Here is a 57,671-nt window from a genome sequence, read left to right as displayed (position 1 = left end):
TCATCTCTAAGAAAGAGCGACCTCTTACTTTCATATAAGAGATATCGTCAGTTATTTCACCATTGTCAGAAATACTATCAAGACTTGTAAATACAGGTATGCGTTGGTCATCCAGAACCAAAATAGGAGCATCAGTTGCAAGTCCTTCATTATTATTAGAACTATTAGGTGTTTTTTCAACCAATACATAGATGTAATCTTTTAGAAAACGATCGTAAAAAATAGCGCGGTATTCAGGTTTACTACCGGCTTGTTCTATTAATTGAGCTAATGTAAGATTAGCGTTGATTTTAGTCGTGATTTTTTTATTTCTATTGTAAAAAGACATTGTATATTCAATTTTAAATCAAAGATAAGTGATTTAAATAGAAGAGCCCTTTAAATACGTGACAAATTGAAGTGTAAATAGCTGTTTTGTATGAATAAAAAAGCCCTATAAAGTAAGTTACTTTATAGGGCAAGTTTCAATTGCGATATTTTAAATCTTATTTGAAATAAGAAAAGGTTTCATTATTCTCAATTTTTAGAAGAGTTTCATAAATCAAGCGAATAGTATTCTCAACATCCGTTCTATGAACCATTTCTACTGTAGTATGCATATAACGTAGAGGTAATGAGATTAAAGCAGAAGCAACACCGCCATTGCTGTAAGCAAAAGCATCTGTATCTGTACCAGTTACGCGAGACATAGCGTTGCGTTGAAAAGGAATCTTGTTGTTCTCTGCCGTTTCTTCAATTAATTCTCTTAGGTTATTTTGAATAGCAGGAGCATATCCTACAACGGGACCTCTACCAATTTTGTTATCACCTTCAATGTTTTTGTCAACCATTGGTGTGTTAGAATCGTGGCAAACATCAGTTACGATAGCAACATTAGGTTTAATCGTTTGCGTTATCATTTCGGCCCCTCTCAAACCAACTTCTTCTTGAACTGCGTTTACAATGTATAGACCAAATGGTAATTCTTTTTTGTTTTCTTTTAATAAACGAGCAACTTCAGCAATCATAAAACCTCCCATTCTGTTGTCGATTGCACGACATACAAAGCGATTGTTATTTAAAATTGTGAAAGTATCAGGATAAGTGATTACACAACCAACGTGAATTCCTAAAGCTTCAACTTCTGTTTTAGAATCACAACCAACATCGATGAAGTTAGTTTCGATTTTAGGAGACTCTTCTTTTCCAGCTCTATTTCTAATGTGGATAGCAGGCCAACCAAAAACTCCTTCTACAGTACCTTTTTTAGTGTGGATTAATACTCTTTTAGATGGAGCAATCATATGGTCACTACCCCCGTTTCTTACAACGTGAATAAACCCTTCTTCAGTTATGTATTTTACATACCAAGAAATTTCATCTGCGTGTCCTTCGATAACAACTTTATAAGGAGCGTCTGGATTGATAACTCCAACTGCAGTTCCGTAAGTATCAGTAAAAAAAGTGTCAACATACGGTTTTAGATAGTCCATCCATATCTTTTGTCCTTGTGACTCATGACCTGTAGGTGATGGATTATTAAGATATTCTTTTAAAAACTTTAAAGAATCTTCATTTAAAATTGTTTCAGTATTCATGATTTTATTTTTTGCTAATTTACCCAATCTGTTATTATAACTCAACAAAAAGCGATATTTTTGATTAACAATTTGGGTTATGAGAAAGTTAATAGTTATCGTGCTATTTTTAATGCCATTCTTGAGTATGGCACAAGAACAAGAGCTTAGGCAAGTGCCTGATATACCACACGAGATAATAGTGAATGGAGATACAATTCAGGAATATTCGATACCAGAGATATTCATTGGAGTGGATGCTCGAGAAGAAAAGTATCGACGAGATATGATTATATTGCGCAATCGCCTTAGACGTGTCTATCCTTATGCAGAAGCTACAGCTGCGAATCTTGTTATTCTAAATAAAAATTTAGAGTTGATGGAAACCAATAGGGAAAAGCGCCAATATATAAAGCGTTCACAAAAGTATTTAGAAAGCCAGTTCAAAGAGCGGTTAAAAAAATTGTCTCGCAATGATGGAAAGATATTACTGAAGTTGATAGATCGTCAGACTGGAAATACCGCATTTTCATTGATAAAAGAATTTAAAAGTGGTTGGACTGCCTTTTGGTCTAATACTACTGCAAGAACATTTAGTTTGAATTTAAAATCAGAATATCATCCAGAAAGTGATATAAATGATTTTTATATAGAGACACAATTACAGTTTTTGTTTTTTAGAAATGAATTGGACTATTCAGCAGGTTCACCTGGGATTAATTTTAATGAATTGAGAAAAAAGTGGATTTTACAAGAGAAGCAAGAAGAGTTTTTTCCATTGGAGTTAAGAGAATAGTTTTCCTATTATAAAAAATAAACTACCTTTGCGCTAATATTATATCTATGGAACAATTCATCGTATCTGCCCGTAAATACAGACCTCAAACTTTTAATGACGTGGTTGGACAACAAGCTATCACGAGTACATTAGTGAATGCAATTGAAAGCAATCACTTAGCTCAGGCTTTGTTATTCACTGGTCCGAGAGGAGTGGGGAAGACGACATGTGCGCGTATTTTGGCGAGAAAGATTAACCAAGAAGGGTATGATAATCCAAATGAAGACTTTGCTTTTAACGTATTTGAGTTAGATGCTGCTTCAAATAACTCAGTGGATGATATTCGTAATTTGATTGATCAAGTTCGTATACCACCACAAACTGGAAAGTATAAGGTATATATCATAGATGAGGTGCATATGCTATCATCAGCAGCTTTTAATGCGTTTTTAAAAACATTAGAGGAGCCGCCACGTCATGCTATATTTATCTTAGCAACTACAGAAAAACACAAGATTATTCCGACTATATTATCGAGATGTCAAATATTTGACTTCAAGAGAATTACTATTGCTGATGCTGCTAATCATTTGGCACTTGTAGCGAGAAGTCAAGGAATTACTTATGAAGATGATGCACTTCGTATCATAGCACAGAAGGCTGACGGGGCTATGCGTGATGCACTATCTATTTTTGACAGAGTAGTGTCTTATTGCGGTAGAAACTTAACTCGTCAAGCAGTAGCTGAGAATTTGAATGTATTAGATTTTGAATATTACATTAGAATTACAGATTATATTTTACAAAATAATATACCTGCGTTATTATTAGCGTTTGACGACATTTTGGCAAAAGGTTTTGACGGACATCATTTTGTGTCTGGTTTAGCATCTCATTTTAGAGATTTGATGGTGTGTAAAACACCGGAAACGATTAATTTGTTAGAGATTGGTGATCATGGAAAACAATTGTTTTACAACCAGTCGCAACAGACATCAATGCCTTTATTGTTAAATGCCATTGAAATAGCAAATGACTGTGATTTGAAATATAAATCAAGTCAAAACCAACGATTATTAGTAGAATTGTGTTTAATGCAGTTAGCGTCTTTAACTTTTGAAGGCGAAAAAAAAAAGATAAACAATATATAATACCTGCAGATTTATTGAAGCAATTGCTTGGCAATGTTGCTCCGATAGAAAATCATACTGTTGTTAATCAGCCTGTTTCAGCAGGAGGAGGGCAAACAGATGGTGCATATAACCAAACTACGGATTTAGTAAGTCACAATACAGCTCCAGTTGTACAAGTGCAACAGCATATGGCACAGCAGCCAATTCAGGGAAATGTAGAGCAAGGGCAACCGTCTTTACAACCGAATCAACACGATACAGGTGCTAATGGTGGGGCACGAAAAGTGTCTGCTTTGTCCTTGTCAAGTATTCGTGCAAGGAAAGAGATGGCTTCTTCTTTAGAAAAGCACGTTGTTAATCCGGAAGACTTACCTAAAGATCATTTTCACTATGATCGAATGATGGTGGAGTGGAATAGCTTTTCAGAGCGTTTAATTCGTTCAGGTTTAATGTTAATGGCTTCATTAATGGGAATGACTAAACCGCGTTTGAATGGCTATATTATAGAATTGGAATTACCTAACCACGGTTCTAAATTAAGTTTTGACGAGAATAAGTATGAGTTAGTAAATTATTTAAGAAAGAGACTAAACAACTACGGAATCGAGATTAATATTACAGTTAACGAAGAGATTAAAATAGCTAAGAAAGTATTTGATTCGAAAGACAAGTATCAACATCTAAGTGAGATTAATCCAGAAATAGAATTATTAAGAGAAATATTTGATTTAGAGTTAAAATAAATTCAATTAGATATTGCAAATACATTATAAGATGATAAAAATTGGTGATGATAATACGTTAAAGATTGCACGTGAAACGAGTGTAGGTCTTTATTTGACAGATGGTGAGAAGGATGTCTTATTACCTAATAAGTATGTACCTAAGAAATATGAAATAGGAGACGAACTTATTGTTTTTGTTTATTTAGATCAAGAAGAACGACCAGTAGCTACTACTTTAGAGCCTTATATATATTTGAATGAGTTTGCTTTATTAAAAGTAAACTATATCAATGATTTTGGAGCTTTTATGGATATGGGATTAGAGAAAGATCTATTTGTTCCATTTAGAGAACAAGCTCGTCCAATGAAAGAAGGTAATAGATATTTAATTTATATGTACTTAGACGAGAAAACAAATCGTTTAGTAGGTTCAAGTAAATTAAGACAGTTTGTAGATAATAAAGAAATTACTGTTCAAGAAGGAGAAGAAGTAGAGTTAGTTGTATCTCACATTACAGATTTAGGAATCAATGTAATTATTAATGAGAAGCATGCGGGACTAATGTACAAGAATGAGGTTTTTGAAGAAATGAGAACCGGAGATCGTATTATCGGTTATATTAAATCTATTCGCCCTGATGGAAAAATAGATGTAACGAGAACAAAAGTAGGGTTTGATGGAGTACTTGATAGTGCTACACAGATTCTAAAAGAATTAGAGAGTAATAATGGCTTTTTAGGACTGACAGATGCAAGTCACCCAGAAGACATTAAAACTGTTTTAAACATGAGTAAAAAGACATTTAAAAAAGCTGTAGGTACTTTATATAAACAACAACAGATTGAAATAAAGGAAAACGGTATTTTTTTAAAATAATGCATGAATAAATAAATTATACTTGAATGGAGGCTCGGAGTAATCTGGGCCTTTTTTTATGGAGATAAGTGTGTTGTTGAAAAAGAGAGTAGTTTAGAAATATGAATAAATATAGTTAAAGTTGCACTTATTATAACAAATCTGTTGTTTACTCAGAAAAGAGTTAGGTTTAAATTATTTACATTTTTCCGATGTAAAACAAGTTTATCTTTGACTCAAATATTTAGCATTAAAGTGATTCTAAAAGTCCCTATGACGCTCTTTTTTTAAAAAGGAGAGCGTCTTTTTTTTTTCTAATATTTGTGAGTTTTATAATTTTTCTAATCTGAAAAATGAAATGATTAGTTAGTTTGAATATACATTAGTTTAGGGGCGTTAGGAACTACTCGTTTTTATAAAGGGAATCTAATATCAGTTATATATTTTAATGTTGGTGGTATGCTGTGATAAATTTCTTTTTTGGATTTGCTTATAATTAGTTAAAAATGTTAACTAATGTACAATGGTGTTTGTTGTTTTTGTATCAGTGTGTTTTACTATGTAAATACTGTGTTTTTTATGCTAAATAATTAACTAATGTTTGTTTATTTATAAAAAACACAATTAAAATTATAGAATAAAAAAAGATATTCACTCAATAAAAGCCTTTGTTCACCAAAAAAAACGACTAATTATTAGTAGACTATAATATCTTTGTGTCCCAATTATAAGTGCGTTAATTATAATGTATGTTAGAGAATAATAACTGATGTAATAAAAAACGCAATGAGTAAAAGTATAATAATTGGATAAGCAATGAAAAAGCTCCGCTACTATTTTTTAGTATTAAACTATTTAAAACAAAATCAATTTCCATCACGTGAATTACTATTAGATTATCTAAAAGAATTTGATATTGATATCAGTGAACGAACTTTATATCGGGCTTTAAAAGAACTAAAATCAGAATTTGGTATTTTGATTAAGTTGAATACGAAGAAAAAAGGTTATTATATTGCAGAGGATGCAGAAGATAATGCAAATACAGTTCTTACTTATTTGAAAGGCATTGTAACCGCAGATATTTTAAATTCAGCAAATAAATCTAAGTTTGAGTTAGCTCATTTTATTGATCGTGAAAATAAGGGTAGTTTAGTATCAATTGATAGCTTCTGTGTTTTCTTTAAAGCAATGACTTCTTTTCATAAGATATCATTTAAATACAATAATGAAATTAAAGGTGAATGTAGAGCAGTAATATTATCTCCTTTGTTTTTTAAACAATATAGAGGGCACTGGTATGTTATTGGTTATGTCGGTAAAGATTTAATTTCATATGAATTAGATAAAACATCTGAGACAATAATTCTTAAAGATAAGTTTAAGGCAAATGGAGGATTGATTAAGGATACATACAAAGAAATAGTTGGGTTTGATTATACAGATTCTGATTTAGAGCAAGTTGTGTTGTCATTCTGTAATAGTCAAGAAAGTTGTATTCGTAAATCACCCTTGCATCACTCTCAAACATTAAATAATTGTGCAGAAGATGGTCGATTATTAGTAACTTTACGCGTTCGACCAAATAATGAGTTAAAAAAAGAAATTTTAAAGTATGGTAAATTCGTGAAGATTGTTCATCCAGAACATTTAAAGCGCGATATAATTAGTGAATTACGTTCTGCATTAGAATTAAATGCATAATATATAAAGACACATTGATTGGGGAATTAATGTATGTTGTATTTGTAGGTATATATAAGACATTAGTCTAAGTATAAAAACAAGTATAGCGGTTAGTTTGTTTCTAAAAAAAATAGCAGGTGGGGGCCTGCTATTTTTATTTTTAAATGTGTTAGATACATCTTGGAATATTAATATAAACTGTTGTTCCACAGTGTATTTCTGATACAATTTGAAGCTTACCTTTATGAAGTTTAATAATCTTAGATGTAAGTGATAACCCTAATCCTGTTCCTTCTATAGCAAAAGCATTGCTCGACCTAAAGAAAGGTATAGTTAGTTTTTCAATGTCTTCTTTTTTAATACCAATTCCTTTATCCTTTACAATTATTAAAATATTGTTCTCTTCTGTTTTAAGAGTGATATCAATTAATTGGTTATGAGAAAATTTACTTGCATTAAATATTATATTAGATAGTGCTAATTCAAGTAGTGTCGTATTACCTTTAAAGTATAATTCCTGTAAATCTTCTTTGTTTTCTATTAATAAATTAAAATTTAAACTCGGTTGTAATACTACAAATTGATCTAACATAGACCACCAAAATTCTTCAAATTTATTTTTTTCTAAAGGATATGCAGTACTATCAAGTTGCGATAAAGTTAATAGGTTGTTTACCATTTGGTCCATATGCAGTGATTCATTAATAACTTGTTGTAGTACTTTTGTATATTCTTCTTGTGTACGCGTATTCATTAAGGCTATTTCAGCATTGCCTAATAATGATGCAATAGGTGTTTTAAGTTCGTGCGAAGCATGGGCAATAAATGCTTGTTGATTGTCAAATGATTCTTGTAAACGATGAAATAAGTTATTTATCGTTTCGCTTAATGTTCGTATTTCATCTTTTGACATTCCTGCAGTTGAAATAGGCTGAAACAAATTAGGCAATTGTTTTTGTTGTATATGTTTGTTGATTCGTGTAATTGGACGTAGAAAATAGCCAGCAAAATATCTTGATAACCAGAATGTAATGAGTAAAGCGATTAGTAAAGAGGTAAACATAACCGTTCTCAATTGCTTTAAGGCGGCAATTCCTGTTTCGTTTGTAGCTTTAGCCATCACTATAAAGTCTCCTGAATTGTCGTTGTAAAATATTCCTACAACTTGTTGTTCGTCTTTTTTAAAGTAAACTTTATTTTTTTCAATAACTTGATTTAGTGTTTCTTGATCCCATTTTACGTTACCCTCATCAATAAACATAGGTTCAAAGTCTGTAGTGTAAATTCGAATAGTTTCGTGTGGTAATGTGCGTGGAAAATTGCGAAGTACTTCAGCAAATTCAGCTGGTGTAAAATTGTCTTCAGCTAAGTAATTATCACCAACAGTAAAAGCTCTGTTTTCTAATTGCTTATAAAAATCATTCTTCCAATGTGAATTTACTAAAATATATACAGCAACAAGAACACCAGATAATAAGATGGTGAATAATCCAGAAAATTGAAAAGAGAGTCTATCGCGTATTTTCATTTTTTATAGAATAAGTTTCTACTTTAATAAGTAATACTTAGTTCAATAGCTCGTTTTATAATATTTTGAGATAAGAGATAAGTACTAATTTATTTTGTTGATTAATCCAAAATTAAGCCAATTGTTTATGTGAAATTGAACATTAGAGTAATTTAATCTACAGTTAGAGAATGATAAGAGGTAAAAGAGAGTTGTATTAAATTAGTGTTTTTTAAGTTTTGTAGGAATTGTAAACTAATGGTAATGTTATCAAATTGTTATGTTTTATATATATATAGGTTAATGTTGTGTAATTCATTAGATTTATTATAATCAAATAGTAAAAATTATGGATGTTTTATGCCGAAGTCAATTCTTAATAGATTTAGGAATTGATGTTTTAAACAGTAAACATATAGCTCAATTACAGAGAGAGTATAAGTTTTCTGAAGATTGCTATAGATACTTACTGGCAAATGAAAGCTTGAGTAATAGAGAACGTTTATGTGATACAATTTCACATCGACAGCAAGTAGTTTTTTGTATTTCTAATATTATCGAATTAAATGAAGAGAGTATATTTTCTCCATATATTTTTTTCTTTGCAAGAAAAGGAATGTCATTGATTGGTGAGATTTTAGTTGGAGAACATAAAGGTGAAATAGTTTCTATTGAAGAGGAACTTTATTGTGATATAGATAGTCTGGAAGAATTATTAGAAGATTTAGATATAAGTGTTACGTATGCTTTTAAAGATGAAAATAGAATTATAAAAGAATTAATGAAGCCTTCTTTACAAATCGTGATATTGTTAGAAAAGTCGTTTGAAAAATTCATAGAATAAAAAAGAGATTGTTGTTTTCTTGTTTACCAGGGGATTAGTTTGTTATAACTAATCCTCTTTTTTTATTCATAGTTGTTTGAAAGAGGATACCTTTGGACGACAGTAGAATATATTGGTATATTATTGGTTTTTTTGTAATTTTCGACCAACATATTTAATAATGTTAAAAGTCGTTTTTTAATTAAAGAAAGTAAGGCTGTATTATCAGCTAAATTGACAAATGAAGAAAAATAAAATAAGAATTCAACAGGTAGTAATGACTATTTTAAGCATACTTTTCTTGGTATGGGTAGGATATTACGGTATGAATAAAGGCGAAACGACTACTAAAATTGTAGAAACAAAAGAGATAGATAAGGTTGTTGATAAAGATGATGTAGCTACTACTGATCAATCAGAAGAAGTGATGGTGGAAATAGTAGAAGAGGTTTCTTTAGATGCTGTTTCAACTGCTAAATTAACTACCAAGTATCATACTTATGCAAAAGAGTATGATGCTAAAGTAAAAATTACTGAATCAAGAATTGAGAAATTGGCTAAAAGGGGACGTATTGTTACAGTATTTGTCAGAGATGGACAAGTTGTAACTGCAGGTCAACCAATTGTGGGAATAGAAGTTGAAAATACAGCAGTTTTAAGTGAGTCAGAATTAAAAAAAGAACTGAGAAAATTTGAATCATTAAAGTCTAAATTAGAAAGTGCTCAGACAAAAATTACTAAGGCAGAGAATAAGGATTCGAGTGCACAAGCAAAACAACAAAATAAATATGATGATATATTAAGAGAATATCAAGAAGTTGAGAGTAAAATTGCTTCAGGTCAGAATAAATTTGAACGTATTGTGATAAGAGCTGCAAAAGCTGGTCTTGTTAAGAATTTATCTTTAAAAATGGGAGATGATGTCACAAGTAATAGTTCTTTATTTAAAATAGTTTCTTATGATGTTTATTTTGATTTAAATGCAACTGATTTAGAACAATGGAAGATAGCTGCAGATAAAGCAATAGTAAAAGGTTCTTTTGTAGGAAAAGAAGGACAGAGTATTCCATTTGATTTGCAAACAAGTAGTATCCAAGAAAGAGTCTATATTAAACATTATATACCTATTTGGGAAAGTTTAAAATTCTTTACTGACGATACAATTGATAATAAAGTATCATTAGTTGCTGTTTATAAAGATATAATAGAGATTTCAAGTAATGCTGTAGGTGTTGAATCAGATGGGAGATCGTTTGTTTGGGTTGTCAATGCTGATAACCGTATTACTAAAAGATATGTTTCTCCAATTAAAAAATATGGCTCTACTGTTTTATTAGCAGACACTTCTTTAAATGGAGTTACAATTGCTGTTAATAATATAGATAGACTGTCAGAAGGAAAAGAGATTAATTTATAATCTCTTTTTTTTATTTTTAAACTAACCTTAAAGATTAGATGTAAATAGTGACTTTACTTAGATGTAACGAGGTAAAATCAAGGGTTTAATGATGTGTTAGTGTTTTTTTGTTAGATTAAATGTACTTATAAGTTTAAAGAAGAAGATGTTTAAAGAGCTATAATGACTTTTGTTAGGATTTTTTGTGCATAAAACACGTAATTTTGTGTTAATATAATTAATAATTCTACTAAAGATGATAATAGATGATTTGTTAAATAGATTAGATTTAAAAGATATTAATTTAACAGTTGGAGACAGATTATTGTTTGAGGGATATTTCAAGCCAATAAAAATCAAGAAAGGAGATTTTCTTGTAAAAGAAGGTGAAATAGAACACAACATATATTTTGTAAATGATGGAATACTTCGTTGTTGGATAAATGATAAGTATGATCGTGAGAAAACATTTTGGTTTTGTATGCCACATACTTTTTCATTATCTAATTTATCGTTTACATTACAGAAACCATGTGATTTTAATGTTCAAGCTGCAACCGACTGCGAGTTATTTATGATAACACAGCACGATGTAAATGAACTTTATGAGATATCTCCTCAAATGCATCGGGTTATGAATATATTTACGGGAGAGTTACTAAACTTTATGTTACAACGAAAAGTTGACTTGCTTAAGTTGACATCTATAGAATACTATGAAGCATTGCTTGAACGTTACCAAGATTGTATGAAAGATATTTCTCCTGAAGATTTAGCGTCATATCTATGTATTTCTGAGGAAGAAATGAGTAAGATTCACAAATAATCGCTTAGTGAATTACTGTTATTATAAAGATGTAATACAGGAAAAAAAGAACCATATTATTGAGATAGTTTGGTTCTTTTTTATTGCTATAATCTTGTTTCTTTAAAATTTATTCTTTGTGTTATTTTGATACTTTTTAAGTTGATGAATTTAGAATGATTATATAATTGGTCGAAATAACCTGTAAACTACTGTAAACCCTATATATTTTGGGGTATGTGGTGTTGTTTTTTTCTTGTAAAGCCGTTGTTTTTAATATTAAATTCTATTTTTGCACCTTTAACTATTAAAAGTAAAAATTACCATGAAAGAATTAATGGAGAAAATCAGCGCAGAGTTTGAAGCATTCACACAAGATGCTAACTTACAAATGGAAAATGGAAACAAAGCGGCTGGAACAAGAGCTCGTAAAGCTTCTTTATCTATTGAGAAACTTTTAAAAGAGTTTAGAAAAGCTTCTTTAGAGGCTTCTAAATAATAAAACAGAAAAACTCCTACTTTTTAGTAGGAGTTTTTTGTTTTATAAATAGATATTAGAAAAAAACAAGGGCTGTTACATAACGTAACAGCCTTTTTTATTAAATTAGAAATAATCAATCAATTTTATTTAATATTATTGATTTTATATTGTGTTTATTTTAAATAATTATCTTAAAAGATTTCGTTTTGTTTTTATTTACTATTTTTGTTGATTTGTTTTTTTTTGCTGTGTTGTGGTGTTTTTTGTTTGTTTATTGTTAAATATGTAAAATTATTATTTTTAATTAATTATTTGTATAGTTATTATTGCAAAAATATATTTTTGTTTAAAATGTATTTTTATGATAAAGAGTAATTTATTAGTAGCAGGTTTTTTATTAGCATTAAATTCTTTTGGGCAAGTCGGGATTAATGTAGAATTACCCACAGAAATGTTAGATGTAAACGGGAGAGCACGTATTCGGACGACAACAGAAATGAAATCAAGTGATAATTTTGATTTATTGGTTACAGACAACAAAGGAGTTGTCAAGAAGTTGAAAAAGACAGATCTTGAAATTAAAAGAGAAGAAGTAACTGCAACAATAGCGTCTGGTAATTCATCTATAGTAACGAATACTTATGGTTATCAGGTAGCTAACATTGTTATTATTTCTGTAAACAATTGTAGAAGAACGATGATTAGTTCTTTTCAAACTAACCTTGGAGCAATGTTGTTTATAAACGGAATTGCGCGTGATAAAGCAGCAACTTTTTCAGTTGTACCTATTCCTCATTCAGCAGCTTTTGATGCGTCAGCAAGCTATATTGTGAAATTTCCAAATGTGATTGGATGTGGAGATGGAGGAGATGGTTCACAATTTGATTTTACTTTTGAGAAAGTAGGTGCACATCAATATAAGATTACTAATAATGGAAATGTGTCAAGAAGGTACACAGTTATATTTCAGAAAATTTCATAACAATAAAAGAATATTATATGAAGAAATTTTACATATATATATTGTGCATTTTAGTAGGTCATACCATATTTGCACAAAATCACGCTATAGGAATAGGTGTGAAATTACCAACTGAATCATTAGATGTTAACGGAACAATGCGTATTCGTGAAATTAATTATGCACGTGAAAATGATGATGTTTTTTTATTAGTGAAAAACTCAACAGGAGTGGTAAATAAATTATCTAAAAATGTTTATGGACAAAATATAGAAACAGTTAAGAATGTTAGAATTATGTCTAATCAAGTTGCTCAAGTTAAGAACGAAGGTGATTATTCATCTACAAATTTAATCTTAACAATAGTAAATCCTTGTAACAGAAGAATGATTGCTACATTTCAAGTTAATTTAGGTGCATTGATTTTTTTGAACGGTATAGCAAGAGATAGACCTGCTGAATTTAGTATTAAAGAAATACCTTCTGGTGCTCGTGCTTTTTCTGCTGAATGGATTATTTCATTTCCGAATGTTTTAGCCTGTACCGATTGGAAAACAAATGAAACTATAGGAAGTGAGGATTATTTCAATTTTTCATTGAAACAAATAGATGCAATTACTTATGAGATTAAAAACTTAGGATCACATAATAAAAGCTTTGATGTGTATTTTGAAAAGATTTAGAAAAAACCAAGGGCTGTAACATAACGTAACAGCCCTTGTTTTTTTGGTTACTCTTTAGCAAGAGCAATCTTCACTTTTTTATTTTTTAGCTTAGTATCTTCTAATTTAGCTAATAAAGGTTTTATTTTATGAGTGCTTACAGCTACAAAAGCTTGCTTATCCCTCACGTCAATTAAGCCAATATTCTCTTTGTTTAAACCACCTGTTTTAATTAAAAAACCAACGATGTCTACCTTGTTTACCTTGTCTTTTTTACCAGCACTGATATAAATAGTTTTAAAGTCAGTTTGGTTGTCTATTTTATACTTCCCTTCTAAGTTTTCAATCGGCAATTCAGGATCGATGAAACTAAACTTTTCATCATTTGTAACCATAACGTATGCTTTACCAGAAGCTTTCATACGAGCAGTACGACCATTTCTGTGGATAAACGCATCTTCTTTTTCTGGAATTTGGTAGTGAATTACGTGTCCTATTTCCGGAATATCTAATCCGCGTGCAGCTAAATCTGTGGCAATTAGAATATGACAACTACCATTTCTAAACATCATTAAAGCGCGCTCGCGTTCTTCTTGTAACAAACCACCGTGAAAAGCACCATTAGCGACCCCTTTTTTAGTCAACGTTTCACTAATTCTCGCTACTGCATCTCTATGGTTACAGAAAATAAGAATAGTGTCTTTTCCAATTTTTCCAACTAATTTAATTACAGTTTCTAATTTCTCTTCAGCAGTAGAAATAACCTGACTAAAAGCTAAGTCTGGTTTCGCTTCTTCAGATTTTAAAAAGTGAATACGCTCAGGATCTTCGATACCTGTGAAATCAGGAATTTTCTTCAAAGCCGTAGCAGAAGTCAGCATTCTAAAGTTAATATTGTCAAAAGAGTTGATGATGTAGTCCATATCATCTTGGAATCCCATCTCTAAAGCCTTATCAAATTCGTCGATTACGTAACTTTTAACCGTTTCAGTATTAAAAGAACCTTCTTCAACGTGAAATGCCACACGACCAGGTGTACCAACTAATACAGCAGGAGGTGTACTAAAATTGTTTAGTTCAGTTCTTGTAGAATGTCCACCGTAACAAGCATTGATTTTAAACGCTGTTCCCATTTTTTTAAAAACAGTTTCTATCTGTAATGCTAATTCGCGTGAAGGAACAAGAATAACTGCTTGAACACCTTTTACATTAGGGGCTAAACGGTTGATAAGAGGCATAAGAAAAGCCACTGTTTTACCTGACCCTGTAGGTGACAATAAGATAATGTTATTCTTTTTTTGAGCAGCGTTAAATGCCTTTGTTTGCATTTCGTTTAACGCTGTAATATTTAAGTTTTGAAGTATTTCTGCTTTATTCATAGCCGCAAAGGTATGTTTATTATTTTTTTGTTTTACATCACCAAGACGGAATTAGTAAAAAATAAATTCAACTTATTTTAGCTGTTATAAATACATTATAAAAACAAAGTTTAGTTGTATTGTTTTGATGTTTAGTTAACTACGTGTTAATTTGGTTTGTAGTGGGGGATAGGGCTAATAAATGTTGTACTAAGGCAAGGGAAATAAGTATATTTGCAAACAATGTGAAAATACGTGGGGACTATGATTTATATTTCAGTAAAAGAATTTGCACAACAGCAGGGAGTATCAGAAACGACAGTTAGAAATCACTGTACAGCTGGTAAAATTGAAGGCGCTTTTAAACAAGGAAGAGCTTGGAGTATTCCTGCTGATGCAGTGTTATTGAAAAGTAGTAGAGCGGAAGCCATTAAAAAATCCCTGCTTGAAGTACTACAAGAGCAGAAGGGAAAGGGATTGAAAAAGGGTATTTACCACCGTACTCAGGTGGAGTTTACTTATAATTCTAATCGTATTAAAGGAACTGAATTAACCAAAGATCAAACGCGTCATATTTTTGAAACTAATACTGTTGGAACTACTCGTGGATGTGTAAATGTTGATGATGTTATTGAAACAGCGAATCACTTTCGCTGTATTGATATGATAATTGAAAATGCAGAACAGGTACTGACAGAAGAGTCAACTAAGAAATTACACGCTCGTTTAAAAGTAGGAACATCTGACAATGGAAAACCTTGGTTTAACGTAGGAAAGTACAAACAGGTGTCAAATGATACCGATACTCACATCGCTTGTTCGCCAGAAGAGGTTGAAGAACGTATGCGTAGCGTGTTTGCACATTATCAGAGTATAGAAGTTAAGACAATAGAAGATATGGTGGAGCTTCTTTATCAGTTTGAAAGCATACGACCTTTTCAGGATTGTAATGGGCGAATAGCACGTTTGATTCTTTATAAGGAATGCTTAGCTAATCAACTTGTACCGTTTTTCATAGAAGAAGAAATGAGAGACGAATACTTTAAAGGAATAGAAGAGTGGCCTATATCGAGAGAACGTTTGTTAGAAGTATGTTTAAAGGCTCAGAGTGATTACCAAAAGGTACTTAAACGACATAAATTGTATTAAAAATATCAAAAGCCTCATAAGTGTAAACTGTGAGGCTTTTTTATGCCTACTTGTTTTGGGGAATTTGATTAGTGTTACTTTCACTTATAAGTAAGGGTAAGCAAATTGCTACAAAATAAAAAAGGAGAACTGATAAATTATCAATTCTCCTTTTTGTACTCGAGGCGGGACTTGAACCCGCACGAACATTACTGCTCACTGGATTTTAAGTCCAGCGTGTCTACCACTTCCACCACTCGAGCATGCTTACACACGTTTTGTTTGTGATTCCGAGTGCAAAAGTCGAATAATATTATTTAATATACAACAATTAAAAGCATTATTTTTAAAATAAAAACCACGTTATATGCTTATGTGTTGATTTTTAGTAGGTTATTTGAGTGGTTTTTTTCAAAAAAAGTATTATGTAAATTGATGTAATTGTTATTTTAAGTTTAGAAAGTATGTATTTACTCCATTACTCCATTACTTCATTAAAATCGATAAGATTAAAATTAGAATCATTTTTTATAAAATCATAAAACATAGCTGCATGTCCTGCTCCTACAATAATTACGATATTTTTATCTCCAATTGAAACTTGATTTTGTACATAAGAATACATTATTAAATTGCGTTTGTACCAGCTTGCAACAAAATCAGAGCCAAAGAACGTATCATCGTTGTTTAAACGATTTAGAATTGATATATAGGCTCCTTTGTTCAATTCTCTTTGTTCTTTAGAGTTTATACAGACAAAAACGTCGGATAAACTACTTTTTGCAACACAATTATTAGTAAAGTCACTTAGAGTTTTAATTCTATTAGAAAAAGATGTAGGGTCTATTTGTGTATTCTTGTTTGTTTCAGATTCTATTAAATCATAGCGTTGCTCTAAATTATAATCAATAGAATATATAGCATTGTTTTTTGATTTTTTTGCAAGTCTGAATCCAAGTTGAAAAATCTCATTCTCAGAATAATATCGTTTAAAGAAGTTTTTTTGGATACTATCTAAGTTATAAAAGGGTTTATTGTCTACATACAACAAGTATTGTTTATTCAGGTTTTCTCTGTTTTCATATGACGATTCTACAAACACTTTATCAGGATTGTATTTTTGTACAATTTTATTAGTGATTTTTTCTAAATCCTCTTGCTTAGAAGAGTTTAGAATATCGATGTCAATTACTTTTCCACGATCAAAACCAGGGTTGTTAAAATGTACTGTTCCTATCAGAATTACATTTATTTTTTCTTGTGAAAAAACAGTTGTGAAAAACATAAGAAGGATAAAAGCTATTGTATTTCTCATTTGATTTATTGTATTTGGTAAAAGGGATATAGTTTGTTTGTACAAACATTTTTTTCGTAAAAATATTATATTTCACAAATTATACAATACTGCTTTCGTTTACTTTTTATGAAATATAGTTGATAAAAATTCCTTAGAATTAGATGTTCAAGAATAGTAAAGTTATAGAAACGAAAAAGAATATAAAATAGATTGATTATAGTACCATTAGACCATTTATTTACGTGCTTATAGTGACAGTGTTTTTATGTATTCATATTGTTCATAATAACAATTGTTTATTTTCATTTCAAGTTCACTATAACTTACAGATTTGGTTAATTTTTGGAGAGAATTAATCGTGATAGAAGTTTGACTTCTTTTGTAATTGTCTAATTTATAAGTAGGCAAAACGTAAAAATCCCATTGTTCAAGTTTTAAAGGATCAATAATACTCTGATCTTTAATTTTTAATAAACAAAAAACATATAAGTCAGCATGTCTTTTTGATTCCCCTCTTGAATTTTTGTTAGATTCATCCCAATGTTTTGCTTTTTTAATTGAAAATGATATTGTTGAAAAATTACTCTGCTGCCAGCTTTGAATGTAAGCAGAGGATTTAATTTCAATTTTAATTCCATTGTCAGTTTTTAAATCGAAAGCGTCCCATTCGTCACGTAGTTTTTTTGGGTTTATATTCATTGCTGTGCCAACTATAAACTCAGCAAATTTACCTCTTGTTGAATTGCTTAATATATCAGAAACACTCCATTGCCAAAATTCGAATAATGAGTAGCCTATATTTTTTTCATTAAAAGTTAATTGTTCAGACCCTTTTTTAGGGGTTGCTATTATTGCTCCTAAGTTTAATTCAGTAGTTTCTTTCATATCTGGCTTTTATTTATTTGCTTTATAACACAAAGCAGTGCTAATTTACCTAAAAAAGACATAAAGTTGACTAATGTAATTGAATTTGGAAGGAAGTAATTTCTAATAAATAAACAGAAATAACATATCGGTAGGGAGTAAGTTGATACAAAAAAACCGATAACATATGTTATCGGTTTTTTATGAAGAAGGCTTGTTTTTTACAGACACCTTATTACTTAATTCTTTTATAGCTAATTTCAGTATATTTAATAGAATTAGCATCTTCTTTTACTGGATTAGGCAATGAGACCATAACAACTAATTCGTCATTAGTTAAATTCGTTATAAGCATCTTATCTTCTATGCCCAACTCATCTAAAGTACTGATGTTATTATTTTGAAGAGTATAATTTAAGCCAACTATTTCCTCAAGGCAATTACCATTTTCGTCTTTACCTACGAATTGAAGGATATCTATTTTATCTTTCGTATAGGTCCAAGTCATCAGTCCACATCCATAATCATCTGAAGGGAAAATTTGTTCTATAAATTTTGCTTCTCTATCGTATGTCTTAGTCGATGATAATTCCCATGTTCCTACTAAATTCTCTATTTCAAATTTTTCAGTAGCTTCTTGCTCTTTACAACTACTCATTCCCAATGCCAAGAAAGAGAACAGTAAAACGTATAAAGTTTTTCTCATATTCATTCTATTTTTTTTGTAAAGATAAAATTTTCAACAGATTTCACTAATAATTCTATTGATAACCGTTTTTATAGATGTCCCTTTAAAAAAGAATAGGCTGTTATTGATAAAGTTAAGCGCGAGAGATTACATATCCCAATGAGGATATTTTGACTCAAAGAAAACCATAAGCTTATGGAGGTGTCTTAAAAAGCTATAATGGAAGTAAGGCTTTCAGCAACTATATAAAATAAAAAAACCGATAACTCTCGTTATCGGTTTTATTTGCGGAGAAAGAGGGAATATAACCTATATACAAATAGAATACCGTAAAACACTATTATTTTGATTTATTGATAGTTATGTTTTTATTAAGTCGGTTAAATACCATAAAATAGTATATGATAGTATTAAAATTGGGTGTATATTTGGGTGCTATTACAAATAACTATGACTATAAAAAGAAAGATAACTATTGCTATTGAAAAGAGAAAAAAGGACGGTGTATTAATCACAGAGAACGTTCCAATTCGTGCAAGAGTGGTATATAATGGTGGTCGTGTAGAACTCTTTACAGGCTACCGCATTGATGCTTCTAAATGGGATGAAGCAAAAGAAAAGGTACGCAATGGGTGTACCAATAAGCTAAAACAAAGCTCTTCCGAAATCAATACAGCAATACAGGAGCTATCTACTACAATAGATAGAATCTTTAAAGAGTATGAATTGAAAAACGAAGTACCTTCTTTTGAACTCTTAAAAGATGAAATAAAACGCTACTCGGATAAACAAACCATATCAGCGACAGAAAAGAACCTGTTTACGGCTTTTGACGAGTTTGTAAAGAACAGCGGAAAACGCAACGATTGGACAACTGCTACTTACACCAAGTTTAATACTGTTCGTTCACATCTTTTTTCTTTCAAAAGCAACTTTCAGTTTACTGATATTAATGAAAAGACCTTATTAGACTACGTTTCATTTCTACGTATTGAAAAGCAGATGCGTAATAGTACCATCGAAAAGCAGATTAGTTTTGTAAAGTGGTTTTTGAAGTGGTGTAAAAACAACAATTATACAATTGCCTATAATTTTGAAGACTTTAAACCAAAGCTAAAAGAAACCTCTAAAAAGATAATCTTCTTAACCCAAGAGGAAATCGAACAGATTAAATCAACGGATTTAGGCACTAAGTCATACTTAGAACGTGTACGTGATGTATTGCTTTTCTGTTGTTACACAGGACTTCGCTATTCAGATGCTTTTAGCCTAACAAGACACGATATTAAAAATGATGCTATTGAGTTTGTTACTAAAAAGACAAATGACCCTTTAAGAGTAGAATTAAACAAACACAGCAGAGCAATATTAAAGAAGTACAAAGATGTACCTTTTGAAAAAGGAAAGGCTCTACCTGTTATTTCTAATCAAAAGATGAATGACTACATAAAAGAACTTGGAGAGTTAGCAGAGATTAACGAACCGATTAGAGAAACCTACTATGTAGGCAATGAAAGAATAGATGAAGTAAAACCCAAATACGAACATTTAAGCACTCACGTAGGGCGAAGAACATTTATCTGTACCGCTTTATCATTGGGGATACCTGTACAGGTTGTAATGAAATGGACAGGACATTCAGACTACAAATCAATGAAACCTTATATTGATGTAGCTGATACGATTAAAGCGAATGCAATGACTAAATTTGATATGATATGAGTTTAGATAATCCTCTTTTGAAACACTTAAATGAGTATTTAAAAATACTAAAAGAACTATCAAATTTATTAGATACTGATTCCTTACAACAGAACACATATCAATGTATTCGACAGGAGAGTTATGCTAAAGCATTTAGCGATTTAACAAAACTTGATATTGATGCTCTTTTAATAACAGGACAAGCAGAGAGTTTATCTAAAAAAGTATTTCTGAATATACTAAAGCAGATTGAAGTTATTAATAAGCTTATTGATGATAAAGACGAGTTAATAACTCATTTTGATTTTATTCATTTATATGATAAAGTACTACTTCCTAAAATGTTTGAGAACAAAATCTTAATTGCGCGACAGGATTTAAAAGAAATACAGGAAAAAGAAAAACCTATCTGGGTATCACAATGTGAATTTGATGAAGATAAAAAGTATTGGGAGAAAGAACTTTATAGGGTTTTAGCAGAAAGAGATACCTATACACAGGATAATGTGCATCTAATTCAAAACTATTATCACAAAATACGAGATTACCTTTTAATAGTTAAAGAAGATATTTATGTGTATTACCCTGAAGATAGACTTCGTTTAGAATCTGATTTATTTGAGATCAAAGATGTACTTAAACTTTATAACTCTGCTTTAGAATTAAAATGTTTTAAGGAAGATGATTTAGCATTTGAAGATTTTTATTTAATATTTAATTTAAGAGAGCCTAAAGCTCGATTTGATTCAACGTTTAAATACATAACAAAATTTGCTCAACCACCACTATATGAAATGATGAAGGATATAGAAAAAGATGTTAGAGATAAAGTGATTGACTTCATTGTGTTGAAATTAAAACTAAAGTCTGCATTGACAATTTCGAAACGCTTTTATAAACCTTCAGAAGAAATTTAATTATTGTTTTAATCCTTTTAAGTTCATTAAAGAGTTTTTAAAGTCTTTTATTTTTGATTTCCTCAAAAACAAATAACCAAACGCATATAACTAATTCATTATTAATTATATGCGTTTTGTTTTTTTATCAAATTCCACACATTTCCACAGAAATTTACAGATAGTTTTGAATTGTTCGAACATCACAAAATCGTATAATTTAAAAACTAAAACTATGTATATAAGCGAATTAAAAGAAAAGCCAGTTTGGCAAATGACAGGAGAAGAACTATTACAGTTATTACAAACAGTATCTATAAAGGATTTTAAAGAACTCAATACTTCGCAAGAAACGCAACAATCTACAAAGCGTTATGTTTACGGAATACGTGGTATAGCAGACCTACTTGGGTGCAGTATTACCACTGCTAATAAAATCAAGAAAGAAGGTCATATCAAAAAAGCGATTATCCAAAGAGGTAGAAAAATTATAGTCGATGCTGACTTGGCATTAGAACTATTCGCTAAAAAATAAAAGGGACAACTTGTGCAAATCGTCCCTTAATATCCAATTAAAGTATAACTCAACTCTTATCGTATAAAGATAAGGATTATTAAAACACAAGTAAATATGAGCTTAGATATACCCTATATCCGAGTAGGAACTGCTTACTTTAAAATCATCGAAAAACCTTTGATATCAGGTGATAAAGTTAAAGTAATGGTGCGTTGGACTCGTGAAACGATTGTATCAGATCACGGAAAGTCCTACTTAGAGAACGTCTTAAAATTAGATGGCTTTTGTTGTATTCCAGACCATCTTAACTATCAACCAATCGTAGAAAACTTTTTTAATACCTATAATGAATTAAATATGAAACCAATAGAAGAAGATTTTAACTTAAATGAATTAGAACAATTGATTCCAAACTCACTACACTTTGTAAAGCACATATTCGGAAGTGAACAATACGAATATGGTTTAGACTATCTAAAGCTATTGTATGAGAAGCCAACGCAAACCTTACCAATATTGTGCCTTGTTAGTAAAGAACGTGCAACAGGAAAAAGCTCTTTTATTAAATGGCTTAAAAATATCTTTGGACTCAATATGACTTATATCAAAGGAGATTCTTTTGGTTCTCAATTTAACGCTGATTGGGCAAGTATGTTATTAGTTGCCATAGACGAAGTATTCTTTGATAAGAAAGAGATTACAGAGCGTTTAAAGTACCTTTCTACTACTGACAAAGACAAAGTTGAAGCAAAGGGAAAAGACAGACAGGAAATAGAGTTTTTCGCCAAGTTTATTCTTTGCTCTAACAATGAGGATGATTTCATTCAAATAGACGAAGAAGAAATACGTTTTTGGATTCGAAAGATTAAACCTATTGAATCAGAAGACGTTCACTTTATCAAGAAGCTAACAAGTGAAGTTCCTTATTTTATCAAATACTTACTTCTACGACCTTATTACACCACGCAACAAACCCGAATGTGGTTTACACCTAAACAGATACTTACAGCTTCTCTTTTAAAGCTAATTAGTAAAAACAAAATAGAGATTTCAGTTTTAGAACTTTTAAACCTGTGCTTCGAAAAGGTTGACGAGGATGAAATTTGCGTAGCTCCCAATGATTTACTCTTGTTATTACGCAAGACAAACCCAAAACTAATTATATCTGCTAGTGAAATAAGAAAGATTTTAAAGAAATGGGATTTCGAACCACAAAATAACACAAAATCTTATCAAGGAATAGAGCTTTTATCTCATGGAGAATTTGTTAAAATAGAACGTAGAGGACGTTACTACATCATTAAAAAAGATTTATTCTATAAAATATTTGATGCAATGATGCAAGAATAGATTAAACTGTTGTTTATTAATAAGTTACACTGCATCAAAGTCTGCATCAAACTAAAAACACATCAAGTTTGATGCAAGAGTGATGCAAGAAACAAAATGAGTTTGATGCAGTGATGCAAGAGTGATGCAGAGTATTTTATTGAAATACAATTGATTAACACCTTTCTGCATCATTGCATCAAAAAAAACAGATTTTTAACCCGACTATTTCAAAACGTATGAATTGTGAATCAGCTAAACAAATTAGCCTAACAGACTTACTTAAAAAGTTAGGTCATACCCCAACCAAAATAATGAGAGTTGATTGGTGGTATCTCAGTCCATTTAGAACTGAAAAAACAGCATCATTTAAAGTGAATATTGATAAAAACGTGTTTTATGACCATTCTGCTGGTTTTGGTGGAACAACACTTGATTTTGTGATGAAGTACAATAATTGCGATATTAAATCAGCTTTAGAATTGCTCAAAAACGATTCTTTTTCTTTTCATCAGCCAATTATTGTGAGTTCTAACATTATTCAAGAACCAACATATACAATTCAAGCGATTAAGCCATTAACACATCCAAACTTGATACAATATATCACTGAGCGTAATCTTAGCCTTAAAATGGCTCAAACTTATTGTAAGGAAGTACACTATACTCTAAACAACAAATCATATTACGCTGTTGGTTTTCCCAATACCACCATAAATGGTTTCGAACTAAGAAACGTGTATATAAAAATGTGTCTTGGAAAAAAGGCAGTAACCTACTTTGATAACAAAAGTAAACATATTGTCTTGTTTGAATCTTGGAGTGATTACATCAGCTTTTTAACCCTTTATCCAAATGCAGAAAAGCAATATGATTATTTGATTCTTAATTCCGTATCAATGTTGAATAATACAATAATTAAAACACCAAATAATTATTTGTACAAATGTACAAATGGGGAATTGTATAAATGTATCAATGTACAAATGGATAAAAGTATCAATAATACTTTGTACAAAGAATTAAAGTATGAAAGTATTATTTGTTGTTTCGACAATGATAAAGCTGGAGAAAGTGCCTTTCAAAAAGTAGCTCAGACCTATACAAACGTTGTTGATGGACGAAAACTGTACGAGAATCACAAAGATTTGAATGATTATTTACTAACTATTAACCGCAATGATTTGACGTAAGAATTATCGAGATGTGTCTTTGTCCTTACAAATTGGAAATTTGACAGCCAAAGACCACTCGTTTTTCTCCCGAAGGTCGCAAAATGGGTAAGACGATGAAAAAAACAAAGAAGATAGAATTTAGAGTTACTCTTACAGAAGCTCTAATCATAAAAAACAAAGCAGAAAAAGTAGGTTGTAGCGTTTCGGAGTACATTCGAAACACCGCACTCAACTATTCTTTAGCCTATAAATTAACTCCTGACGAAGTAGAAGTTTACAAGCTACTAAATAAATACGCAGATAATTTTAGAAGAATAGGCAATCTTTTTAAGATAGGCGATGTTACAGGAGTTAAAGAAAATACCATTGAAACAGCAAGACTAATTCGAGAACATTTAAAAAAATTAAAATGATAGGTATGGCAAAGTCTTGTGTTGGAGGTACAGCTCTGTTTAACTATGTAATCAATCCGAATAAAGGATATGAACTATTGAGAAACAATCTTTCGGGGGATACTCCGAAAGATATGTTTCAAACCATGCAGATATTACAAAATCAAAATAGCAGATGTAAAAACAACACCATATCAGCTGTTATATCTCCAACAATTGCAGATAGTAAAAAGATGATTGATAGAGATTTAAGGGCATTGGCAGTTGAATTTTTACTTGGTTTACAAATCGATCCCACCAAAGCTCAATACATTGCTTTTGTTCATACAGAAAAAGAGCACAAGCATATTCACATCATCGCCAATCGCATAGATGAAAACGGAAAGGCATTAAAAGATAATTACATTGGGTTTGAAGCTCAAAGAATAGCTCACGAAATAGCTCTTAAATACGGATGGACTTCTATAAGACAAGAAAATGAGAACAAGAAGCAAAGAGCCAACAACACAAACTTAATAGCTAAAAATGCTATTAAAACAGCTCACAGGGAAGTTTTAAGACAGAAGCCGAAAGATTTACAACAGTACACTTACTTAATGTTGGAAAAAGAGATTGAGCTTAAACCTACGATTAATAATCAGGGAAATATTCAAGGGTATCGCTTTATTCATTTACCAACAGGAACAAACTTAAAAGCAAGTGAAATTGACCGAAATATGAAGTTGAATGACTTATTTAAAAATACAACAAGTACGGAGCCTAAGGATGAAGTACACAAACTATTAACTAATCAAGAATCATCTGAACCACAAATGCAAAATTGGAAAACAGATACATCAGTGTTATTTAGTTTGTTATCTGCTTTACAGTTTGGCGGTAACGATGAAGACGATGAACAGAAAAAACGCAAACGAAGAACATTAAAAAGATAAACAATGGCAAAGAATCAACCTAAACTCACGGAGATGACTGAAATATTACTTCAGCAAGTCATACATTTAGAACAAACGATAAAGCAAAGTGAAAAAAAACATTTAGATACAATCAAAGAATTGAGTAATATCAAAGTAACTGTAAATGTTGCTGAACTCCGACAGATAGAAAAAGAACAACGACAACGTTTACAGAACGGCTTTGAAGAGTTTTATCGAGAGATATCAAAAAACAATGAAGAGCTTTTAAAAGTTTATAAAGCAGTTAGCTCTAAAAGACTATTATACTTGATAGGAATGAATGTCGTTCTTTTTTTAATAACGGGCTTTTCAATGTTCATAGCATCTAAGAATACTATTGAGAAATCGGAGTATGAGCGTTTAGAAAAAGAAAAGGGGCAATTAATAAATCAATTAGAAAATGTAAATCAGTTTTTTATCAAAAATCCAAGGACAGCTAAATCTTTCAAAGAGTGGAGTCAAAAGCAATAATTGAAAAGTGTTTATCAAAGTTATTTCCGTAAAATTTTTAGAGCTTTGAAGGCTCAAAATTTTATGGAATAACTTTGTTGGAATAGGTTCACAATATTTTAAAAGATTTACTAACGTTCCGCGGCTATGCGCCGGGCGGGGCTTTTACCCGGAATTGTTCTTTTGAAAACGCTCATTTCTCGCATCCGTAATCTATCAACCGAAGAACGTTTTCCCGCCTGGCGCATAGCCGTTGTTGAACTAAACCTTCGGTAGCTTTTCTACTAGAAACCATATATTTAGGGTATTAAAAATTCAAAATTATGGTAACTAAAAAAAATCTCCGGAGGAATTAAGAGCGAACAAATATTTGAATCGCGCTTGTAGTGAAATTAATGGTTTCTCTGAACTTCTGCAACGTTTCGAACGAAATATTTCCATTTTAGGTAGAAGTAAACGCACTTTTGATAATTATTCCCGCCATGTGGCTGCAATGGCACTTCATTTTGGCTGTTTACCTACCGAATTAGATCCCGAACAAGTTAAAGACTATCTTTTTGAACTACAACAACGGTCGAATTCTCCTTCTCAATCGTATTTTAAACACACGGTTTACGGACTAAGGTTTCTATTAAAAACCGAAAATCTTCCGTACGATTATCTTCATTTACCTTCCATTCCTAAAGAAAAAAAACTTCCCGTAATTCTTAGTCGAGATGAGATTTGGAAATTGCTTCAACATGCCGATTTACTTAAACATCGCATTTTAATTGGTTTGATTTACAGTTGTGGACTTCGTTGTATGGAAGTGAGAAACATCGAATTAAAGCATTTAGATTTTGATCGGAAACTCCTTCATATCGTTCAAAGTAAAGGGAAGAAGGATCGTTATGTTCCGCTTTCTGATCATATCATTCGAGGGATTAAAAAATATATTTCAGTCGAACATCCCACCACATTTTTATTTACGGGTAATACCAAAGATACCAAAGGATTTGATTCTCGATACAGCCAACGCGGGGTTCAATGGGCGATTCAATCGGTTTGTAAAAAAGCAGGCATTTTAAAAGATGTGCATACACACACGCTGCGCCACAGCTATGCGACCCATTTATTGGAAGATGGTGTAAATATTCTGCAAGTTCAGAAATTGATGGGGCATGAACGCATCGAAACTACGATGGAATATTTACATGTTTGTCAGCTCGAAAACCAAAAAATATACAGTCCAATTGATACCGTTTTTGCGCTATGCAGCCGCAATGGGAAGTAGCTGATGTGCTGAGAAAAGTTGATTTATCCCATCAAAACTTCACGGTTCATCAGGAGAAAACACTCCGAGCACTGACTTTATGCCGAACTGCTGCTTTGGGCGGACATGTAGATGCGTGTGATACCTGTGGAAACATCAACATCAGTTACAACAGTTGTCGCAACAGGCATTGCCCGAAATGCCAAGGTCATAAACGAGAAGAATGGATTCAGGCGCGCGAACATGATTTATTGCCCTGTTCGTATTATCATGTGGTTTTTACTATTCCAGATTCGCTTAATGGTTTGGCGATTCATCAACCACAATTGATTTATAAAATCTTGTTTGATTCGGTTTGGGCAACGCTTTCTCAATTTGGTAAAACCGACGGTTTGCAATTGGGTATGATTGCTGTTTTACATACTTGGGGACAAAATTTGAGTTTGCATCCGCATCTACATTGTATTGTTCCAGGTGGAGGAATTGATGCAAATGGTAAGTGGAAACGAAAGATAAAAACCGATAAATACTTGTTTGCAGTAAAAGCCTTGAGTAAGGTTTTTCGTGCCAAATATGTAGCCTTGTTGCGCAAAGAAAAATTGGCAGATGCTCAAGTCTTGCAAAGTTTGTTTGAAAAGGATTGGGTGGTTTATGCCAAGCGCCCTTTTGGTGGTCCCAAACAAGTCATTGAATATTTAGGGAGATATACGCACAAGGTGGCTATTAGCAACCATCGGATTAAAAACGTAACTCATCAAGAGGTTACCATTCATTACAAAGATTATAAAGACCACAGTAAAACCAAGCAATTAACATTAAAAAACGAAGAATTTGCCCGCCGCTTTAGTTTACATATTCTGCCTAAACGCTTTGTTCGAATTAGGCATTACGGTATTTTAAGTAGCAGTTGGAAACGGGGTAAATTGCAACAATTACAAGAAGATTTAAATATCATTCGACCGATAGTTGAACCTAAAACACAACATCGAAAATGTTATTGTTGCAAAGTTGGTAATTTGGTTACGTTACATGTTTTTGGGCAAAGAGGTCCGCCAAAAGCATATCTTATCGAAAACACAATTGCTTCTGTGAATTAGGTTTTACGGGTTAGGGAACTTGTGTTTAATTGTTCCAAAAAACACCAAAAAACAATTGAAACAGCACAACTTTAACCATAAAAAAAGCAGTAATCCTAAAATTACTGCTGGTATATCTTAAAGTCATACTTCGAAAACTCCATAATACGTATTAAGCTTCCTACGGTTCCGTTCAACGGGCTTTCATCTCGTGCCCTCCGGGCAAGACGAAAGCTTAGTTATTAGCTGTAGCCTTATTATTCTTCAATTTTATTTTTTGATTTAGAGATTATTTCTTTGAATTTTTTCAACATGTCATTGCTCAACACAACAAACATAACATGCTCAGGTTGAGTAATTAGAATTACCTTATAATCCTTGTTTTGTTGCTCTATAGATTTATTTAAGATATTTCTAAAAGAGTTAAGATATGTGTACATCACTTGACCAATATTATCTCTGGTAACTTGTCCAGAAAAAATAACATACTCAACGTCATTTACTGTAATTCTATGATGTATTTTTTCCTTACTATTCTCATCAAATATTTCATCTTTCCAATCTAATTTTAAATTGTTTTTCTCAAAAACTACTTTTGCTGATTTTAAGTAGTCAACAAATTCGCCTCTAAACAAACTACTTGCCCAAACTTCAAATGCTCTAAAATCAGAAGTTGAAGAACTATTTTTATATTCTTCTTGCTTATAAACATCCGAAATGTAATAATCATTTGGAAAAGTAACCCATCCTTTTCCTATATATTGATTTGAATCATCATTATAATCAAAGTCTATTTTCTGTTTTAAAAATGCTTTTTTGTTGTCATCATCAATTAAATTAAAATATCCTATTTTTTCTAATTGTTCAGAAATTTTGGTGTCTTGTGAGAAACCAAAATTTGACAATAAACTAAAAAGTCCCATAAATAGTAATTTGTATTTTATTCTAAATGTCATTTTTGAAAAGGTTACAGCTAACGTTTGGCAAATTGGCGATGGAGCCGACTTTTAGCACAAATGTTGAATAGAATTACTAATCTTCAACATTGCACAAAAGTTCAATAGAAGTACTTCACCGGCTCTATTGCCAATTTGTTTGTTATGTGCCGTTTTATTCCATTTTATACATTTAACAATTGCTGAAACGTAAAGTCGGGTTTAAACATTTCAATTTCGTTTTGAGTTGATTCTTCTTGTGCTTCTTTGCCATAGATAAACATTTGCTGTTCATAATTTTTAACAGCCTCTTCAATGCTATTAAATTTTCCATCGGCTAGATTATCAGACAATATCAAGGCATCCACCAACCCACTATTTACTCCCTGCCCTGCAAAAGGCGGCATCAAATGTGCGGCATCCCCAATCATTGTTATGGGTAATGGGCGCTTGCTTTTCCAAGGCTTTTCTAAAGGAAATATCCGTGTAGCCAATCCTACAAATGACAACGTCGTATGAATCAATTCTTTGTAGCGTTCGTCCCAATCGGAAAATTCTTTCAGAAGAAAATCAACGACACTATTTCTGTTTTGAAAATCTACCTGCGTTTGGTTTTTCCATTCATCAGGTGTTTTAAAACTTATTCCAAAATGCAATGCACCATTATTATTGGGGTTAGCAAATAATAAATTACCTTGGTGAGATGCCATTAGCCGGTTTCCATTGCATAGCTGAAAAAATCCAGGACAGTTTATCTCTGGTTGATGAATATCGGCTTGTATATTGAAAGTACCTGTTTCTTCAACTTCCGTGTCGGTAACAAATTTTCTTACCTTGGACATCCCGCCATTGGCAAGAATAACCAAATCTGCTGTTTCACTCGGTTTATTCTCAAAAGTTAGTGTCCACTTCTTCTTACCAGGTTCAAGCATAACAAGTTTTCTATCCCAAATAACCGTGTCGTTTTCTAAACTATTCAACAAGATAGCCCTTAAGTCATTTCTGTTTATTTCAGGATTGTCAAATCGATTTTCGGGCTTTACATTTTTTGTGGATAAAATATTGCCTTTTTCATCAGCAATATTTACACCCATTGGTAAGGCTAAGTCATAATAAGTTTGTAACAATCCCGCTTTTTTCATTGCTTCCTGACCTGAACCTTTGTGTAGGTCAAGGGTTCCACCAAAAATTCTTGCCTCTCGGTCGTTGTCTCTTTCGTAAACTGAAACGTCTATGCCGTTTTGCTGTAATAATTTTGCCATAGTCAGTCCAACGGGTCCACCACCAATTATTGCAACGTTCTTATCACTAAGTAAATTCATTTGTTTGTCTGTATCTATTCGCATTGTCATTCAAAAATGGCACATAACATTGTTATTTCACGAAATAAAACACGGTGTAGTTTCGTAAAATAACACCTATATGCGCATTTCGTAAAATCTGTTGCTAATATAATTACTTTTTTGTAAATTAGATACTTAGTAAGTTATTTTTTGTGGATAGCGAAACAAAATAGGTTAAATTAGATTTATTTAAGTATGGATAGCGAAACAATATTAAAAACCTTACACGACCGATTGCAAGTGCAACGCTATGCCAATAATACCATAAAATCGTATTGTGGTTATGCACAAATATTCTTAGAGTATATGAATAAATATCGTACGCTCAACGAAATACCTATTGCTGAAATAGAGGGTTTTATTAATGAAAAAGTATTTCAAGACAATATTAGTGCATCTTATCAACGCTCTTTAGTTGGGGCAATTAAGAAGATTTATGAGTTGGTCAATAATCAATCGATAGAGTTAAATTATTTATATCCTAAACGAAAATCAACCCAACTGCCTACTTTCTTTTCTCAAGAAGAAGTGAGAAAAATATTAAATGCTACAGAAAATTTAAAGCATAAAGCAATTCTTACCACTATTTACAGTTGTGGATTACGCTTAAGTGAGTTAATAAATCTTAAACTAACCGATGTAAAATCCGACAGTAATTTACTATTAATACAACAAAGCAAAGGGAATAAAGATAGGTTAGTATCTTTACCTGATAAGTTATTAAGTTTGTTGCGAGAATATTATATTGAATATAAACCCAAAATATTTTTATTTGAAGGAACTAATGATGAGCAATACAGCGAAAGAAGTGTTCAGTTAGTTTTGAAAAAGTCAATGAAAAAAGCCAATATTGCAACAAAAGGCAGTGTGCATACTTTGCGTCATTCATACGCCACACATTTAATAAAAAGCGGAATTGACATTCGGGTTGTACAAGAATTATTAGGGCATAGTGATATTAGAACAACCATGATTTACACTCATATTACAGATGTAGATAAGAAATCGACACCAAGTCCATTAGATTTTTTATAACCTAAATAAAAAACCCAACTTTACATTTTTGGGTGTAAAATTGGGTGTTTATCTTTTAACTGATTAATTACCAGTGTTTATTGCGGAGAAAGAGGGATTCGAACCCCCGGACCTGTTACAGTCAACAGTTTTCAAGACTGCCGCATTCGACCACTCTGCCATTTCTCCAGTCGAACGTTTTGTTCTGTAATGCGAGTGCAAATATAGTGCATTTAGTAGGGTTTGCAAATGTTTTTAAATATTTTTTTGTTGTCTTTTTTCAATTGCTTGATTATAATTGTGTTGTGATGTGAACTTTTTTTGAAAAAATAGGGGAGAGTGGACTTAGCTTTACAAGGAGGGTCGTAATTAAGCTAAGTTCTCATTAAAGAAGAACTTGCAAAAAGAGAGTTTTTTTCTTTTAGAGTTGAAAATAGTCTTTATTTTAAACTGAGAAAGTAGTACGAGGAAGGGAGAAAGAATAATTGAAGTGTTGTAAATAAAGATTAGCAAGCATATTGTTAGGTTGCTTATCTGGTAAAAATTTCGTATCTTATTTAGGAAGCAGTTAAGGCTTTTTAGAGTAGCATAGTAGCTATGAATAAATAGAAGAAAAACGATATAGTTTTTTTTAATCTTGTATTTACTTGCTGTAACTAACTGTTTGATAGGGTGCTGAAAACTTCAATTAGACTATGTGAGTTTTATTGTACAAGTGCTGATATTATAAGCCATAGCAGATAATTTAGTTGTCTAAAAAAGGCAATGATCCCACTGAAAAGGGAGGAATGTTAAGAATATCAAATTAAATGCTGTGTAAAAAATCAAAAAAAGGGAATGCTAATGTGTTTAATCTTGTTATTCTATAGGAAAAACAGTATATTTGCACTTTATTTTTTAAACATATTATGATAAAAATTACATTACCAGACGGTTCAGTGAAAGAGTTTGCCTCGGGTATTACTCCTTTCGATGTTGCAAAAAGTATAAGTGAAGGATTAGCAAGAAATATCATTTCTGCAAGCTTCAATGGTACCACCATCGAAACCACGACCCCATTGACGACCGATGGTAGTTTAGTTTTATACTCATGGAATGATGATGAAGGAAAAAAGGCTTTCTGGCACTCAACTTCTCACGTAATGGCGCAAGCTTTATTGGAGTTATTCCCTGGAATCAAATTGACAATAGGACCTGCAATTGCTAATGGTTTCTATTACGATGTTGATTTTATGGATCACAAAGTATCAGATGCTGATTTTAAGAATATTGAAGCAAAAGTTATCGAAATAGCTCGTGGTAAACACGAATTTACAATGAGATCTTCTACGAAAGCAGAAGCATTGGAATACTATAAAAAAGATAACAACCCATATAAAGTAGAATTGATTGAGAACTTAGAAGATGGTACTATTACTTTCTGTGATCACGACAATTTTACTGACTTATGTCGTGGTGGACATATTCCTAATACAGGAATTATCAAAGCTTTCAAAGTGCTTTCTATTGCAGGGGCTTACTGGAGAGGGGATGAGAAAAATAAACAGTTAACTCGTGTTTATGGTATTTCTTTCCCTAAACAAAAAGACCTTACTGAGTATTTAGAAATGCTTGAAGAGGCTAAAAAACGTGATCATAGAAAATTAGGTAAAGAATTAGAATTGTTTACTTTTTCACAAAGAGTAGGTCAAGGGTTGCCGTTATGGTTACCTAAAGGAGCTGCTTTGAGAGACCGTTTAGAGTACTTCTTGAGAAAAGCACAGAAAAAAGCAGGATATGAGCAAGTGGTTACACCGCATATCGGACAAAAAGAGTTGTATGTAACTTCTGGTCACTACGCTAAGTATGGAGCAGATAGTTTCCAACCAATCCACACTCCTGTGGAAGGAGAAGAGTTCTTGTTAAAACCAATGAACTGTCCTCACCACTGTGAGATTTATAATTCTAAACCATGGTCTTATAAAGACTTACCAAAACGTTTTGCTGAGTTCGGTACTGTTTACCGTTATGAGCAATCGGGTGAGTTACACGGATTAACTCGTGTTCGTGGGTTTACTCAAGATGATGCACACATTTTCTGTATGCCGGAACAATTAGACGAAGAGTTTAAAAAAGTAATTGACTTGGTATTGTATGTTTTTGGTTCTTTAGGATTCGAAAACTTTACAGCACAAGTATCAGTTAGAGATTTAAGCAACCCTGAGAAATATATCGGTTCTGTTGAAAATTGGGAGAAAGCTGAACAAGCAATTATCAACGCTGCGAAAGATAAAGGTCTTAATTATGTTGTAGAAACAGGAGAAGCTGCTTTCTACGGTCCTAAATTAGACTTTATGGTAAAAGATGCTTTAGGTAGAAGCTGGCAATTAGGAACTATCCAAGTTGACTATAACTTACCTGAACGTTTTGATTTGAATTATAAAGGTTCTGATAATGAATTACACCGTCCGGTTATGATTCACAGAGCTCCTTTCGGGTCTATGGAACGTTTTATAGCGATTTTATTAGAGCATACAGGTGGTAATTTCCCACTTTGGTTAATGCCAGAGCAAGCTATTATACTGTCTTTGAGTGAGAAGTATGAAAAATATGCGAAAAAAGTTTTAGATTTGCTGGAAAATAGCGAAATTCGCGCGCTGGTAGATAACCGAAATGAAACAATCGGTAAAAAGATTAGAGAAGCTGAAGTACAAAAATTCCCTTACATGTTAATTGTAGGAGAGGATGAAGAGAAAAACGGAACGATTTCTGTTAGAAAACACGGAGACTCTGGTAAATCTAATCAAACAATGAAAATAGAAGAATTTATCAATCTTGTACAAGAGGAAGTAAAAGGTTCTATGAAACAATTTGGAGAATAAAAATTGTATAACGCTTGATGAACAAGCACCAAAAATTTTATAGCCATAGCAGTAAGACAAAACAGAGGAAGAAATCCTCGCGAAGAAAAGAAAGATGCGCATAGAATTAACAATGCCATCCGCGTTCCTGAAGTTCGTCTTGTAGGAGACAACGTCGAAACAGGTATTTATAAGCTCGCAGAAGCAATGCGCTTTGCAGAAGAGCAAGAATTGGATTTGGTAGAAATTTCGCCAAACGCAGAACCACCTGTTTGTAAAGTGATCGATTACAAAAAATTCCTTTACGAACAGAAGAAGCGTGAAAAAATGCTAAAGGCTAAATCGACGCAAATCACAGTAAAAGAGATCCGTTTCGGTCCTCAAACAGATGAGCACGATTACGAATTCAAAAAGAAAAATGCTGAGAAATTCCTTAAGGAAGGTTCTAAGTTAAAAGCATTCGTTTTCTTTAAAGGACGTTCGATCATTTATAAAGATCAAGGACAGATTTTATTACTTAGACTTGCGCAAGATTTAGAGGAATTTGGTAAAGTTGAAAGTATGCCTGTCTTAGAAGGTAAGCGTATGACTATGTTCATCGCACCTAAAAAGAAAAAATAATACTCCTATTTACGTAGGATTTGAAAGATACTTAAGTAAGATAATCATTAATACCTAGGAAATAATGCCTAAAATGAAAACTAAATCTAGTGCTAAGAAACGTTTTAAACTAACTGGCTCTGGTAAAATCAAAAGAAAACACGCTTTTAAAAGTCACATTTTGACTAAAAAATCTAAAAAGCGTAAATTAGCTTTAACTCACTCTGGATTAGTGTCTAAAGCTGATACACACAGTATCAAAGATCAATTAAGATTAATCTAATCTTAGTTTTTCCGGTTAAATCAATTTAATAACCCTGGAGTGGGGCAAAAGAAATTTTAGAAGTGTTTGAAACATAACCGCCCACTACAAAAAATACATTTTTAGAAATGGCAAGATCAGTAAACTCAGTAGCTTCAAGAGCAAGAAGAAAAAGAATTTTGAAGCAAGCCAAAGGATTCTTTGGAAGACGTAAAAACGTTTGGACAGTAGCTAAAAACGCGGTAGAAAAAGCAATGGTATATGCTTACCGTGATAGAAAACAAAAGAAAAGAAACTTCCGTTCTTTATGGATTATGCGTATCAACGCTGGTGCAAGATTACACGGAATGAGCTATTCTGTTTTTATGGGTAAATTAAAAGCTAGCAACATCGAATTGAACCGTAAAGTTCTTGCAGATTTAGCTATGAATCACCCTGAAGCTTTCGCAGCTATCGTTAATCAAGTAAAATAATAAACGTTTGTCAAATCTGATTTATCTTACTTAATATATAGAAAAGCCTTACTTTAATTAGTAAGGCTTTTTTGTTTTTATTACTTTCATTTTGGTATCTTGTGGCTTTAATTTAAGTTATATGGAGCTAATTAATGTGGAGTTTAAGGCTCGTGTAAATAATTATGAGGCAGTTAAGTGTAAATTGGATAGTTTGCCTATTTACTGTGAGGGAGATGTGAAACAGGTAGATACGTATTATAATGTTCCGAAAGGGCGTGTGAAATTACGTGAGTATGACTCTTATAGTTCGTTGATCTATTATAATAGAGAGAATACGGCTGGTGTAAAACAATCGGATGTGTTGTATTACAAGCACGAGAGTAATCCTGCTTTGGGTGCTATTTTAGCGTTGCAATTTGGTATTAAAGTTAAGGTGGCTAAGGTCCGTCGGAAGTATGTAAAGGATAATGTAAGTATTCATTTGGATAGAGTAGAAGGCTTAGGATGCTTTGTAGAAGTTGAAGCTTGTAACAGTGGAGTGGATTTAACTTTAGAGGAGTTGCGTATGCAATGCGATGAGTTTTTTAATTTATTGCAGTTGCGAAAGGAAGATTTGATTGATGTGTCTTATAGTGATTTATTGTTAAGACAAGTGATATAAAAAAAGCCCTATACAATTTTGTATAGGGCTTTTTATGTGTTATAAAGACAGCTTAGTTTTGAGCTGTTCTGTGAATTACTTCAAATAGGGTGCCATCGTCACATTTAAGCGTTTTAGATGGATATTTTAATAATAAAGCATAATCGTGAGTAACCATTATGATTGTACGTCCTGCTTCGTTAATTTTAAGTAATAGGTCCATTACATCAGAACTTGTCTGTGGGTCTAAGTTACCAGTAGGCTCATCTGCTAAAATTAAGTCTGGGTCGTTTAGTAAGGCACGAGCAATAGCTATACGCTGTTGTTCTCCACCAGATAATTGGTGTGGCATTTTTTGAATATGTGCTAACATACCAACGCTATCAAGTACTTCTTCTATTTTGCGGTTCATCGCCTCTTTTTCTGTCCAACCTGTCGCTTGTAAAGCAAAGTACAAGTTACCATAAACAGTGCGGTCTGGCAATAATTTGAAATCTTGGAATACAATACCTAATGATCTTCTTAAATAAGGAATATCTTTTTCTTTTAAAGCTTTCAAATCATAGTCCACAATAGAACCTTCGCCTATCGTTAAAGGAATATCTGCGTAAAGTGTTTTCATAAAACTACTTTTACCAGCACCTGTTTTACCAATGATGTATATAAATTCTCCTTTTTTAACTTCTAAGTTTACGTTAGAAAGCACCTTGTGTTTGTTTTGGAAAATATCTACTCCTTGTAAGGATAAAACTGTTCGAGACATAATGAATGATTATTTTGGTGTAAAAATAGTAAGATATCTATTATAAATGATATATTAAAGCTAAAAAGTGCAAAGTTGAGAGTGAAATGGTCTTTTTTTGTCGGCCTTGCTTATCTGAAATAAAAAAAGGGAGGCTTATATAGCATCCCTTGTAGTAACTAACCAACTTAACCAAACTTATTTATTCTATAATTTCTCCCTTTTTGAATTATTACATTGCAAACATACTTAATGCATTTGTGAGTAATATTACATTAAGGTTATCAATTCAATTCTAATGTTACTAAATCATTAAGAAGTAGTTTTATATAGGATGTAGTTGTAACGGTATGTTAAATAAATTTATTTTATTTAATTATGTCTATGCTGAGAAAAGTTTGTTTAGTAATTTTGTGCTAAATCTTTATATAAAATGAATTTAATTAAACAAGTGGCGGTGATTGTAGGATCACTCGCGTTTGGAGAGTTGGTAGTTTACCTTACTAATGTAAAATTACCTTCAAGTATAATAGGGTTAGTTTTCTTGTGGACCTTATTAAAAATTGGTTGGATTAAAGTTGAATCTATTGGAGGAATAACGGATTTTTTAATAAAGAATATGGGGATTTTCTTTGTTCCGCCCTGTGTAGCGATGCTGAATTACTTTGGAATTTTAAGTAAGTCTATCGTTCCTATTGTTGTTGCAACGCTTGTTAGTACAGCATTAGTCATTTTTGTCACTGGATTAACTCACCAATTATTACGAAAAAAATAATGGAATTTTTAGCAAACCCAACGTTTTTACTTTTCTTGACGTTAGCAATTTATTCTGTAGGAATCTACTTGACTTCAAAAAAGAAATGGGTTATTTTCAATCCGATCATCTTATCTACAGGGGTACTGATTAGCTACCTTTTAATTTTAAAAATACCTTACGATAATTATCACGTAGCAGGACAGTATATCGACTTTTTTCTAAAGCCTTCTATTGTTGCTCTTGCTGTGCCACTTTATGTGCAATGGGATAAAATCAAAAAGCAATTAGTGCCTATTTTGTTTAGTCAATTAGCTGGATGTATAGTAGGGGTAGTTTCGGTTGTACTTCTTGCGAAATGGACTGGAGCTGACAAGGAGATTATCTTGTCGTTAGCACCTAAATCTGTAAGTACACCTATCGCTTTAGAAATTTCAAAAGCTGTAAACGGTATTCCTTCTGTTACTGCAGCTGCAGTTATGATAGCTGGAATATTTGGTAGTATGATTGGTTTTAAATTTTTAAACTTATCGCGAATAAGTAATCCAATGTCACAGGGAATCGCAATGGGTACTTCTTCTCACGCGATGGGAACTATGAAAGCAATGGAAATTAGTAATAAGTACGGAGCCTTTGCAAGTGTTGGTATGATTTTCAATGGAATACTAACAGCAGTGTTAGCGCCTATTATCTTAGGGTTGATTGCACCGTATTTATAAAGTCTGCAGATAATTTTTAACGGCATTTTAGACAATATATTGCCAAAATATAAGTTTTAAAGAGTATAAAATGATATATTTGGCAATATATAAATCTGAAAAAAAATGCGCAAAAATAATAGATTAGCTTATTTAACTCTCGCGCTTGGGAGTATAACTGCAAGTGCACAGCAATCAGCTATTTATGTAGATGAATTAGCTGATTTTAGACACGCTGTGGCTCTGTATGATGAGGAACAGTATTTAGCTGCTCAATTATTATTTTCTAAAGTGAAAAACAATCCTACTGCTCATAATAAGGAAGTGGAAGCTGATTGTGTTTATTATATCGCAAACTGTGCAATTCGCTTAGATCAAGATGGTGCGGAGGATAAGATTGACGAGTTTGTTAAAAACTACCCTACGAGTTCTAAACAGAACCAAGCGTATGTAGAAGTTACGGATTACTATTTCTCAAAAGGTAATTTCGCTAAATCGCTTCACTATGCATCTAAAGTAAAAGAAAATGCTATTGCTAACGAGAAAGTGTTAGACCGTTTCAACTTTGAAAAAGGATATAGTTATTTCTATGCTAAAAATAAAAAAGAAGCAGAAAAATATTTAAAACGCGTTAGTCCAAATGGGGTATGGGGTGAACAAGCTACATATTACCTTGGATACATCGCATATGACTCTGATAAGTTTGACGATGCTAAAAAGCTTTTTGATAAAGTAGAAACTAAATCTACTTACAAAGAGAAAATGGGGTATTATCAAGCGGATATGAGTTTTAAAACGGGTAATTTCCAAGAGGCGATTGCTAAAGGAAATGCTCAAATGAAAGTGGCTACACCTGAGGAGCAATCTGAATTGTCTAAAATTGTTGGAGAGAGTTATTTTAACTTGAAACAATATGACAAAGCATTGCCTTATTTGTTGAAATATAAAGGGAAGAATGGTAAGTGGAGTAATACTGACTTCTACCAGTTGGGATATGCTTATTACAAGTCTAAAGATTATCCTAATGCAATTGAACAATTCAATAAAATTATTGGAGGTGATAATGCTATTGCTCAAAATGCTTACTACCACTTGGGTGAAAGTTATTTGAATACACATAAGAAAACTCAAGCGCTTAACGCGTTTAAGAATGCTTCTGAAATGCGCTTTGATGCGGGAATTCAAGAGGATGCTTTCTTAAATTATGCGAAGTTGAGTTATGATATTGGTAATGCGTATGTGAGTACTCCTGAAGTATTGAATGCGTATATTACTAAATACCCTTCTTCTCCATACAAAGGGGAAATGGAATCGTTGTTAATCGATTCGTATGTTACTTCTAAAAACTACAAAGAGGCGTTGGCTTTATTAGAGAAAAATCGCTCTAAGGCTAATGGGGAAGTTTACCAACAGGTTGCTTTCTTACGCGGATTGGAATTGTTTAGTGATGGACAATACAATGAGGCGTTGAACTTATTTGATAAGTCGTTGGCTGAGAAGCAAAATTTAAAATATACTGCTAAGGCACAATATTGGAAAGGTGAAACATTGTTTTACTTGAACAAGTTTGCTGAATCTATCAATGTGTTTAAAGCATTTGGAGAGAATCCAGCTGCTAAAGGATTGAGCGAGCGCGAGAATTTGAATTACAATTTAGCGTATTCTTATTTTAAAATGAAGGATTATGCTAATGCGGCTACGTACTTTAAACAATATGTGGATGGGAATCCTAAAAACGAGGCGAGAAGCATTGATGCTAACTTACGTTTAGGGGATTGTAGTTTTGTATTGGGTAAATACTGGCCTGCAATGGAGGCGTACAACAAAGTTATTGAAGCGAATAAAGTGGATGTAGAGTATGCGCGTTTCCAAAAAGCATTGAGCTATGGTTTTGTAGATCGTCATGCAAGAAAAATTGAAGACTTAACGCAGTTTGTGAAGGATTATCCTACATCTAACTTAGCAGATGATGCGCAGTATGAAATTGGGGTAAGCCACGATGTGATGAATGAGTCTACTAAGGCTGTGGCTGCTTTTGATAAGTTGTTAAAAGATTATCCTACGTCAAGTTTTAAAGCGAGAGCTATTTTACGTCAAGGGTTGATTAATTACAATGCAAATAAGTCTGATGCGGCATTAGCTAAGTTTAAACAAGTGGTGAAAGAATCTCCTAATTCTCCAGAGGCATTAGAGGCTGTGCAAAATGCGCGTTTAATCTATGTTGATAATGGTAAGGTAGATGAATATGCTGCTTGGGTAAAAGGACTTTCTTTTGTGAAGGTAACGGATGCAGAGTTAGATAAAGATACGTATGAGTCTGCTGAGAAACAATATGTTCAAAACAACACACAGCAAGCGATTGCTGGATATGAGAAGTATTTAAAAAGCTTCCCTTCTGGACAAAAAGCATTGCAAGCACATTTCTACTTAGGTCAAATGTACTTTGCAGAGAATAATATGGATAAAGCAACAGCTAATTATGAAGCTGTAGTGAATAGTGAGAAGAGTGAATACTCTGAGATTTCACTTGCGAGATTAGCTGAAATTTACTTGAAAAATAAAAACGTAAGTAAGGCAACAACTGCTTTAAAACGTTTAGATAGTGAGGCTGTGCAAGAACAGAATGTTGTGTTTGCAAAGTCTAACTTAATGAAGTTATCGTATGAGCAAAACCAGTACAACGATGCGTTGCGTTATGCAGAGGCTGTATTGAAAATGCCAAAAACCGATAATAAAGTGAAGAGTGATGCACAGGTGATTATTGCAAGAACTGCGTTTGCTACAAAAGATGATGCAAAAGCGAAAAAAGCGTACCAAGAAGTGTTGAAATTAGCAAAAGGAGAGTTAGCTGCTGAGGCATTGTACTTTGATGCTTATTACAAAAATAAAGAAGGTAAGTTTGACGCGTCTAACGAGAGCGTACAGAAGTTAGCAAAAGATTACTCTGGGTATAAGTACTACGGGGCAAAAGGATTGGTGTTAATGGCTAAGAACTTTTATCAGTTGAAAGATAGTTACCAAGCAACTTACATTTTAGAAAGTGTAACAAATAATTTTGGTGAGTTTACAGATGTTGTAAATGAAGCAAAACAAGAGCTTGCTAAGATTAAAGGGGAAGAGGCAAAGAGAAACTCATCTATTGCTCAATAATGCATAACTAAGAACAAGATAACAATGAATAATAATAAGATATATACGATTTTTTCTGCTGTTACGCTTTTAGGAGGTACAGCATTTGCGCAAGAAAAAACAAATGATACTAATAAATTAGGTACGGAAGTTGTAAACGTGGTTCGCGCGTATGATGCTACTATTTCTGATGCTTTTAAAGTTAGAGCGTTGCCTAATACAGATGAGGATGCTACAACTAAGAAAAAGGATGTGGTATATACGATCAGTTCATTTCCTGTTGCTTCAACGTTTGTACCTGAGAAAGGTAAAGCGGCTGAAGTGGAAAAGTCTGAACGTTTGAAAAACTTCAATAACTACGTGATGTTTGGTGCGGGTAACTACACAAACTTAAACGGAGAAGCTTTTTTGAGTCATAAGTTGAATAAAAACAGCTTTTTAGCTGGATATGCTTCACATTTTTCTTCTCAAGGGGGAATTAAAGACTTATTGTTAGATGACGCTTTTTCTAAAACTAAAGCAGGTTTAGTATATGGAGGTCAATTAGATAATTTTGGATGGAATGCTGAAGTAGGAGGAAGTTACCAATTGAGTAATTGGTACGGTTTACCTACAAAAGATGTTTTGTTTAGTAAAGAAATGTTGAGCGGAGTAGATGAAAGTCAGCATTACAAAAACGTATTTGTAAATGCGGGATTAGAGTTTAGAAATAGTCCGTTTACCAATCTTGATTTACATTATGACCATTTTTGGGATGACTTTAGTTCGGTTGAAAACCGTGTGACAGTTAAGCCACACGTAAAAACACAATTGGGAATTGGTGAGGCTAACTTAGGACTTATTGTTGACTATGTTGGAACAGAGTATAAAAATGCGTTTGCAGCTGATAAAATTGAGTACAAACATTTAAACATTGGTGCACAGCCAAGTTTAACTTTCCAAGATGACGATTATTCTGTTCAGTTGGGATTAGGTGTTTTCTACAATGATGGTAAGGTTGCAGGAAAGACACAAAACAATGTTTATGTGTATCCACAGATTAAGGCATCTTATAATTTAGTACCTGGGTTATTAGTAACGTATGCAGGTATTGAAGGAGGATTAAAACAAAATTCTTTCAGACAGTTTACAGAGGCAAATCCGTTTGTATCTCCAGACTTATTGATTACTCCTACTGATGAGAAGTATGACATCTACATTGGTTTAAAAGGAAAGTTAGATAATACAATTTCATATAACGTAAAAGGTTCTTATAAAAGAGAGAGCGATAAAGCATTTTTTGTGCACAATGAATTTTCTTTAAATGAAGCTAAGGTTCCTTATATGTTTGGAAACTCTTTTGGAGTAGAGTACAATACATTAAAAACGTTTAATTTATTTGGTGAATTGCGTTTTGACTTTGAAGAGAATGTGTCTATGGGAATTCACGGAGAGTGGAATAACTATGATACAGACGCGATCGAGGCTTGGAATTTAGCGAAAGTAAAAGCGGGTGCTGATTTTAAATTTGACTTTACAGACCAATGGTTTGCTGGTTTAGATGTGTTTTATGTTGGAAAAAGAAAAGATGCATTTACAGTTAATCCTACCGGATTAATCGGAGATTATAACACAGTAGATTCACCACAAGTTGTAGAGTTAAACGACTATGTTGATTTGAATATTAAAGTTGGCTATAGACCTACAAAAAATTGGACATTATTTGTCAAAGGAAGCAATTTACTGAATGATAAGTACAGTAATTTTGATAATTTCCGAGTACAAGGAGTACAGGTTATGGGTGGAGCAATGTATAAATTCGATTTTTGAGAATAAAAAAATTGGAAAAATCAAAAAAATGATTGTTTTTGATTAATTATTGCTAAAATATGCACAATTCAGTTTCTTTCATAAGATTAAAAACTTACTTTTGTCACAACAAACAACAATTCATGCCCCTTTATTGATTAAAAGGAATTAAAAAACAAAATGATGACACTAAAAAAGAAGCTGAAAGCAATTTGTTTAGAGCGGTTAAATGACAAAGTGAGTGCTTTGCAAGGTATCGTCGAAGATTTAGCAATAGATGCACAGAACGACGCCAAAAGTTCTGCAGGTGATAAACACGAGACTGGATTGTCAATGATGCATCTTGAACAAGAAAACATTAGTAAAAAGATATCAGAAAGCATTGCTATGCGTGATGTGGTATCTAAAATTAATGATGATAAAGTAAGTAATGTTGTGGAATTTGGTAGCTATGTACAGGTAAATACAGTTAATCTGTTCATATCAGCTGCTTTACCTAAAATAGTGATAGAAGATAAGTCGGTATTAGCCGTATCGATGGATGCTCCAATTGCAAAAGAATTGTTAGGTAGAAAATTACACGATAGGTTCACTTTTAATAATTGTGAATTTACAATTCACTACTTAGAGTAGTTAAAAAATTATTCAATAGCCATAGAACGCAGATATGAAAATATCTGCGTTTTTTTTTGATTTTTTTGTTGTTTTAAGGGATATAAGGATAGGCATTTGTTGATAAAGTGTTATAAGTATTGTATATTTGTACGTTACTTATTTTAGAATATTATTATGAGCCAAGAAACAAATAAGAATAATTATTCGGCAGATAGCATTCAAGCTCTCGAAGGGATGGAACACGTAAGGATGCGTCCTTCTATGTATATTGGTGATGTTGGAGTTCGAGGACTACATCATTTAGTATATGAAGTTGTTGATAACTCTATTGATGAGGCTCTTGCTGGCTATTGTGATACGATCAAAGTTATTATAAACGAAAACAATTCAGTTACTGTTGAAGACAACGGTCGTGGTATTCCTGTAGATATTCACAAAAAAGAGGGTGTATCTGCATTAGAGGTTGTAATGACCAAGATTGGAGCAGGAGGTAAGTTTGATAAGGATTCGTATAAAGTTTCAGGAGGTTTACACGGTGTTGGTGTATCTTGTGTTAATGCTTTATCAGAAGATTTAAAAGCGACTGTGTATCGTGAAGGAAAAATTTACGAACAAGAGTATTCTCGTGGTAAAGCTTTATATCCTGTAAAAGTAATTGGAGAAACGGATAAGAAAGGTACTGCTGTTACTTTTCATCCTGATAGTACAATATTTACACAAACGTTAGAGTATTCTTACGAAACGTTAGCAGGAAGATTAAGAGAGTTAGCTTTCTTGAATAAGGGATTAAAAATTACTTTGACAGACAAACGTGTTGTTGAAGAGAATGGTGAGTTTAAACATGAGGTTTTTCACTCTGAAGAAGGGTTGAAAGAATTTATCAAGTTTTTAGATGGTAACCGTGTGCCTATTATCGAATCTGTTATTTCAATGGAATCAGATAAAGGTGAAGTTCCTGTAGAAGTTGCTCTTATCTATAACGATACGTATTCAGAAAATATTTATTCATACGTGAATAATATTAATACACATGAAGGAGGTACGCATTTACAAGGTTTCCGTATGGGACTTACTCGTACGTTGAAAAAGTATGCTGATGCTTCTGGATTGTTAGATAAATTAAAATTCGAGATTACTGGGGATGACTTTAGAGAAGGATTGACTGCGATCGTTTCTGTGAAAGTTATGGAACCTCAGTTTGAAGGGCAGACTAAGACTAAATTGGGTAACCGTGAGGTTGTTTCTCCCGTGAGTCAAGCTGTTGCTGAAATGCTTGAAAACTATTTAGAAGAACATCCTAATGATGCGAAAATTATCGTTCAGAAGGTAATCTTAGCTGCACAAGCAAGACACGCTGCTAAAAAAGCGCGTGAAATGGTGCAACGTAAGACTGTAATGACTGGTGGAGGTTTACCTGGTAAACTGTCTGACTGTTCTTCTCAAGACCCTACTATTTGTGAGGTATTCCTTGTGGAGGGAGACTCTGCGGGTGGTACTGCTAAACAAGGTAGGGACCGTAATTTCCAAGCTATCTTACCGTTGAGAGGTAAAATCTTGAACGTTGAGAAAGCAATGGGACACAAAGTTTTTGAAAACGATGAGATTAAAAATATCTTTACTGCTTTAGGTGTTACAATTGGAACAGAAGAAGACAGTAAAGCGCTTAATTTAGAAAAACTGCGTTATCACAAGGTAGTAATTATGTGTGATGCCGATGTGGACGGTAGCCACATCGCAACATTGATTTTGACTTTCTTCTTTAGATATATGAGAGGACTGATTGAAAACGGACACGTTTATATAGCTACACCTCCATTATATATGGTGAAAAAAGGACAGAAAAAAGATTACGCTTGGACAGATGAAGAACGTTTAGAACTAATGGAGCAATTCGGTAGTGGTTCAAGTGTTCAACGTTATAAAGGTCTTGGAGAGATGAACGCGGAGCAATTATGGGATACTACTATGAACCCAGAGCACCGTATTTTACGTAAAGTTACAATTGATAATTTACAAGAAGCAGACCGTGTGTTTTCTATGTTAATGGGGGATGAAGTTCCACCACGTAGAGATTTCATTGAGAAGAATGCTACTTATGCTAAAATTGATGCTTAGTAATTAATTGAAAAATAATAAAGAAAAGGTCAAGCATTATATATGCCTGACCTTTTTTTGCAATAAAATAAATAGTTTATGAAAGTTACAATTATTGGGGCAGGTAATGTGGGAGCTACATGTGCTGATGTTATCGCCTATAGAGGGATTGCAAGTGAAATTGCATTAGTTGATATTGCAGAAGGTTATGCAGAAGGAAAAGCAATGGATATTATGCAATGTGCATCTACTACAGGATTTAATACAGTAGTAAAAGGTAGTACTAACGATTATTCTATCACGGCAAATAGTGATGTAGTTGTTATTACTTCTGGTATTCCTCGTAAACCTGGAATGACAAGAGAAGAGTTAATCGGAACGAATGCAGGTGTTGTTAAATCTGTAATAGAACAAGCATTAGCTGTTTCTCCAAAAGCAATTTTTATTGTTGTAACTAATCCTTTAGATACAATGGCTTATGCAGCATTAAAAATTACAGGATTAGATAGAAATAGAGTAATCGGAATGGGTGGAGCATTAGACTCTTCTCGTTTTAGATATTTCTTATCTCAAAAATTAGGTAAGCCAATTAATGATATTCAAGGTATGGTAATTGGTGGACACGGAGATACTACAATGTTGCCTTTAATGCGTTTAGCTACTTACAAAGGTATTCCAGTGAATGATATTTTAAGTGCTGAAGAGCAAGAGGAAGTAGTAAAACAAACAATGGTAGGTGGAGCTACACTTACTAAATTGTTAGGTACTTCTGCTTGGTACGGACCTGGAGCAGCAGTTGCAAGTGTTGTTGATAGTATCTTAAATGATCAAAAACGTCTTATTCCTTGTTCAGTTTTATTAGAAGGAGAGTACGGACATAAAGGATTGTTTATTGGTGTTCCTTGTATTATCGGTAAAAATGGTGTTGAGGAAATCGTAGACGTAAAGTTAAATCAACAAGAGGCTGAGAAATTTGCATCAAGTGTAAATGCAATTGTTGAAACAAATAAAGAGTTAACAAAATTTTTAGGTTAAGACTCTAAATGTTAAAATTTGATTACACGATGATGCTTCTTTTTTAAGTACATTCTTAAGAAAAGAATTGGTTAATCATCGTGTATATCATATATTTGCTCGTTTTAAAAAAAATAAATAATTAATTTTTAGTAATAATGCAAAACAAAGGACTCGTTAAATTTTTTGCAATTATCTTTGCATTGGTAAGTATTTACCAACTTTCATTCACCTTTGTTACCAACCACTATGAGAAGAAAGCGAAAGCTTTTGCAGGGGGTGATTCTACAAAAGAATTACAGTACTTGGATTCTATTGGTAACCAAACGGTTTTTTTAGGGCAAACATTTAATGACGTGAGAGCTAAGCAAATCAATAAAGGTTTGGACTTAGAAGGAGGGATCAATGTTACCTTACAAATTTCAATTAAAGATATCCTTAAAGGTTTAGCGAACAATTCAAAAAATGCTGTTTTCAATAAAGCATTGGCTGATGCTGAGGCAATGAGACAAGGGAATCAAAGCTACTTAGATGCGTTTTATACTGCATTTGACAAAGCTTCTCAAGGATCTGTAAAATTAGCTTCTGCTGATATTTTCGCAAATAGAAACTTAAGTGAAATCACTGTTGGTATGTCAGATAGTCAAGTGAAGACTATTTTAGATAAAAAAGTGAAAGAATCAATTGAAAGTGCTTACCGCGTTTTCAGAGAGCGTATTGACAAATTTGGTGTAACTCAACCTAATATTCAAATGTTAGGAGATACAGGACGTATCTTAGTTGAATTACCAGGTGCTAAAGATGTTGATCGTATTAAAAATTTATTACAAAGTACTGCTCAGTTAGAGTTCTGGGAAACATATAAAGTGGAAGAAATCGGAAACTTTATTGTTACTGCTAACGAACACTTAAAATCTACTGAGAAGAAAGCTGAAGATAAAACGGATGCTAAAGAAGTGGCAAAAGCTGATTCTGATGTTGAAGCTTTATTAGGTGGTGTCGCTAAAGATTCAATGGGTAACGCTGCTAACAAAGAATTTAATCCATTATTAGATTTATTTGTAGCTGGTGGTCACGAAGGAAGTCCAATTTTAGGATACTTCAATACGAAAGATACAGTAAAAGTAAATTCTTATTTACACAGAGCTGACGTTCGTAATTTATTACCAGGTGATCAAAAATATGCTCGTTTCGTATGGGGTAAACCAAGTAGAAAAGCTCCAGACGTAGTAGAGTTATACGCATTAAAAACAAACAGAGATGGTGTTCCACCATTAAGTGGTAGTGTTATTACTGGTGCTCAAGACGAGTTTGACCAATTTAGCCGTCCAGTTGTTGGAATGACTATGAGTCCTAAAGGAGCTAAAATCTGGGAAGAGTTAACTACTAAAGCTTATACAGAGCATTCAAACATTGCTATTGTATTAGATAATATCGTTTATTCTGCTCCAGGAGTTACTAATGGACCAATTACAGGAGGTAGATCTTCTATTTCTGGAGACTTTACAGTTTCTGATGCAAAAGACTTAGCGAATATCTTACGTGCAGGTAAATTACCAGCAGGTGCAGATATCGTTCAATCTGAAATCGTAGGACCATCATTAGGTCAACAAGCTATTGATGCTGGTATGTTATCTGCTGTTGCAGGTTTAATCATCGTTGGTGCTTGGATGGCATTCTACTACGGTAGAGCTGGATGGTATGCAAACGTTGCTTTATTAGCTAACTTATTATTCTTATTCGGAATTTTAGCAAGTTTAGGTGCTGTGTTAACTTTACCTGGTATTGCTGGTATCGTATTAACAATGGGTACTGCTGTGGATGCGAACATTATTATCTCGGAAAGAGCTAAAGAGTGTTTGCGTAAGGGTATGAACTTAGCTGATACGATTAAAGAAGCTTATAGCTGGCAAGGTGCAATGCGTCCTATCGTAGATGCTAACGTTACTCACATTTTAACTGGGGTTATTTTATTTGCTTTCGGTTCAGGACCTATCAAAGGATTCGCAACTACTTTATTAATTGGTATTGCTACTTCTTTATTTACTTCTATTTTCATCGCTCGTATCTTTATGGATAGAGACGTGAAAGCTGGTAGAAGTTTAGCGTTCTCAACTGCTGTAACTAAAAACTGGTTCACAAACTTCCATTTCGATTTCTTGAAAATGAAGAAAGCTACTTACGGATTGTCTGCAATTATCGTAGTTGTTTCTTTCGTTTCTTTCTTTACAAATGGATTTGACCAAGGTACTGACTTCGTAGGAGGTAGAACTTTCCAAGTTAAATTTGACAAACCAGTAGTTGCTAATGAAGTTAGTTCTAAGTTAGGTGACGAATTTGGTGTAAATGTTGAAGCAAAAGTATTTGGTAATAAAGAGCAATTAAAAATTACTACTAAATATAAAGTAGAAGAAGAAGGTGCTGCAGTTGACCAAGAGGTTAACGAGAAATTGTATGCAGGATTGAAATCTTACTACTCTAATGATATTACTTACGAAGAGTTTGTAAACGCTACAGAAGGTAAAACGTTAGGAGTTATCCAAGCGTCTAAAGTAGGTCCAAGTATGGCAAAAGACGTTAAGCAAAATGCTTACTGGGCTGTATTAGGTTCTATGGCTGCTATCTTCGTTTACTTAATCATCTCTTTCCGTAAATGGCAATACTCTTTAGGAGCTATCGTTTCAGTTGCGCATGATGTTGTATTTGTATTAGGGATTTACTCTTTAACTTACAAATTTATGCCATGGCACATGGAGATTGATCAGCACTTTATCGCAGCAATCTTAACTGTAATCGGATACTCAATGAATGATACGGTAATTGTATTTGACCGTGTTCGTGAGTACATTGGTGGTAAAACTAAAGGTGATTTCAATAAAATTGTTAATGATTCTGTAAACACTACGTTATCAAGAACAATTAATACATCATTGACTTTAATCCTTGTATTATTGATTATGTTCATCTTTGGAGGTGATTCAATCAGAGGATTTATCTTTGCTATGTTAATCGGTATTATCGTAGGTACTTACTCTTCATTATTCTTAGCTACTCCAGTATTAGTTGATACTATGCCAAGAAAAGATAAAGAGGAAATCGAAAGACGTCATAAAGAAGCTCAAGAAGAGTTAGCTGCTGAAGCTTAATTCAACAACGAGTAAATGCATTATATAAAAGCTGTTCTATTCATTTAGAACAGCTTTTTTTTATGTTATATTATTTTGTATGATTGCAGCATTTTTATTAATTAATGTAAGGAGAACTTATTTTGACGTGTTTGTAGGTGATAATGCAGTGAATTCTATATAGAGTTTTATAATTGATATAAGTTTAGGTTTTAAAGCTGTATTTGAATGTTTTTAGAGTTTGAATTGATGTAATAATTTTTATAATTATGTGCATCATATACTAAAAGTGATAAGTTTTATGGTTTTGTTGTATTTATAGGTAGTGTCTTTGTACTGTAAGGTTAATACTATTGTTGATTTTATAAGGAGTTGTGTGTTTGAGTTATAAATAAATTAAAGTTTTTGTTTAAGAGGTAATATCAGTTTTTGAGTAAAGTATGTTATAAAAGAATGCTATAAATGATTGGTGACTTTAGGAATACCGTTTAATGTTATAAAAGGAAATTTGAGTAAAAAGAAGTTTGTTGATATATAAAAATAAAAAAATCCGGTTGAGTATTATCTCACCGGATTATATATGTAATCTTATTGATTGTTTATGACGTATAAGGTCTCTTTTTTGCAGTTAACCAAAGGTAGAGTCCTATAATTATAAATGGTATACTCAACCATTGGCCTGTTGAGAAAATACCTAATGATTCTTCAAAACCACCTTGACTTTCTTTCATAAATTCTACTACAAATCTAACAGTCCATAGTAAAACCAAGAAAATTCCAAACAAATAACCTAAGTGCTTACGAGCATCAGTCTTCCAATATAAAAAGTAGACGATGATAAATACGAGAATGTATCCAAATGCTTCGTATAGTTGCGTAGGATGTTTAGGAGTCACAGCTGCAAGGTATTCTGCAAACTGAGGGTCGAACTGTATAGCTTGGTAAGCTTGGTTGTAATCTTGAATACCTGTAATTTGCATTGCTTGTCTTGGAGTGTACTCATCTCTAATAAAACGGATTCCCATTGAGCTCGCTGTATGATTTCCAATAATCTCAGAGTTAAAGAAGTTTCCAAAACGAACAAATACACCACCAATACTCACAGGTACAACTATTCTATCTAAAATCCAGAGTACTGGTTTTTGAATAACCTTTTTACTGTAGTAGTACATCGTAGCAATAATAGCAATGGCAGCACCATGACTGGCAAGACCACTAAAACCAACTATTTCAAATTTAGGAGTAAAACGTACAGGTGATATTATTTCAAATAAGTGATCTTTATAATAGTCCCAATCATAGAAAAATACGTGTCCTAAACGCGCTCCAATTAATGTTGCTAATACTGTATAAATAAAAAGTTTATCAAGTTTATCTACACTCAGGTTTTCTCGATCGTAGATCTTTTTCATCAAAAACCAACCAAGTCCGAATGCAAGGACAAACATTAAACTGTAATAGCGAAGTTTTATAAATCCTAAGTCAAATCCTTCAGAAGGATTCCATACCATATTTAAGGTGTGTATCATGGGTAAATAGTAGTGTTAAAAAGTAAATGTAAATAAATTATCTTAGATAACGCAACAAAATAGTAATTAAGGTACAGGGTCGTATCCTTTGCCACCCCAAGGTCCACAACTAATAATTCGTTTTATTGCCAGCCATCCACCTTTAAATAAGCCGTGTTTTTTTAATGCTTCTAATGTGTATTGAGAGCAAGTTGGACTATATCTACACGCAGGTGGAAATAGGGGAGAGATAGCTAATTGGTAAAAGCGCACTAAAACTACGAATGGGAATATTAGAATTTTCTTTAACATAAGACTGTTATTAGAATGAAAAAAAGCTATAAGAGGTCTTATAGCTTTTTTAGTAAATTATAGTTTAGAAAGTAAATGAAGTACCTTCTTTTCCGTCTTTTAATTGAATACCTAAACGAGCTAATTCATCTCGAATATGGTCAGACATAGCGAAGTCTTTGTTAGCTCTTGCTTCATTTCTCATTGAGATCAGCATATTAACAACACCTTCTAATTTATCGTTATTATTAGCTGACTCTTCAGAGTTTTCTAATCCTAACACATCAAAAACAAAAGCGTGCATTGTTTGAGTTAATACCTCTAAATCTTCTTTTGTAATTGTTTCTTTTCCTTCTTTGATTAGGTTAATCATTTTAACTGCTTCAAATAAGTGAGCAATTAAAATCGGACTATTAAAGTCATCATTCATTGCGTCGTAGCAGTTCTGTGTCCACTTAGCAAGATCAATAGAAGTATTGTTTGAAGTTTTCAAGTCTTTTAACGCCTTGATAGCCTCCATTAAACGTTGGAATCCTTTTTCAGAAGCCATAATAGCATCGTCAGAGAAGTCCAAAATACTTCTGTAATGAGCTTGTAAAATAAAGAAACGAGCTACAGAAGGAGCAATTGCTTTACTTAATATGTTGTTTTCTCCAGAGAATAATTCATCTGGTAAAATGTTATTACCAGTTGACTTAGACATCTTTTTACCATTTAGAGTAAGCATATTCGCATGCATCCAATAGTTAACAGGAGTGTTACCTGTGCACGCTTGGTTTTGTGCGATTTCACATTCGTGGTGAGGGAATTTCAAGTCCATTCCACCTCCGTGAATATCAAAATGTTTACCTAAATATTTAGTACTCATTGCTGTACACTCAAGATGCCATCCTGGGAAACCATCTCCCCAAGGAGAAGGCCAACGCATAATATGTTGTGGTTCTGCATTTTTCCACAGTGCAAAGTCAAGTGGGTTGCGTTTATCAGATTGTCCATCTAACTCTCTTGTGTTAGACAGCATATCTTCAATTTTACGTCCACTTAAAATACCGTAGTCATTACTTTGGTTGTATTTTTCAACATCAAAGTAAACCGAACCATTAACTTCATAAGCTAATCCGTTGTCAATTATCCCTTGTATAATCTCTATTTGGTCAATAATATGTCCTGTTGCCGTTGGCTCAATACTTGGCGGTAAGTTGTTAAACTGTTTCAGGATGTTGTGGAAGTTAATCGTATATTTCTGTACGATTTCCATTGGTTCAATTTGCTCAATACGAGCTCTTTTAGCAATTTTATCTTCTCCTTCATCCACATCGTCAACGATATGACCCACATCAGTAATATTACGTACATAACGTACAGAATATCCTAAGTGTTTTAAATAGCGATATATCAAGTCAAAAGAGATAAAAGTTCTACAGTTTCCAAGGTGAACGTAGTTGTAAACTGTTGGTCCACAAACATACATACCCACTTTCCCATCTAAGATAGGTGTAAAAACTTCTTTTTCTCCCGACAGAGTATTGTAAACTCTTAACTGTTGTTCTTGATATAAAGGCATAATAAAAAAAATATCTTTAGTGTGATTAGAATTTAGTTTCTAATTTGATGAATTCTATAAATTCTTTGCGCACGCTTTCTTCTTTGAAACGTCCACCAAATTCAGCAGTAACAGTACTACTTTCGATGTCTTTGATTCCTCTTGAGTTAACACATAAGTGTTTAGCGTCGATGATACAAGCAACATCTTCAGTGTTAAGAACACGTTTTAATTCGTTCACGATTTGAATAGTCAAACGCTCTTGAACTTGTGGTCTTTTTGAATAAAACTCAACAATACGGTTCATTTTAGAAAGACCTACTACTGTACCATTAGATATATATGCAACGTGTGCACGACCTACGATAGGTAATAAATGGTGTTCACAAGTAGAGTATACAACGATATTTTTTTCAACTAACATCTCGTTGTATTTATATTTATTGTCAAATGTAGAAGACTTAGGTTTTCTTTCAGGGTTTAATCCACCGAAGATTTCTTTTACAAACATTTTAGCAACTCTATTTGGTGTCCCTTTTAAGCTGTCGTCTGTTAAATCTAAACCTAACGTATTTAAAATATTTTCTACATCTTTCTTAATTGATTCTATTTTTTCGTCATCTGTACGGTCAAACGCATCACTTCTTAATGGTGTAGCATCACTCGAAGCAATATGATTGTCTCCCATATCATCGTGAAACTTTTCGTCTTGGCTCATTATGTTTATTTTTAATACATATTGTTTTTAATCGCTACAAATATAAATAATTATTGCTGATAAAGGCAGTCCCTTATTTATAAATAATCTTAATGTATGTATAGGTTTAGGCAATAATATGCCAGTTAGAGAATAAAAAGGATTGAAAAGAGATGTTTGATTATTCCCTTTTGCAATAAATAAGGACGAATAGCTGATAATTAAGCTTTTTGAAGGATAAAAAACAAGCCAGATGTAGACTTGGGACTAATCTGGCTTGCGAGTTTTCGTTGTATAACTTTAAGGGTATTTATTCTACTACAAAATGCATAGTTACTTGTTTTGAACCTTTTTTGATAACAGCGATGTAATAGCCCGCTTGAATAGTTAGGGGCAATTGTACTTCTGTTATTCTGTCAGTCAGTTTTTGAAGATGAATTAGACGTCCGTTTACAGTGTAAACTTCTAAAGTAGCTCCATAATATTGATCAACGTCAGAGTCAAATGTAAACGTGATTTTTCTATTTTCCTTTACTGGATTTGGGTGTAATAGTATTTTGTTAGTATTCTTTACGGGAATAGGGGCTAAGCAACTATAAATTGTTTGTCCTTGATCAGTAAATAACTTAACGTAGTACATTGCATCTTTGTCAGATTGACTATTGTAATGTGAACCTACAGTATAGTGATCTTTTTCACTTACTAACTCATTATTTTTAAACCACTCGTACTTGATGAAATTATAACCGCCATTTTGTGTAATATCTTTGTTTATAGCAATTATATTATTCATATTATGGGTGGTAACTTGATTAAAATCGATTGTTTTAATGAGTTCAAATACATATTTATTTGACGTTTGTTTACTTTCAGAGTTAACTGTGATTGTTAGTAGTTTTGACCCCATTTTTGTTAGCGTCATTTCAATAGTACGATCTGTATCTATTGATGCGAACTCACTGATTTTATCTATTGAAACTGTTACTTCATTCTCTCCACAAGATAAGAAGTAGGTTGTTTTTTGTTTAATATTCTCAAACGTTTGTCCGTTAATCGTTACTTGTAGAAGTTCTGCTTTTTCATTTGCGCGAACTATAGTTAAAGTAGCTTTTTTTGTTCCAATTAACTTATTTTCAAAGTAGAAAGAAGCTGTAACTATATACTTTCCAACTTCAATAAACTCAATATTATCAAAGCTTACTATCACATCTTTGGGTAAGTTAAGTACTTGTATCGAATGAGCATTTCCATTATATGTAACTGTCTTATCTTCAAAAACAACATCTTTTATAGATGGAACAGATACTTGCTTTTCCATAATAGTTAAAGTAGCTTGTTTTGTTCCAATTAACTTGTTTTCAAAGTAGAAATAAGCTGTAACTGTATACTTTCCAACTTCAATAAACTCATTATTATCAAAGCTTACAATCACATCTTTGGGCAAGTTAAGTACTTGTATCGAATGAGCATTTCCATTATATGTAACTGTTTTATCTTCAAAAACAACATCTTTTATAGATGGAATAGTAGCTTGTTTTTCTGTAATAGTTAGAACTGCTTTTAGTTCAGCATTATTGTAATTTTTCCCCCCATCAATGTGTGCTGTAATAATATAAGCACCTGGGTTAATTTGTGCATTATTAGTGTATGAAACAGTAACTCCTTTAGGTAGACTACTTTTTAAGGTTAATGATTTTGGAGTACCATCATAAACAAAGGACGCATCTTCAAACTTTATAGTTGGTAATGTTGCTTTTATGATAGATAATGTTGCTTTCAATTTATAACTATTAAAGTTAAGACCTCCATTTACAGTTGCTATTATTTCATAGCTACCAACTTCAGTTTGTTTATTATTGCTATAGTCAACACGTATTACATCAGGTAAATCCCCATTGATAACTGCTGACTTAGGTGTACCATCATAAGTATATGTTACATCATTAAAAATTAGACAAGCAATATCTCCTTTTGTAATGGTCAACGTAGCTTTCAATTCTTTATTAGAATAATTTTTACCACCGTTTATTTGAGCTGTAACGTCATAACTACCAGCGTTAACGTGTGAATTATTAGTATAAGTAACTGTTGTCCCTTCAGGTAAATAACCTTTTATAGCCAATGATTTAGTAGTCCCGTCATATGTATGCGTACCATTTTCAAGTATTATATTAGGTAATTCTGCTTTGTTGATTTTCAATGTAGCTTTCAATTCTTTATTAGAATAATTTTTACTACCGTTTATTTGAGCTGTAACCTCATAACTACCAGCGTTAGCGTGTGAATTATTAGTATAACTAACTGTTGTCCCTTCAGGTAAATAACCTTTTATAGCCAATGATTTAGTAGTACCGTCATATGTATGCGTACCATTTTCAAGTATTATATTTGGCAATTCTGCTTTGGTAATTATTAACTTACCTTTAAGTTTTAAATCATTATAGTTGTTGCCACCAATAAGGTAAGCAGTTACGATGTAAGAACCTACGTTTGTTTGTGTATTGTTGGAATATATAACCGTAGCGTCTTTTGGAACATTGCCTGTAATAATTAAAGACTTTGGTATACCATCATAAGTAAATAATGCATCTGATAAGACTACATTTGACAAAGTTGCTTTAGTAATAGTTAGCATAGCTTTCAGTTTCTTATTGATGTAGTTTTTACCACCATCAATTTGAGCTGTAATTACATAAGTACCAGCATTAATTTGTGAGTTGTTAGTGTAAGTTACAGTAACTCCTTTTGGTAAAATACTATTTATAAATAATGATTTAGGTTCACTATTATAAACAAATGAAGAATCTTCGAAGTTTATAGTTGATAATTGCGCTTTAGTAATAGATAATGTTGCCTTTAATTGAAGGTTATTAAAGTTATTCCCTCCATTTATAGATGCTATTATTTCATAGTCCCCTGCGTTAGTTTGGTTGTTATTAATGTATTTAACGTCTATTCCATTTGGTAGTTCGCCTTGGATAAAAGCTGATTTAGGAGTACCATCATAGATAAATGTTGCGTCATTAAAGATTAAACACGCAATATCTGCTTTAGTGATTGTCAGAGTAGCTTTCAATTGCAAGTTATTGTAATTCTTCCCTCCATTAATTGTAGCTGTAACCTCATAAACACCAAC

At 32.6% G+C, this 57,671-nt stretch carries 51 protein-coding genes and 2 tRNA genes (1 of these 53 running past the window's edge); 36 read left to right on the top strand and 17 right to left on the bottom strand.

Annotated elements, in window-relative coordinates; translation table 11 throughout:
- Both AABL81_RS05265 and AABL81_RS05260 read right to left on the bottom strand, forming a co-directional pair.
- Positions 1-328: the beginning of an enhanced serine sensitivity protein SseB gene (locus AABL81_RS05265; protein ID WP_341340499.1), read on the bottom strand. It extends 455 nt beyond the left edge of the window; 328 of the gene's 783 nt are visible here — the first part of the coding sequence; the start codon lies at positions 326-328; the stop codon falls past the left edge of the window.
- A 157-nt stretch (positions 329-485) separates the two neighbouring features.
- Positions 486-1,577: a M42 family metallopeptidase gene (locus AABL81_RS05260; protein WP_158211199.1), complete on the bottom strand. Its 1,092-nt coding sequence runs from the start codon at positions 1,575-1,577 to the stop codon at positions 486-488.
- Positions 1,578-1,656: 79 nt separating this feature from the next.
- Here AABL81_RS05260 and AABL81_RS05255 point away from each other — a divergent pair, with 79 nt between their 5' ends.
- The 5 genes from AABL81_RS05255 to AABL81_RS05235 all read left to right on the top strand — a co-directional run bounded on the left by AABL81_RS05255 (position 1,657) and on the right by AABL81_RS05235 (position 6,752).
- A complete protein-coding gene (locus AABL81_RS05255; protein WP_341340498.1) occupies positions 1,657-2,352 on the top strand; it encodes a DUF4294 domain-containing protein in 696 nt (231 codons plus the stop codon).
- 47 nt (positions 2,353-2,399) lie between these two features.
- Positions 2,400-3,485 carry a DNA polymerase III subunit gamma/tau gene (gene dnaX / locus AABL81_RS05250; RefSeq protein ID WP_090410195.1) on the top strand — a complete coding sequence of 362 codons (1,086 nt, stop codon included), beginning with the start codon at positions 2,400-2,402 and terminating at the stop codon, positions 3,483-3,485.
- Positions 3,486-3,499: 14 nt separating this feature from the next.
- Positions 3,500-4,210: a hypothetical protein gene (locus AABL81_RS05245; protein WP_341340497.1), complete on the top strand. Its 711-nt coding sequence runs from the start codon at positions 3,500-3,502 to the stop codon at positions 4,208-4,210.
- A 31-nt stretch (positions 4,211-4,241) separates the two neighbouring features.
- Positions 4,242-5,069 (top strand): CvfB family protein, encoded by an 828-nt coding sequence (locus AABL81_RS05240; protein WP_158211196.1) that lies wholly within the window; start codon positions 4,242-4,244, stop codon positions 5,067-5,069.
- 795 nt (positions 5,070-5,864) lie between these two features.
- Positions 5,865-6,752, top strand: a complete 888-nt coding sequence (locus AABL81_RS05235; RefSeq protein WP_341340496.1) for a helix-turn-helix transcriptional regulator — start codon at positions 5,865-5,867, stop codon at positions 6,750-6,752.
- Positions 6,753-6,903: 151 nt separating this feature from the next.
- Here the strand turns inward: AABL81_RS05235 and AABL81_RS05230 are convergent, their stop codons facing one another.
- On the bottom strand, positions 6,904-8,262 hold the full coding sequence (locus tag AABL81_RS05230; RefSeq protein ID WP_158211194.1) for a sensor histidine kinase: 1,359 nt from the start codon (positions 8,260-8,262) through the stop codon (positions 6,904-6,906).
- 328 nt (positions 8,263-8,590) lie between these two features.
- On the opposite strand from AABL81_RS05230, the gene AABL81_RS05225 reads away from it, so the two are divergent.
- The 6 genes from AABL81_RS05225 (at position 8,591) to AABL81_RS05200 (ending at position 13,390) form a co-directional block, all read left to right on the top strand.
- Positions 8,591-9,085, top strand: coding sequence for a hypothetical protein (locus AABL81_RS05225; RefSeq protein WP_158211193.1), 495 nt, complete (start codon positions 8,591-8,593; stop codon positions 9,083-9,085).
- Between the two features lie 220 nt (positions 9,086-9,305).
- The gene (locus AABL81_RS05220; protein ID WP_341340495.1) at positions 9,306-10,481 is read left to right on the top strand and encodes an efflux RND transporter periplasmic adaptor subunit; all 1,176 of its coding nucleotides are present in this window, start codon (positions 9,306-9,308) and stop codon (positions 10,479-10,481) included.
- A 235-nt stretch (positions 10,482-10,716) separates the two neighbouring features.
- Complete coding sequence (locus AABL81_RS05215) at positions 10,717-11,286, top strand: Crp/Fnr family transcriptional regulator (RefSeq protein WP_341340494.1); 570 nt, start codon at positions 10,717-10,719, stop codon at positions 11,284-11,286.
- A gap of 304 nt (positions 11,287-11,590) precedes the next feature.
- Entirely contained in the window at positions 11,591-11,764 is a 174-nt protein-coding gene (locus AABL81_RS05210; RefSeq protein WP_090410203.1) for a histone H1, read from the top strand.
- Between the two features lie 343 nt (positions 11,765-12,107).
- Entirely contained in the window at positions 12,108-12,728 is a 621-nt protein-coding gene (locus AABL81_RS05205; RefSeq protein WP_158211190.1) for a hypothetical protein, read from the top strand.
- A 17-nt stretch (positions 12,729-12,745) separates the two neighbouring features.
- A complete protein-coding gene (locus AABL81_RS05200) occupies positions 12,746-13,390 on the top strand; it encodes a hypothetical protein (RefSeq protein WP_158211189.1) in 645 nt (214 codons plus the stop codon).
- 47 nt (positions 13,391-13,437) lie between these two features.
- Here AABL81_RS05200 and AABL81_RS05195 read toward each other — a convergent pair whose 3' ends face one another.
- Complete coding sequence (locus AABL81_RS05195) at positions 13,438-14,748, bottom strand: DEAD/DEAH box helicase (protein WP_341340493.1); 1,311 nt, start codon at positions 14,746-14,748, stop codon at positions 13,438-13,440.
- A gap of 243 nt (positions 14,749-14,991) precedes the next feature.
- Here AABL81_RS05195 and AABL81_RS05190 point away from each other — a divergent pair, with 243 nt between their 5' ends.
- Complete coding sequence (locus tag AABL81_RS05190; protein WP_341340492.1) at positions 14,992-15,876, top strand: Fic family protein; 885 nt, start codon at positions 14,992-14,994, stop codon at positions 15,874-15,876.
- 156 nt (positions 15,877-16,032) lie between these two features.
- On the opposite strand, the gene AABL81_RS05185 is transcribed toward AABL81_RS05190, so the two are convergent.
- From AABL81_RS05185 to AABL81_RS05170, 4 genes are all read right to left on the bottom strand, one after another.
- Positions 16,033-16,118 (bottom strand) — tRNA-Leu (locus AABL81_RS05185).
- A 215-nt stretch (positions 16,119-16,333) separates the two neighbouring features.
- Positions 16,334-17,170: a DUF5694 domain-containing protein gene (locus AABL81_RS05180; protein ID WP_341340491.1), complete on the bottom strand. Its 837-nt coding sequence runs from the start codon at positions 17,168-17,170 to the stop codon at positions 16,334-16,336.
- Between the two features lie 228 nt (positions 17,171-17,398).
- Complete coding sequence (locus AABL81_RS05175; protein ID WP_341340490.1) at positions 17,399-18,037, bottom strand: hypothetical protein; 639 nt, start codon at positions 18,035-18,037, stop codon at positions 17,399-17,401.
- A 214-nt stretch (positions 18,038-18,251) separates the two neighbouring features.
- Complete coding sequence (locus AABL81_RS05170) at positions 18,252-18,722, bottom strand: lipocalin family protein (protein WP_158211185.1); 471 nt, start codon at positions 18,720-18,722, stop codon at positions 18,252-18,254.
- Between the two features lie 432 nt (positions 18,723-19,154).
- On the opposite strand from AABL81_RS05170, the gene AABL81_RS05165 reads away from it, so the two are divergent.
- The 10 genes from AABL81_RS05165 (at position 19,155) to AABL81_RS05120 (ending at position 28,469) form a co-directional block, all read left to right on the top strand.
- Positions 19,155-20,426, top strand: coding sequence for a site-specific integrase (locus AABL81_RS05165; protein WP_313138681.1), 1,272 nt, complete (start codon positions 19,155-19,157; stop codon positions 20,424-20,426).
- Entirely contained in the window at positions 20,423-21,325 is a 903-nt protein-coding gene (locus AABL81_RS05160; protein WP_286397900.1) for a hypothetical protein, read from the top strand. The genes AABL81_RS05165 and AABL81_RS05160 overlap by 4 nt, the downstream gene beginning before the upstream one ends.
- 214 nt (positions 21,326-21,539) lie before the next feature.
- Complete coding sequence (locus tag AABL81_RS05155) at positions 21,540-21,839, top strand: DUF3853 family protein (RefSeq protein ID WP_006260872.1); 300 nt, start codon at positions 21,540-21,542, stop codon at positions 21,837-21,839.
- Between the two features lie 96 nt (positions 21,840-21,935).
- Positions 21,936-23,171 (top strand): primase-helicase family protein, encoded by a 1,236-nt coding sequence (locus tag AABL81_RS05150; protein WP_313138680.1) that lies wholly within the window; start codon positions 21,936-21,938, stop codon positions 23,169-23,171.
- Positions 23,172-23,389: 218 nt separating this feature from the next.
- Entirely contained in the window at positions 23,390-24,343 is a 954-nt protein-coding gene (locus tag AABL81_RS05145; RefSeq protein ID WP_036496816.1) for a toprim domain-containing protein, read from the top strand.
- 95 nt (positions 24,344-24,438) lie between these two features.
- The gene (locus tag AABL81_RS05140) at positions 24,439-24,738 is read left to right on the top strand and encodes a plasmid mobilization protein (protein ID WP_313138679.1); all 300 of its coding nucleotides are present in this window, start codon (positions 24,439-24,441) and stop codon (positions 24,736-24,738) included.
- A gap of 5 nt (positions 24,739-24,743) precedes the next feature.
- Positions 24,744-25,649, top strand: coding sequence for a relaxase/mobilization nuclease domain-containing protein (locus tag AABL81_RS05135; protein ID WP_445929824.1), 906 nt, complete (start codon positions 24,744-24,746; stop codon positions 25,647-25,649).
- Between the two features lie 3 nt (positions 25,650-25,652).
- Positions 25,653-26,141, top strand: coding sequence for a hypothetical protein (locus AABL81_RS05130; RefSeq protein WP_253114194.1), 489 nt, complete (start codon positions 25,653-25,655; stop codon positions 26,139-26,141).
- A 349-nt stretch (positions 26,142-26,490) separates the two neighbouring features.
- Complete coding sequence (locus tag AABL81_RS05125) at positions 26,491-27,393, top strand: tyrosine-type recombinase/integrase (RefSeq protein WP_341340489.1); 903 nt, start codon at positions 26,491-26,493, stop codon at positions 27,391-27,393.
- Entirely contained in the window at positions 27,372-28,469 is a 1,098-nt protein-coding gene (locus AABL81_RS05120) for an IS91 family transposase (protein WP_313138677.1), read from the top strand. The genes AABL81_RS05125 and AABL81_RS05120 overlap by 22 nt, the downstream gene beginning before the upstream one ends.
- A gap of 236 nt (positions 28,470-28,705) precedes the next feature.
- Here the strand turns inward: AABL81_RS05120 and AABL81_RS05115 are convergent, their stop codons facing one another.
- Both AABL81_RS05115 and AABL81_RS05110 read right to left on the bottom strand, forming a co-directional pair.
- Positions 28,706-29,404, bottom strand: a complete 699-nt coding sequence (locus AABL81_RS05115; protein WP_341340488.1) for a hypothetical protein — start codon at positions 29,402-29,404, stop codon at positions 28,706-28,708.
- Positions 29,405-29,568: 164 nt separating this feature from the next.
- Positions 29,569-30,735: a tetracycline-inactivating monooxygenase Tet(X2) gene (locus tag AABL81_RS05110; RefSeq protein WP_008651082.1), complete on the bottom strand. Its 1,167-nt coding sequence runs from the start codon at positions 30,733-30,735 to the stop codon at positions 29,569-29,571.
- A 186-nt stretch (positions 30,736-30,921) separates the two neighbouring features.
- Between AABL81_RS05110 and AABL81_RS05105 the strand changes: the two genes are divergently transcribed.
- Positions 30,922-31,761, top strand: a complete 840-nt coding sequence (locus tag AABL81_RS05105) for a tyrosine-type recombinase/integrase (RefSeq protein ID WP_253114210.1) — start codon at positions 30,922-30,924, stop codon at positions 31,759-31,761.
- Positions 31,762-31,844: 83 nt separating this feature from the next.
- Here AABL81_RS05105 and AABL81_RS05100 read toward each other — a convergent pair.
- A tRNA-Ser gene (locus AABL81_RS05100) sits at positions 31,845-31,929 on the bottom strand.
- Between the two features lie 719 nt (positions 31,930-32,648).
- Here AABL81_RS05100 and thrS point away from each other — a divergent pair.
- The 5 genes from thrS to AABL81_RS05075 all read left to right on the top strand — a co-directional run bounded on the left by thrS (position 32,649) and on the right by AABL81_RS05075 (position 36,558).
- On the top strand, positions 32,649-34,601 hold the full coding sequence (gene thrS / locus AABL81_RS05095) for a threonine--tRNA ligase (RefSeq protein WP_090409698.1): 1,953 nt from the start codon (positions 32,649-32,651) through the stop codon (positions 34,599-34,601).
- 45 nt (positions 34,602-34,646) lie between these two features.
- Positions 34,647-35,201: a translation initiation factor IF-3 gene (gene infC / locus AABL81_RS05090; RefSeq protein ID WP_090409696.1), complete on the top strand. Its 555-nt coding sequence runs from the start codon at positions 34,647-34,649 to the stop codon at positions 35,199-35,201.
- 64 nt (positions 35,202-35,265) lie between these two features.
- Positions 35,266-35,463, top strand: coding sequence for a 50S ribosomal protein L35 (gene rpmI, locus AABL81_RS05085; protein WP_090409694.1), 198 nt, complete (start codon positions 35,266-35,268; stop codon positions 35,461-35,463).
- A gap of 107 nt (positions 35,464-35,570) precedes the next feature.
- The gene (rplT, locus tag AABL81_RS05080) at positions 35,571-35,915 is read left to right on the top strand and encodes a 50S ribosomal protein L20 (RefSeq protein WP_090409692.1); all 345 of its coding nucleotides are present in this window, start codon (positions 35,571-35,573) and stop codon (positions 35,913-35,915) included.
- Between the two features lie 121 nt (positions 35,916-36,036).
- A complete protein-coding gene (locus tag AABL81_RS05075; RefSeq protein WP_341340487.1) occupies positions 36,037-36,558 on the top strand; it encodes a class IV adenylate cyclase in 522 nt (173 codons plus the stop codon).
- A gap of 52 nt (positions 36,559-36,610) precedes the next feature.
- Here AABL81_RS05075 and AABL81_RS05070 read toward each other — a convergent pair whose 3' ends face one another.
- Complete coding sequence (locus AABL81_RS05070) at positions 36,611-37,300, bottom strand: cell division ATP-binding protein FtsE (protein WP_158211171.1); 690 nt, start codon at positions 37,298-37,300, stop codon at positions 36,611-36,613.
- 412 nt (positions 37,301-37,712) lie between these two features.
- On the opposite strand from AABL81_RS05070, the gene AABL81_RS05065 reads away from it, so the two are divergent.
- The 8 genes from AABL81_RS05065 to secDF all read left to right on the top strand — a co-directional run bounded on the left by AABL81_RS05065 (position 37,713) and on the right by secDF (position 50,517).
- Positions 37,713-38,054 (top strand): CidA/LrgA family protein, encoded by a 342-nt coding sequence (locus tag AABL81_RS05065; protein ID WP_090409686.1) that lies wholly within the window; start codon positions 37,713-37,715, stop codon positions 38,052-38,054.
- A complete protein-coding gene (locus AABL81_RS05060; protein WP_158211170.1) occupies positions 38,054-38,752 on the top strand; it encodes an LrgB family protein in 699 nt (232 codons plus the stop codon). The genes AABL81_RS05065 and AABL81_RS05060 overlap by 1 nt, the downstream gene beginning before the upstream one ends.
- A gap of 105 nt (positions 38,753-38,857) precedes the next feature.
- Positions 38,858-41,881, top strand: a complete 3,024-nt coding sequence (locus tag AABL81_RS05055; protein ID WP_341340486.1) for a tetratricopeptide repeat protein — start codon at positions 38,858-38,860, stop codon at positions 41,879-41,881.
- A gap of 24 nt (positions 41,882-41,905) precedes the next feature.
- Positions 41,906-43,669 (top strand): TonB-dependent receptor, encoded by a 1,764-nt coding sequence (locus AABL81_RS05050; RefSeq protein WP_341340485.1) that lies wholly within the window; start codon positions 41,906-41,908, stop codon positions 43,667-43,669.
- Between the two features lie 159 nt (positions 43,670-43,828).
- Positions 43,829-44,281, top strand: coding sequence for a hypothetical protein (locus AABL81_RS05045; RefSeq protein ID WP_341340484.1), 453 nt, complete (start codon positions 43,829-43,831; stop codon positions 44,279-44,281).
- Between the two features lie 156 nt (positions 44,282-44,437).
- A complete protein-coding gene (gyrB, locus tag AABL81_RS05040; RefSeq protein WP_341340483.1) occupies positions 44,438-46,378 on the top strand; it encodes a DNA topoisomerase (ATP-hydrolyzing) subunit B in 1,941 nt (646 codons plus the stop codon).
- 78 nt (positions 46,379-46,456) lie between these two features.
- Positions 46,457-47,392, top strand: coding sequence for a malate dehydrogenase (locus AABL81_RS05035; protein WP_158211165.1), 936 nt, complete (start codon positions 46,457-46,459; stop codon positions 47,390-47,392).
- A 137-nt stretch (positions 47,393-47,529) separates the two neighbouring features.
- Positions 47,530-50,517 carry a protein translocase subunit SecDF gene (gene secDF / locus AABL81_RS05030; protein ID WP_341340482.1) on the top strand — a complete coding sequence of 996 codons (2,988 nt, stop codon included), beginning with the start codon at positions 47,530-47,532 and terminating at the stop codon, positions 50,515-50,517.
- Positions 50,518-51,095: 578 nt separating this feature from the next.
- Here the strand turns inward: secDF and lgt are convergent.
- From lgt to AABL81_RS05005, 5 genes are all read right to left on the bottom strand, one after another.
- Entirely contained in the window at positions 51,096-52,025 is a 930-nt protein-coding gene (lgt, locus tag AABL81_RS05025) for a prolipoprotein diacylglyceryl transferase (RefSeq protein WP_341340481.1), read from the bottom strand.
- A gap of 66 nt (positions 52,026-52,091) precedes the next feature.
- Positions 52,092-52,316 (bottom strand): membrane protein insertion efficiency factor YidD, encoded by a 225-nt coding sequence (gene yidD / locus AABL81_RS05020; protein WP_090409668.1) that lies wholly within the window; start codon positions 52,314-52,316, stop codon positions 52,092-52,094.
- Between the two features lie 64 nt (positions 52,317-52,380).
- Positions 52,381-53,859 (bottom strand): cysteine--tRNA ligase, encoded by a 1,479-nt coding sequence (gene cysS / locus AABL81_RS05015; protein ID WP_158211162.1) that lies wholly within the window; start codon positions 53,857-53,859, stop codon positions 52,381-52,383.
- 25 nt (positions 53,860-53,884) lie between these two features.
- The gene (gene folE / locus AABL81_RS05010; RefSeq protein ID WP_090409664.1) at positions 53,885-54,556 is read right to left on the bottom strand and encodes a GTP cyclohydrolase I FolE; all 672 of its coding nucleotides are present in this window, start codon (positions 54,554-54,556) and stop codon (positions 53,885-53,887) included.
- A gap of 289 nt (positions 54,557-54,845) precedes the next feature.
- A partial coding sequence (locus AABL81_RS05005; RefSeq protein ID WP_341340480.1) for an MBG domain-containing protein occupies positions 54,846-57,671 on the bottom strand: 2,826 nt, incomplete at its 5' end.

Origin of the sequence: Myroides sp. C1519 (genome assembly GCF_038039755.1) — a bacterium.
In the GTDB taxonomy this organism is placed as follows: domain Bacteria; phylum Bacteroidota; class Bacteroidia; order Flavobacteriales; family Flavobacteriaceae; genus Flavobacterium; species Flavobacterium phaeum_A.
Note: the sequence above shows the minus strand (reverse complement) of the source record. Positions and strands in the feature narration are given on the sequence as shown.

Coding starts and splice junctions, on each gene's coding strand:
- yidD (WP_090409668.1), bottom strand. CDS start 52,316: ATGTTAAAGAAAATTCTAATATTCCCATTCGTAGTTTTAGTGCGCTTT.
- AABL81_RS05120 (WP_313138677.1), top strand. CDS start 27,372: ATGCAGCCGCAATGGGAAGTAGCTGATGTGCTGAGAAAAGTTGATTTA.
- AABL81_RS05105 (WP_253114210.1), top strand. CDS start 30,922: ATGGATAGCGAAACAATATTAAAAACCTTACACGACCGATTGCAAGTG.
- AABL81_RS05150 (WP_313138680.1), top strand. CDS start 21,936: ATGAGCTTAGATATACCCTATATCCGAGTAGGAACTGCTTACTTTAAA.
- AABL81_RS05220 (WP_341340495.1), top strand. CDS start 9,306: ATGAAGAAAAATAAAATAAGAATTCAACAGGTAGTAATGACTATTTTA.
- AABL81_RS05055 (WP_341340486.1), top strand. CDS start 38,858: ATGCGCAAAAATAATAGATTAGCTTATTTAACTCTCGCGCTTGGGAGT.
- AABL81_RS05130 (WP_253114194.1), top strand. CDS start 25,653: ATGGCAAAGAATCAACCTAAACTCACGGAGATGACTGAAATATTACTT.
- AABL81_RS05255 (WP_341340498.1), top strand. CDS start 1,657: ATGAGAAAGTTAATAGTTATCGTGCTATTTTTAATGCCATTCTTGAGT.
- AABL81_RS05240 (WP_158211196.1), top strand. CDS start 4,242: ATGATAAAAATTGGTGATGATAATACGTTAAAGATTGCACGTGAAACG.
- AABL81_RS05260 (WP_158211199.1), bottom strand. CDS start 1,577: ATGAATACTGAAACAATTTTAAATGAAGATTCTTTAAAGTTTTTAAAA.
- folE (WP_090409664.1), bottom strand. CDS start 54,556: ATGAGCCAAGACGAAAAGTTTCACGATGATATGGGAGACAATCATATT.
- AABL81_RS05155 (WP_006260872.1), top strand. CDS start 21,540: ATGTATATAAGCGAATTAAAAGAAAAGCCAGTTTGGCAAATGACAGGA.
- gyrB (WP_341340483.1), top strand. CDS start 44,438: ATGAGCCAAGAAACAAATAAGAATAATTATTCGGCAGATAGCATTCAA.
- AABL81_RS05195 (WP_341340493.1), bottom strand. CDS start 14,748: ATGAATAAAGCAGAAATACTTCAAAACTTAAATATTACAGCGTTAAAC.
- AABL81_RS05075 (WP_341340487.1), top strand. CDS start 36,037: ATGGAGCTAATTAATGTGGAGTTTAAGGCTCGTGTAAATAATTATGAG.
- AABL81_RS05050 (WP_341340485.1), top strand. CDS start 41,906: ATGAATAATAATAAGATATATACGATTTTTTCTGCTGTTACGCTTTTA.
- AABL81_RS05170 (WP_158211185.1), bottom strand. CDS start 18,722: ATGAGAAAAACTTTATACGTTTTACTGTTCTCTTTCTTGGCATTGGGA.
- AABL81_RS05035 (WP_158211165.1), top strand. CDS start 46,457: ATGAAAGTTACAATTATTGGGGCAGGTAATGTGGGAGCTACATGTGCT.
- AABL81_RS05205 (WP_158211190.1), top strand. CDS start 12,108: ATGATAAAGAGTAATTTATTAGTAGCAGGTTTTTTATTAGCATTAAAT.
- thrS (WP_090409698.1), top strand. CDS start 32,649: ATGATAAAAATTACATTACCAGACGGTTCAGTGAAAGAGTTTGCCTCG.
- AABL81_RS05235 (WP_341340496.1), top strand. CDS start 5,865: ATGAAAAAGCTCCGCTACTATTTTTTAGTATTAAACTATTTAAAACAA.
- AABL81_RS05230 (WP_158211194.1), bottom strand. CDS start 8,262: ATGAAAATACGCGATAGACTCTCTTTTCAATTTTCTGGATTATTCACC.
- AABL81_RS05065 (WP_090409686.1), top strand. CDS start 37,713: ATGAATTTAATTAAACAAGTGGCGGTGATTGTAGGATCACTCGCGTTT.
- AABL81_RS05175 (WP_341340490.1), bottom strand. CDS start 18,037: ATGAAAGAAACTACTGAATTAAACTTAGGAGCAATAATAGCAACCCCT.
- AABL81_RS05180 (WP_341340491.1), bottom strand. CDS start 17,170: ATGAGAAATACAATAGCTTTTATCCTTCTTATGTTTTTCACAACTGTT.
- AABL81_RS05110 (WP_008651082.1), bottom strand. CDS start 30,735: ATGACAATGCGAATAGATACAGACAAACAAATGAATTTACTTAGTGAT.
- AABL81_RS05045 (WP_341340484.1), top strand. CDS start 43,829: ATGATGACACTAAAAAAGAAGCTGAAAGCAATTTGTTTAGAGCGGTTA.
- AABL81_RS05060 (WP_158211170.1), top strand. CDS start 38,054: ATGGAATTTTTAGCAAACCCAACGTTTTTACTTTTCTTGACGTTAGCA.
- AABL81_RS05225 (WP_158211193.1), top strand. CDS start 8,591: ATGGATGTTTTATGCCGAAGTCAATTCTTAATAGATTTAGGAATTGAT.
- AABL81_RS05115 (WP_341340488.1), bottom strand. CDS start 29,404: ATGACATTTAGAATAAAATACAAATTACTATTTATGGGACTTTTTAGT.
- AABL81_RS05190 (WP_341340492.1), top strand. CDS start 14,992: ATGATTTATATTTCAGTAAAAGAATTTGCACAACAGCAGGGAGTATCA.
- AABL81_RS05215 (WP_341340494.1), top strand. CDS start 10,717: ATGATAATAGATGATTTGTTAAATAGATTAGATTTAAAAGATATTAAT.
- AABL81_RS05135 (WP_445929824.1), top strand. CDS start 24,744: ATGGCAAAGTCTTGTGTTGGAGGTACAGCTCTGTTTAACTATGTAATC.
- AABL81_RS05160 (WP_286397900.1), top strand. CDS start 20,423: ATGAGTTTAGATAATCCTCTTTTGAAACACTTAAATGAGTATTTAAAA.
- dnaX (WP_090410195.1), top strand. CDS start 2,400: ATGGAACAATTCATCGTATCTGCCCGTAAATACAGACCTCAAACTTTT.
- secDF (WP_341340482.1), top strand. CDS start 47,530: ATGCAAAACAAAGGACTCGTTAAATTTTTTGCAATTATCTTTGCATTG.
- rpmI (WP_090409694.1), top strand. CDS start 35,266: ATGCCTAAAATGAAAACTAAATCTAGTGCTAAGAAACGTTTTAAACTA.
- rplT (WP_090409692.1), top strand. CDS start 35,571: ATGGCAAGATCAGTAAACTCAGTAGCTTCAAGAGCAAGAAGAAAAAGA.
- AABL81_RS05145 (WP_036496816.1), top strand. CDS start 23,390: ATGAATTGTGAATCAGCTAAACAAATTAGCCTAACAGACTTACTTAAA.
- AABL81_RS05200 (WP_158211189.1), top strand. CDS start 12,746: ATGAAGAAATTTTACATATATATATTGTGCATTTTAGTAGGTCATACC.
- AABL81_RS05070 (WP_158211171.1), bottom strand. CDS start 37,300: ATGTCTCGAACAGTTTTATCCTTACAAGGAGTAGATATTTTCCAAAAC.
- AABL81_RS05140 (WP_313138679.1), top strand. CDS start 24,439: ATGAAAAAAACAAAGAAGATAGAATTTAGAGTTACTCTTACAGAAGCT.
- lgt (WP_341340481.1), bottom strand. CDS start 52,025: ATGATACACACCTTAAATATGGTATGGAATCCTTCTGAAGGATTTGAC.
- cysS (WP_158211162.1), bottom strand. CDS start 53,859: ATGCCTTTATATCAAGAACAACAGTTAAGAGTTTACAATACTCTGTCG.
- AABL81_RS05210 (WP_090410203.1), top strand. CDS start 11,591: ATGAAAGAATTAATGGAGAAAATCAGCGCAGAGTTTGAAGCATTCACA.
- AABL81_RS05165 (WP_313138681.1), top strand. CDS start 19,155: ATGACTATAAAAAGAAAGATAACTATTGCTATTGAAAAGAGAAAAAAG.